The 55,218-nt window shown below is 53.3% G+C and carries 64 protein-coding genes and 1 pseudogene (1 of these 65 cut by a window edge); 19 read left to right on the top strand and 46 right to left on the bottom strand.

What is annotated here, in order from left to right; translation table 11 throughout:
- From pdxJ to lepA, 6 genes are all read right to left on the bottom strand, one after another.
- Positions 1 to 820: the 5' portion of a pyridoxine 5'-phosphate synthase gene (gene pdxJ / locus ACW17M_RS04230; RefSeq protein ID WP_027959132.1), read on the bottom strand. 5 nt of this gene lie to the left of the window's left edge; 820 of the gene's 825 nt are visible here — the first part of the coding sequence; the start codon lies at positions 818 to 820; the stop codon falls past the left edge of the window.
- Between the two features lie 53 nt (positions 821 to 873).
- Positions 874 to 1,569 (bottom strand): DNA repair protein RecO, encoded by a 696-nt coding sequence (gene recO / locus ACW17M_RS04225; protein ID WP_161463431.1) that lies wholly within the window; start codon positions 1,567 to 1,569, stop codon positions 874 to 876.
- Between the two features lie 8 nt (positions 1,570 to 1,577).
- Complete coding sequence (gene era, locus ACW17M_RS04220; RefSeq protein WP_009286442.1) at positions 1,578 to 2,477, bottom strand: GTPase Era; 900 nt, start codon at positions 2,475 to 2,477, stop codon at positions 1,578 to 1,580.
- Positions 2,474 to 3,166, bottom strand: a complete 693-nt coding sequence (gene rnc, locus ACW17M_RS04215) for a ribonuclease III (RefSeq protein ID WP_009286441.1) — start codon at positions 3,164 to 3,166, stop codon at positions 2,474 to 2,476. Before rnc ends, era begins: the two co-directional genes overlap by 4 nt.
- 67 nt (positions 3,167 to 3,233) lie before the next feature.
- Positions 3,234 to 4,037, bottom strand: coding sequence for a signal peptidase I (gene lepB, locus ACW17M_RS04210; RefSeq protein WP_009286440.1), 804 nt, complete (start codon positions 4,035 to 4,037; stop codon positions 3,234 to 3,236).
- A 15-nt stretch (positions 4,038 to 4,052) separates the two neighbouring features.
- Entirely contained in the window at positions 4,053 to 5,867 is a 1,815-nt protein-coding gene (lepA, locus tag ACW17M_RS04205; protein WP_457546976.1) for a translation elongation factor 4, read from the bottom strand.
- Between the two features lie 140 nt (positions 5,868 to 6,007).
- Between lepA and ACW17M_RS04200 the strand changes: the two genes are divergently transcribed.
- The 3 genes from ACW17M_RS04200 to ACW17M_RS04190 all read left to right on the top strand — a co-directional run bounded on the left by ACW17M_RS04200 (position 6,008) and on the right by ACW17M_RS04190 (position 7,685).
- Positions 6,008 to 6,208 (top strand): hypothetical protein, encoded by a 201-nt coding sequence (locus ACW17M_RS04200; RefSeq protein WP_457546975.1) that lies wholly within the window; start codon positions 6,008 to 6,010, stop codon positions 6,206 to 6,208.
- A 341-nt stretch (positions 6,209 to 6,549) separates the two neighbouring features.
- The gene (locus ACW17M_RS04195) at positions 6,550 to 7,032 is read left to right on the top strand and encodes a hypothetical protein (protein ID WP_457546974.1); all 483 of its coding nucleotides are present in this window, start codon (positions 6,550 to 6,552) and stop codon (positions 7,030 to 7,032) included.
- An 80-nt stretch (positions 7,033 to 7,112) separates the two neighbouring features.
- A complete protein-coding gene (locus ACW17M_RS04190; RefSeq protein WP_457546973.1) occupies positions 7,113 to 7,685 on the top strand; it encodes a hypothetical protein in 573 nt (190 codons plus the stop codon).
- Here ACW17M_RS04190 and ACW17M_RS04185 read toward each other — a convergent pair.
- The 25 genes from ACW17M_RS04185 to ACW17M_RS04065 form a co-directional block, all read right to left on the bottom strand.
- Positions 7,664 to 15,976 (bottom strand): LPD38 domain-containing protein, encoded by an 8,313-nt coding sequence (locus ACW17M_RS04185; protein ID WP_457546972.1) that lies wholly within the window; start codon positions 15,974 to 15,976, stop codon positions 7,664 to 7,666. The two genes, ACW17M_RS04190 and ACW17M_RS04185, sit on opposite strands and share 22 nt — an antisense overlap.
- A 17-nt stretch (positions 15,977 to 15,993) precedes the next feature.
- Positions 15,994 to 17,256, bottom strand: coding sequence for a hypothetical protein (locus ACW17M_RS04180; protein WP_457546971.1), 1,263 nt, complete (start codon positions 17,254 to 17,256; stop codon positions 15,994 to 15,996).
- Positions 17,257 to 17,265: 9 nt separating this feature from the next.
- On the bottom strand, positions 17,266 to 17,526 hold the full coding sequence (locus ACW17M_RS04175) for a hypothetical protein (RefSeq protein WP_457546970.1): 261 nt from the start codon (positions 17,524 to 17,526) through the stop codon (positions 17,266 to 17,268).
- Positions 17,523 to 17,999 (bottom strand): hypothetical protein, encoded by a 477-nt coding sequence (locus ACW17M_RS04170; protein WP_457546969.1) that lies wholly within the window; start codon positions 17,997 to 17,999, stop codon positions 17,523 to 17,525. The genes ACW17M_RS04175 and ACW17M_RS04170 overlap by 4 nt, the downstream gene beginning before the upstream one ends.
- Before the next feature lie 4 nt (positions 18,000 to 18,003).
- Entirely contained in the window at positions 18,004 to 18,624 is a 621-nt protein-coding gene (locus ACW17M_RS04165) for a hypothetical protein (protein ID WP_457546968.1), read from the bottom strand.
- Positions 18,621 to 19,109: a hypothetical protein gene (locus ACW17M_RS04160; protein WP_457546967.1), complete on the bottom strand. Its 489-nt coding sequence runs from the start codon at positions 19,107 to 19,109 to the stop codon at positions 18,621 to 18,623. The genes ACW17M_RS04165 and ACW17M_RS04160 overlap by 4 nt, the downstream gene beginning before the upstream one ends.
- Before the next feature lie 39 nt (positions 19,110 to 19,148).
- Entirely contained in the window at positions 19,149 to 19,517 is a 369-nt protein-coding gene (locus tag ACW17M_RS04155) for a hypothetical protein (protein WP_457546966.1), read from the bottom strand.
- Complete coding sequence (locus tag ACW17M_RS04150) at positions 19,510 to 19,863, bottom strand: hypothetical protein (RefSeq protein ID WP_457546965.1); 354 nt, start codon at positions 19,861 to 19,863, stop codon at positions 19,510 to 19,512. The genes ACW17M_RS04155 and ACW17M_RS04150 overlap by 8 nt, the downstream gene beginning before the upstream one ends.
- On the bottom strand, positions 19,860 to 21,614 hold the full coding sequence (locus tag ACW17M_RS04145) for a phage tail tip fiber protein (RefSeq protein ID WP_457546964.1): 1,755 nt from the start codon (positions 21,612 to 21,614) through the stop codon (positions 19,860 to 19,862). The genes ACW17M_RS04150 and ACW17M_RS04145 overlap by 4 nt, the downstream gene beginning before the upstream one ends.
- 29 nt (positions 21,615 to 21,643) lie before the next feature.
- On the bottom strand, positions 21,644 to 23,311 hold the full coding sequence (locus ACW17M_RS04140) for a hypothetical protein (protein ID WP_457546963.1): 1,668 nt from the start codon (positions 23,309 to 23,311) through the stop codon (positions 21,644 to 21,646).
- A 320-nt stretch (positions 23,312 to 23,631) separates the two neighbouring features.
- A complete protein-coding gene (locus tag ACW17M_RS04135; RefSeq protein ID WP_457546962.1) occupies positions 23,632 to 24,399 on the bottom strand; it encodes a hypothetical protein in 768 nt (255 codons plus the stop codon).
- A gap of 269 nt (positions 24,400 to 24,668) precedes the next feature.
- A complete protein-coding gene (locus tag ACW17M_RS04130) occupies positions 24,669 to 25,133 on the bottom strand; it encodes a hypothetical protein (protein WP_211594384.1) in 465 nt (154 codons plus the stop codon).
- Positions 25,133 to 26,869 carry a hypothetical protein gene (locus ACW17M_RS04125; RefSeq protein ID WP_457546961.1) on the bottom strand — a complete coding sequence of 579 codons (1,737 nt, stop codon included), beginning with the start codon at positions 26,867 to 26,869 and terminating at the stop codon, positions 25,133 to 25,135. Before ACW17M_RS04125 ends, ACW17M_RS04130 begins: the two co-directional genes overlap by 1 nt.
- The gene (locus ACW17M_RS04120) at positions 26,869 to 27,147 is read right to left on the bottom strand and encodes a phage fiber-tail adaptor protein (RefSeq protein ID WP_141224362.1); all 279 of its coding nucleotides are present in this window, start codon (positions 27,145 to 27,147) and stop codon (positions 26,869 to 26,871) included. The genes ACW17M_RS04125 and ACW17M_RS04120 overlap by 1 nt, the downstream gene beginning before the upstream one ends.
- Positions 27,148 to 27,170: 23 nt before the next feature.
- On the bottom strand, positions 27,171 to 28,541 hold the full coding sequence (locus ACW17M_RS04115; RefSeq protein WP_457546960.1) for a hypothetical protein: 1,371 nt from the start codon (positions 28,539 to 28,541) through the stop codon (positions 27,171 to 27,173).
- Positions 28,542 to 28,551: 10 nt separating this feature from the next.
- Positions 28,552 to 28,977 carry a phage tail fiber protein gene (locus ACW17M_RS04110; protein WP_141224364.1) on the bottom strand — a complete coding sequence of 142 codons (426 nt, stop codon included), beginning with the start codon at positions 28,975 to 28,977 and terminating at the stop codon, positions 28,552 to 28,554.
- Positions 28,978 to 29,009: 32 nt separating this feature from the next.
- Positions 29,010 to 29,510, bottom strand: a complete 501-nt coding sequence (locus ACW17M_RS04105) for a hypothetical protein (RefSeq protein ID WP_457546959.1) — start codon at positions 29,508 to 29,510, stop codon at positions 29,010 to 29,012.
- A 53-nt stretch (positions 29,511 to 29,563) separates the two neighbouring features.
- Positions 29,564 to 30,259, bottom strand: a complete 696-nt coding sequence (locus tag ACW17M_RS04100) for a phage adaptor protein (protein ID WP_457546958.1) — start codon at positions 30,257 to 30,259, stop codon at positions 29,564 to 29,566.
- Between the two features lie 2 nt (positions 30,260 to 30,261).
- Positions 30,262 to 30,591 carry a hypothetical protein gene (locus tag ACW17M_RS04095; protein WP_211594390.1) on the bottom strand — a complete coding sequence of 110 codons (330 nt, stop codon included), beginning with the start codon at positions 30,589 to 30,591 and terminating at the stop codon, positions 30,262 to 30,264.
- A 57-nt stretch (positions 30,592 to 30,648) separates the two neighbouring features.
- Entirely contained in the window at positions 30,649 to 31,494 is an 846-nt protein-coding gene (locus ACW17M_RS04090; protein WP_457546957.1) for a phage major capsid protein, read from the bottom strand.
- 150 nt (positions 31,495 to 31,644) lie between these two features.
- Positions 31,645 to 32,610 carry a hypothetical protein gene (locus tag ACW17M_RS04085; protein WP_457546956.1) on the bottom strand — a complete coding sequence of 322 codons (966 nt, stop codon included), beginning with the start codon at positions 32,608 to 32,610 and terminating at the stop codon, positions 31,645 to 31,647.
- A 239-nt stretch (positions 32,611 to 32,849) separates the two neighbouring features.
- Complete coding sequence (locus ACW17M_RS04080; protein WP_457546955.1) at positions 32,850 to 35,123, bottom strand: portal protein; 2,274 nt, start codon at positions 35,121 to 35,123, stop codon at positions 32,850 to 32,852.
- Entirely contained in the window at positions 35,116 to 35,565 is a 450-nt protein-coding gene (locus ACW17M_RS04075) for a hypothetical protein (RefSeq protein ID WP_457546954.1), read from the bottom strand. Before ACW17M_RS04075 ends, ACW17M_RS04080 begins: the two co-directional genes overlap by 8 nt.
- Before the next feature lie 17 nt (positions 35,566 to 35,582).
- Positions 35,583 to 37,193 carry a terminase gene (locus tag ACW17M_RS04070; protein ID WP_457546953.1) on the bottom strand — a complete coding sequence of 537 codons (1,611 nt, stop codon included), beginning with the start codon at positions 37,191 to 37,193 and terminating at the stop codon, positions 35,583 to 35,585.
- On the bottom strand, positions 37,174 to 37,743 hold the full coding sequence (locus tag ACW17M_RS04065) for a hypothetical protein (protein ID WP_457546952.1): 570 nt from the start codon (positions 37,741 to 37,743) through the stop codon (positions 37,174 to 37,176). Before ACW17M_RS04065 ends, ACW17M_RS04070 begins: the two co-directional genes overlap by 20 nt.
- Positions 37,744 to 37,837: 94 nt before the next feature.
- Between ACW17M_RS04065 and ACW17M_RS04060 the strand changes: the two genes are divergently transcribed.
- Positions 37,838 to 38,620 (top strand): hypothetical protein, encoded by a 783-nt coding sequence (locus tag ACW17M_RS04060; protein WP_457546951.1) that lies wholly within the window; start codon positions 37,838 to 37,840, stop codon positions 38,618 to 38,620.
- A 171-nt stretch (positions 38,621 to 38,791) separates the two neighbouring features.
- Here ACW17M_RS04060 and ACW17M_RS04055 read toward each other — a convergent pair whose 3' ends face one another.
- The 14 genes from ACW17M_RS04055 to ACW17M_RS03990 all read right to left on the bottom strand — a co-directional run bounded on the left by ACW17M_RS04055 (position 38,792) and on the right by ACW17M_RS03990 (position 46,797).
- The gene (locus tag ACW17M_RS04055; RefSeq protein ID WP_457546950.1) at positions 38,792 to 39,256 is read right to left on the bottom strand and encodes a 3TM-type holin; all 465 of its coding nucleotides are present in this window, start codon (positions 39,254 to 39,256) and stop codon (positions 38,792 to 38,794) included.
- Positions 39,253 to 39,540 (bottom strand): hypothetical protein, encoded by a 288-nt coding sequence (locus ACW17M_RS04050; RefSeq protein WP_211594399.1) that lies wholly within the window; start codon positions 39,538 to 39,540, stop codon positions 39,253 to 39,255. The genes ACW17M_RS04055 and ACW17M_RS04050 overlap by 4 nt, the downstream gene beginning before the upstream one ends.
- A gap of 17 nt (positions 39,541 to 39,557) precedes the next feature.
- Entirely contained in the window at positions 39,558 to 40,106 is a 549-nt protein-coding gene (locus ACW17M_RS04045; RefSeq protein ID WP_457546949.1) for a glycoside hydrolase family 24 protein, read from the bottom strand.
- A 64-nt stretch (positions 40,107 to 40,170) separates the two neighbouring features.
- Positions 40,171 to 40,719, bottom strand: a complete 549-nt coding sequence (locus ACW17M_RS04040; protein WP_457546948.1) for a hypothetical protein — start codon at positions 40,717 to 40,719, stop codon at positions 40,171 to 40,173.
- Between the two features lie 121 nt (positions 40,720 to 40,840).
- Positions 40,841 to 41,890, bottom strand: coding sequence for a hypothetical protein (locus tag ACW17M_RS04035; RefSeq protein ID WP_457546947.1), 1,050 nt, complete (start codon positions 41,888 to 41,890; stop codon positions 40,841 to 40,843).
- Between the two features lie 28 nt (positions 41,891 to 41,918).
- Positions 41,919 to 42,536 carry a hypothetical protein gene (locus tag ACW17M_RS04030; protein ID WP_457546946.1) on the bottom strand — a complete coding sequence of 206 codons (618 nt, stop codon included), beginning with the start codon at positions 42,534 to 42,536 and terminating at the stop codon, positions 41,919 to 41,921.
- 9 nt (positions 42,537 to 42,545) lie between these two features.
- Positions 42,546 to 42,842: a hypothetical protein gene (locus tag ACW17M_RS04025; protein WP_457546945.1), complete on the bottom strand. Its 297-nt coding sequence runs from the start codon at positions 42,840 to 42,842 to the stop codon at positions 42,546 to 42,548.
- Positions 42,842 to 43,153: a hypothetical protein gene (locus ACW17M_RS04020; protein ID WP_457546944.1), complete on the bottom strand. Its 312-nt coding sequence runs from the start codon at positions 43,151 to 43,153 to the stop codon at positions 42,842 to 42,844. The genes ACW17M_RS04025 and ACW17M_RS04020 overlap by 1 nt, the downstream gene beginning before the upstream one ends.
- Positions 43,153 to 43,656 carry a hypothetical protein gene (locus tag ACW17M_RS04015; RefSeq protein WP_457546943.1) on the bottom strand — a complete coding sequence of 168 codons (504 nt, stop codon included), beginning with the start codon at positions 43,654 to 43,656 and terminating at the stop codon, positions 43,153 to 43,155. Before ACW17M_RS04015 ends, ACW17M_RS04020 begins: the two co-directional genes overlap by 1 nt.
- On the bottom strand, positions 43,653 to 44,474 hold the full coding sequence (locus tag ACW17M_RS04010) for an ATP-binding protein (RefSeq protein WP_457546942.1): 822 nt from the start codon (positions 44,472 to 44,474) through the stop codon (positions 43,653 to 43,655). Before ACW17M_RS04010 ends, ACW17M_RS04015 begins: the two co-directional genes overlap by 4 nt.
- 2 nt (positions 44,475 to 44,476) lie before the next feature.
- Positions 44,477 to 45,451, bottom strand: coding sequence for a replication protein (locus ACW17M_RS04005; RefSeq protein ID WP_457546941.1), 975 nt, complete (start codon positions 45,449 to 45,451; stop codon positions 44,477 to 44,479).
- Between the two features lie 536 nt (positions 45,452 to 45,987).
- Positions 45,988 to 46,179 (bottom strand): hypothetical protein, encoded by a 192-nt coding sequence (locus ACW17M_RS04000; RefSeq protein WP_427769589.1) that lies wholly within the window; start codon positions 46,177 to 46,179, stop codon positions 45,988 to 45,990.
- Positions 46,180 to 46,211: 32 nt separating this feature from the next.
- Positions 46,212 to 46,541, bottom strand: a complete 330-nt coding sequence (locus tag ACW17M_RS03995) for a hypothetical protein (RefSeq protein ID WP_308335389.1) — start codon at positions 46,539 to 46,541, stop codon at positions 46,212 to 46,214.
- Between the two features lie 58 nt (positions 46,542 to 46,599).
- Complete coding sequence (locus tag ACW17M_RS03990; RefSeq protein ID WP_228634491.1) at positions 46,600 to 46,797, bottom strand: helix-turn-helix domain-containing protein; 198 nt, start codon at positions 46,795 to 46,797, stop codon at positions 46,600 to 46,602.
- A gap of 44 nt (positions 46,798 to 46,841) precedes the next feature.
- Between ACW17M_RS03990 and ACW17M_RS03985 the strand changes: the two are divergent.
- The 4 genes and pseudogenes from ACW17M_RS03985 to ACW17M_RS03970 form a co-directional block, all read left to right on the top strand.
- Positions 46,842 to 47,099 (top strand): annotated as a pseudogene (locus ACW17M_RS03985) (helix-turn-helix domain-containing protein); the annotation flags it as partial.
- 66 nt (positions 47,100 to 47,165) lie between these two features.
- Entirely contained in the window at positions 47,166 to 47,630 is a 465-nt protein-coding gene (locus tag ACW17M_RS03980) for a S24 family peptidase (RefSeq protein ID WP_457546984.1), read from the top strand.
- Entirely contained in the window at positions 47,630 to 47,854 is a 225-nt protein-coding gene (locus tag ACW17M_RS03975) for a hypothetical protein (RefSeq protein ID WP_457546940.1), read from the top strand. The genes ACW17M_RS03980 and ACW17M_RS03975 overlap by 1 nt, the downstream gene beginning before the upstream one ends.
- The gene (locus ACW17M_RS03970; protein WP_457546939.1) at positions 47,847 to 48,215 is read left to right on the top strand and encodes a hypothetical protein; all 369 of its coding nucleotides are present in this window, start codon (positions 47,847 to 47,849) and stop codon (positions 48,213 to 48,215) included. Before ACW17M_RS03975 ends, ACW17M_RS03970 begins: the two co-directional genes overlap by 8 nt.
- Before the next feature lie 633 nt (positions 48,216 to 48,848).
- On the opposite strand, the gene ACW17M_RS03965 is transcribed toward ACW17M_RS03970, so the two are convergent.
- Positions 48,849 to 49,136, bottom strand: coding sequence for a hypothetical protein (locus ACW17M_RS03965; RefSeq protein ID WP_457546938.1), 288 nt, complete (start codon positions 49,134 to 49,136; stop codon positions 48,849 to 48,851).
- A 146-nt stretch (positions 49,137 to 49,282) separates the two neighbouring features.
- On the opposite strand from ACW17M_RS03965, the gene ACW17M_RS03960 reads away from it, so the two are divergent.
- From ACW17M_RS03960 to ACW17M_RS03910, 11 genes are all read left to right on the top strand, one after another.
- Positions 49,283 to 49,447, top strand: coding sequence for a hypothetical protein (locus tag ACW17M_RS03960; RefSeq protein WP_457546937.1), 165 nt, complete (start codon positions 49,283 to 49,285; stop codon positions 49,445 to 49,447).
- Entirely contained in the window at positions 49,428 to 49,631 is a 204-nt protein-coding gene (locus ACW17M_RS03955; RefSeq protein WP_211594419.1) for a hypothetical protein, read from the top strand. Before ACW17M_RS03960 ends, ACW17M_RS03955 begins: the two co-directional genes overlap by 20 nt.
- Positions 49,628 to 49,912 carry a hypothetical protein gene (locus ACW17M_RS03950; protein WP_457546936.1) on the top strand — a complete coding sequence of 95 codons (285 nt, stop codon included), beginning with the start codon at positions 49,628 to 49,630 and terminating at the stop codon, positions 49,910 to 49,912. The genes ACW17M_RS03955 and ACW17M_RS03950 overlap by 4 nt, the downstream gene beginning before the upstream one ends.
- Positions 49,909 to 50,073, top strand: coding sequence for a hypothetical protein (locus ACW17M_RS03945; protein ID WP_457546935.1), 165 nt, complete (start codon positions 49,909 to 49,911; stop codon positions 50,071 to 50,073). Before ACW17M_RS03950 ends, ACW17M_RS03945 begins: the two co-directional genes overlap by 4 nt.
- Before the next feature lie 73 nt (positions 50,074 to 50,146).
- Complete coding sequence (locus tag ACW17M_RS03940; RefSeq protein ID WP_457546934.1) at positions 50,147 to 51,001, top strand: hypothetical protein; 855 nt, start codon at positions 50,147 to 50,149, stop codon at positions 50,999 to 51,001.
- Entirely contained in the window at positions 50,994 to 51,923 is a 930-nt protein-coding gene (locus ACW17M_RS03935; protein ID WP_457546933.1) for a hypothetical protein, read from the top strand. Before ACW17M_RS03940 ends, ACW17M_RS03935 begins: the two co-directional genes overlap by 8 nt.
- Before the next feature lie 100 nt (positions 51,924 to 52,023).
- Entirely contained in the window at positions 52,024 to 52,434 is a 411-nt protein-coding gene (locus ACW17M_RS03930; RefSeq protein ID WP_457546932.1) for a DUF3617 domain-containing protein, read from the top strand.
- Positions 52,435 to 52,535: 101 nt separating this feature from the next.
- Complete coding sequence (locus tag ACW17M_RS03925; protein WP_211594424.1) at positions 52,536 to 52,895, top strand: hypothetical protein; 360 nt, start codon at positions 52,536 to 52,538, stop codon at positions 52,893 to 52,895.
- Positions 52,895 to 53,689 (top strand): DUF2303 family protein, encoded by a 795-nt coding sequence (locus ACW17M_RS03920; RefSeq protein WP_457546931.1) that lies wholly within the window; start codon positions 52,895 to 52,897, stop codon positions 53,687 to 53,689. Before ACW17M_RS03925 ends, ACW17M_RS03920 begins: the two co-directional genes overlap by 1 nt.
- A 383-nt stretch (positions 53,690 to 54,072) precedes the next feature.
- The gene (gene ssb, locus ACW17M_RS03915; protein ID WP_457546930.1) at positions 54,073 to 54,612 is read left to right on the top strand and encodes a single-stranded DNA-binding protein; all 540 of its coding nucleotides are present in this window, start codon (positions 54,073 to 54,075) and stop codon (positions 54,610 to 54,612) included.
- Between the two features lie 15 nt (positions 54,613 to 54,627).
- A complete protein-coding gene (locus ACW17M_RS03910; protein WP_457546929.1) occupies positions 54,628 to 54,984 on the top strand; it encodes a hypothetical protein in 357 nt (118 codons plus the stop codon).
- Positions 54,985 to 55,218 lie beyond the last annotated feature (234 nt).

Genomic DNA, 55,218 nt, shown 5'->3' with positions numbered 1-55,218 from the left:
GCCCGCAGCAGCCATTATGAACATGCTCAGAGTGGTTTTCATGCTCATGATCGTGAGCATCGAGAGCCGCCATTAAGCCCGCCTCTTGGCCAGCGATGATCAAGCGTTTCATCTCCTGAACGGCCTCTTTGAGGCCCACAAACAGCGCACGGGCAATAATGGCATGGCCGATATTGAGCTCGTTAACGCCCGGCAGAGCCGCAATCGCTTCAACGTTATGGTAATGCAAGCCGTGACCGGCATTGACCACTAAACCCAGCGAGATAGCGTGAGTCGCTGCAGTCGTTAAGCGATGATACTCTGCATTCGCTGCATCGCTGCCGGGACGCGCTTCTGCGTAAGCGCCCGTGTGCAGTTCAATCGTCGGTGCACCGGCGCGCTGAGCAGCCTCAATCTGCTCCACGTCAGGGTCGATAAACAGGGATACATCGCAACCCGCCGCACTTAGCCGTTGGCAAGCGCTGGCAATGGCATCAAAGCCGCCGACAACGTCAAGACCGCCTTCGGTGGTCAGCTCTTCGCGCTTCTCAGGCACTAAACAGACATGGGCGGGGCGCACTTCTTCGGCCAGCGCCAGCATCTCTTCAGTAACAGCCATTTCCAGGTTCATGCGCGTATTAAGCATTTCGGCCAGAATGCGTACATCGCGGGGCTGAATATGACGCCGGTCTTCACGCAAATGCACCGTAATGCCATCGGCACCCGCCTCTTCCGCAACTAGTGCCGCCTGCACGGGGTCAGGGTAGCGAGTACCTCGGGCTTGGCGAAGTGTCGCAATGTGATCAATATTGACGCCTAACAGTATCCGTGGGGGGTGCATAGTTCCTCCAGCGCAACAATAAGGTAAGAGTATGTGAACAGGAAATTCAAAAATCAGGGACGATGACGACGCCGAGCTAAATCGAGCATCAGTTCTCGCGAACGCAAAACGGTGGTGCCAAGATGGGGTGCCAGCGCCGCTCGCATTACTACCTTTAATGCATTGGCAAGGCCTTCATGTTGCCAATCACCCTGCTCAATGTAACGTAACGTTCTGCCGTCGAGGCCACGCTCAGCAGGTATGAATGCCCGGCTGGCGGTGTCAAAACGGTAGCGGAGCTGAGGATCCAAAACGCTACCTTCTGGTGTCGCAAACTGCGGCGTGGCCTCGAGCGCCTCTAGCAGCGCCCACTCATAGCGGCGCAGCGCTAATGCGCGCTCCGCTGGCGCTGGCAGTGCTTCTAGTAGCGCGGTATAAAACGCGAAAACGTCAGGCGCCGGCAGTTCTAACGGCAGCAGCCGGGTGGCGATCTCATTGGCGTAAAGCCCGCACAGCAACCCCTCCCCGGCCAACAGCGCCGTCTGGCCGCGAGACTCCATCAACGTTAGCCGCTTTAAATCGCGGCTGCCCTGCCAGGTCACGAACAGTGGCGTAAACGGCTGCAGGCGTTGGCGCGATTTAGAACCGGGCCTTTGCCCACCATGGGCCACAGCACGCACTCTGCCGTGATCAAGCGTTAATAGATCCACCAGCGCACTGGTTTCACGATAAGGCCGACGGTGGAGCAAAAAAGCCGGCTCTGGCGACATCGCTACCTTCAATCGAGGTCGTAACCCAAGCTTTTCAAGGCGCGCTCGTCATCCGACCAGCCGCGTTTTACTTTCACCCATAAATTGAGCATCACTTTGGTACCCAGGGCGCGCTCCATATCCAGGCGCGCTTCACGACCAATGCTCTTGAGACGATCGCCGTTTTCACCAATTAAAATGACTTTTTGGCCTTGGCGCTCAACGAGAATAAGCGCGCTGATATGCGTTACACGCTCTGTCTCGCGGAACTCTTCAATTTCAACGGTCATCTGGTAAGGCAGCTCATCGCCCAGCTGGCGCATCACTTTTTCACGCACCAGCTCAGCGGCCATAAAGCGCAGGCTTTTATCGGTAATCTGGTCTTCAGGGAAGAAGTGGACACTTTCAGGCAGGTGTTTGGCCACTTCCTCTTCCAGAGTATCGACCTGAGTGCCATGCTTGGCTGAAATCGGCACGATAGCGGCGAAGTCGCGGCGAGCACCGACATCCGCCAGCCAAGGCAGCAAATCGCCCTTTTCGCCCAGACGATCGACTTTATTAACCGCCAAAATCACCGGCGCTTTTACGTGCTCCAGGCGCTTCAACACCGCCTGGTCTTCTTCCGTCCAGCGGGTGCGGTCGATAATAAATACTACGCAGTCCACATCACGCAGGGCCTGGGTAGCCGCCTGGTTCATAAAGCGGTTGATCGCTTTATTACGATCCTTGGACATGATGTGCATGCCCGGCGTATCAACATAGATGAACTGCGTCTCATCAACCGTTTTAATACCCATGACCTGGTGGCGCGTGGTTTGTGGTCGCCGTGAGGTAATCGATATTTTCTGCCCCAGAATACGGTTCATGAGGGTCGATTTGCCCACGTTGGGTCGGCCGACGATGGCAACGAATCCGCAGGTTTGGCTCATGATTTATCTCCAGGGCTTTTTTCGAGGTACGACAGCGCTTCTTCTGCCGCCTGCTGTTCAGCATGGCGGCGGCTTGGGCCTTTACCAGTGGTATGCTCAGCCAACAGGTCAATGTAGCACTCCACGGTAAAGGTCTGGGCATGCGCCTCGCCCTTTACGCAGACAACTTCATAGCGCGGCAACGCGGCTTGACGCGACTGCAAAAACTCCTGCAACCGTGTTTTGGGATCTTTTTGGGTATCTTGTAAAGAGATATTACCCAGCCTTTCCGCGTACCAGTCCAACACCCGGTTGCGCACCACATCCATCCCAGCATCCAGATAGATAGCGCCAATAATGGCTTCGACCGCATCCGCCAAGATCGATTCACGACGATGTCCGCCGCTTTTCATCTCGCCGGAACCTAGCCGCAAGCATTCACCGAACTCCATTTCACGGGCCAGTTCCGCCAGGGTTTGTCCTTTCACCAGTCGCGCGCGCAGGCGCGAAAGCTGTCCTTCACGGGCCTGAGGAAAGCGCTGAAACAGCGCCTCGGCGATGACAAAGTTGACGATGGAGTCACCTAGAAACTCCAGGCGCTCATTGTTACGACCACCGAAGCTGCGGTGGGTCAAGGCCAATTCCAGTAGCGTATCGTCGCCAAAGGTATGACCGATTCGTCGGCAAAAAGCGTTCAAGGAATTACTCACAGCTCTCCTACGTCATTGACGTTAACTAAAGTGACATAACTGACTAAATTCAGCACACGCAGCGTCTTCATTCAATGCGCCGCACGCTGGTAAAACTTGGCAACCCGCCATCCCAGTGCATCCACACCGCAAAGGCGCGGCCCACAATGTTCTCTTCCGGCACGAAGCCCCAATAGCGGCTGTCGTTGGAGTGGTCACGGTTGTCCCCCATCATGAAATAGTGCCCTTCAGGAACCTCCACTTCACGCATTTGCGGGCCAGGGTCTCGCGGGTTGTTATAAATAAAGTGCTCGGTGTCGCCAAGGCGCTCTTCTAACAATAGCTGCTGGGGCGAACCATCGGGCCCATCCTCGATCAGCTCTTTGGCCACCGGTTCGCCGTTAACGTAAAGCTGCTTTCCCTCATAGCGGATATGATCCCCTGGCATACCGACCACCCGCTTGATGAAGTTCACCGAGGGCTCGTCGGGGAAACGAAACACCATCACATCGCCACGCTCAGGATCATCGACTTCGAGAAAGCGGGTGTTGACTACCGGTAAGCGTAAGCCGTAGGCAAATTTGTTGACCAGAATAAAGTCGCCCACTTCAAGCGTAGGCCGCATTGAGCCAGAGGGGATCTGAAAAGGCTCAATGATAAAACTACGCACCACCAGCACCACCAGCAGCACCGGGAAAAATGAACGGGCGTAGTCAACCGGCCACGGCTCTTTAAGTAGCTTTTCGCTGGTAACTGGATCCAGCCCTTCCTGGGTATTGGCCTCTGCGGCGGCGAAGCGTTGGCGGCGCTTGGGCTTTAATAGCCACACGTCCAACAGGTAAATAACGCCCGAAAGCGCAACGGCAAGTACCAGCAGTAATGAAAAATCCATGAGTGGTGTTCTTTCCTAGTCGTTAACCTTGAGCACAGCAAGGAAGGCATCCTGGGGAATTTCCACACGCCCCACCTGTTTCATGCGTTTCTTACCCGCTTTCTGTTTCTCGAGCAGTTTCTTCTTACGGCTGACATCGCCGCCGTAACACTTGGCCGTCACGTTTTTGCGCAGCGCTTTCACGGTGGAACGTGCCACCACTTGACCACCAATAGCCGCCTGAATCGCCACATCAAACATCTGCCGTGGAATCAGCTCTTTCATTTTTTCCACTAACAAACGACCACGATGGTGGGCGTGATCACGGTGGATAATCACCGCTAGAGCGTCAACTTTGTCGCCATTAATAAGTACGTCAAGACGCACCAACTTGGCCATTTCAAAACGCTCGAAGTTGTACTCTAGCGAAGCGTACCCCTTGGAGATCGACTTCAGGCGGTCAAAGAAGTCCATAACCACTTCGGACATGGGCAATTCATAGGCCAACTGGATTTGGTTACCCAGAAACTGCATATCCAGTTGCGTGCCTCGGCGCTGCTCACACTCGGTGATCACGTTACCCACATACTCCTGGGGAACCAGAATGCTGGCGCGCACCACTGGCTCACGCATTTCATCCACGTCAGCCATATCGGGAAGCTTTGAGGGGTTGGAGACGTAGGTGACGTCGCCATTTTTCATCGCTAGTTCATAGACAACCGTGGGAGCGGTAGTGAGCAGATCGATATTATACTCACGCTCCAGACGCTCCTGGACGATCTCCATGTGCAGCGTGCCCAGAAACCCCACCCGGAAGCCAAAGCCAAGGGCATCAGAATTTTCCGGTTCATAGGCAAGCGAGGCATCGTTAAGCGCCAGCTTCTCTAGCGCATCACGAAAGTCTTCATAATCATCCGCACTGACCGGGAACATACCGGCATACACCTGCGGTTTTACTTTTTGGAAGCCAGGCAGACGCGCGACATCTGGCGTCTTGGTGTGGGTAATGGTATCGCCCACCGGTGCGCCGTGGATTTCTTTGATACCCGCGACAATAAAGCCGACTTCCCCGGCACGCAGAATCCCGGTCTGCTTACGCTGCGGGGTGAAAATCCCCACCTCAGTGGTGCCCCAATCGCGGCCCGTCGATTTAATACGGATCTTATCGCCTTTGCGCAGCGTGCCATCAAACAGACGAACCAACGAAACTACACCAAGGTAGTTATCAAACCAAGAGTCGATAATGAGCGCTTGCAGCGGCGCTTCCGGGTCGCCCTTGGGCGGCGGAATATCGCGCACCAAGCGCTCTAGCAAGGCATCAATGCCCAAGCCACTTTTGGCCGAGACCTGGCAGGCGTCGGTGGCATCCAGGCCGATAATCTCTTCAATCTCCTGGGAAACCTTGTCGCAATCCGCCTGAGGCAAATCGATTTTGTTGAGTACCGGCAGAACTTCTAGTCCCTGTTCGATAGCGGTATAACAGTTGGCCACCGATTGCGCCTCTACCCCTTGTGCGGCATCGACAACCAGCAACGCCCCTTCACAAGCGTAGAGCGAACGCGACACTTCATAAGAGAAGTCAACATGCCCAGGCGTATCGATAAAGTTCAGCTGGTAAACCTGGCCATCGGCGGCGGTGTAATCCAGCGTAACCGACTGCGCCTTAATCGTGATGCCTCTCTCGCGCTCGATATCCATGGAGTCGAGCACTTGCTCTTTTAGCTCACGCTCGGTTAATCCTTCGCAGGTCTGAATCAAACGATCAGAGAGCGTCGATTTACCGTGGTCGATGTGGGCGATAATAGAGAAATTGCGTATGCGGCTAATTTTGCTAGTTTTTTCTGCTGTCATGTAAAAATTATATCCGGGGTATGTACGCAGCCATGTACCGTTAAATAAATTGCCCTGGCGCGTTCAGTAGGTATTTGAGGGCATTGTACCGTTAGCGAGGATTAGGTGCTATGTTCATTGGAAAATGCAAGGAGCCCTCAATGGAAGCCCCCGCTGAATACTTTCGCCGCAAGTTAACAGATGAAGAATTGATCACCCACTTACGTGATCGGCCAAGCCACCGCGTTTGCCGTGAGGCTGCCTTGCGCCTTGAGGAGCTGTCCGGCGTAACGGTACCGAAACCTGAGTTTATCGAACGCCTGGACGACATGGCCGATGAGCGAAGAAACCGACGCAAGTAGATACCGCGCAACGCTATGGCGGGAAGCGCTTGAGCGCCGCGGCTGGAAAAATCTTCGCAAAGGCTTCCCTGGTAGCTGTGTGATCGAGTATCACGTTTTGTATCGAGGCTATCTATATAGTGATAGGTGTCAGGTCAATGGACTGAACAGTGGTGACGTGCAAACGCCAGGCACTACCCTGTTTTTGTTGCGTCGCACTGATATGATTCTGGAAGGGGTTTGGCGCAGGGCGCGCGTTCAAGGCGCGGAGATGGGCAGGACTGTGAGAAGGCTTGAGCTATGATTAGCCGCCCGTATTAATTGGATGTATTAAATCAGCGGAAATAATAAAAGGGGAAACAATGCGCTTCATAACAGCTTCAGCAGCGATAGCTTCTTTGGGTCTTTTTATTGCAGGTAGTGGATATGCGCTAAGCGTTGTAACACCGTGGCTGTCAGAGGAAGCCTGTATTATAAGCGTCGTTAAGTCCTCTTCTGCATCTCCCGCTTTTGGCACTCAGGCATGTCAGGATCGATTTTCCACACAACCTGCCTTTATTCAACTCTCCCAATCCGACTTTGACGTTATAGATGGCAAGGCGGGATTCGTGAACGGCTCTTTTTCTGCAAGAATTTACAATGGATCAGCACTTACTATAAGCAATCTAACAGTTGCGGTTATGGATCCTGAAACAGCAGACAGCGATGAGCCTGTTTCGCATTATTATGAAGTGGACGCCAATATAGCCCCCTTATCAAGCGGCTCTATTAGCTTTAATGTTTATGAAGAATACGATGAAGCCAGATGGTTTATAGCCAATGGTCGGGGTCGTTTAAGCGATTAAGCTAGGCCCTCGCTGTCCGCCGCAATTCAGCTAGCATGAAGCAATCGAATCAAATTCATGCTAGCCGCCCTGGGGAATGTATGTACCAAAGCCCGTGCACGCTCTTCTTGTTCAACGAGCATGAGAGAAGGAAGATCCTTTTCAATCGCTCACTCATTGAATACCGGATAGGTTTAGGTGTCTTTGCCGGGCTTCTAACAACGATTGCCGTGTTTTTTGTTCAGTACCCATGGAGCGAGCAGCAGCACTGGATCCATAGCTATGCTTCATATGGAGCCTTACCAGCGGGGATAGCAGTAGGCTTATACGCCTGGCATATGGTCGAGTGGCGAGACTTCCGGAAGTGGGAAAGAAAGTGGTACCCCATAGCGATCGCTCGATCCGAGGGCGGCTCCTTTGAGATGAACCCATTGGTTAAGCCTATGCGCTTTTCAGATAGGGTCGATAAGCATATAACCCGCCTTGATCCGCCAGCCTGCAGCTTAGTATTCATGCTTGTAGGCTATGTCGTTATTTTTCTGCTTTCCCCTTTGGCATTGCAGTACACCATCACAAAATGGATATTTGTTTTCCTAATGCTTTCATGGTGGCTGATAGCGGCCTTCCTTGGCCATGAGTATTCCCAGAGGCGTCAATCTGATAGCTCGTTGTAGCGCCGATTAAACGTATCAATCCGGCGCTTCATCTGCTTTTCTATTAACTCAATACGATTCTTTTTCGCCTCGTCGCTTAGCGTCTCAATTTCTTCAATACGGTCACGGCGTTTGCGATCCTCCCCTAGTTGCTTTTCTATGATTTTAGCCTGATTGAATAACCGAATTTCGCCTATATGTTCGCGGCGAAACTTTATTCCTTCTCGCCCTCTTAATGCATCCGCTTCATTGGCAATCTGCCCGAGTTCATCACGGCGTTCATAGAACAACGCTTGGTCACGATAAGGCGAGGTGCTACTGGCAAAGCGGCCTGCAAACGGTATCCGGTACCGCTCGACTTCCTCACCAGTGGCTACGCGGGCAGCAAAGCTTGACGACTTTTCGACAAAGCCCCATGCGCCACCACCGTAGTAGTTGACCAGGTGCTGCATGACATCCGGATTAATATCAACGCTACCGGTTCGATACTCGCTTCCTCCGGTCAAGTCATTGAGAAAGCTGGCGATAGCCTTATAGGGCTCTGGCGTGCTGGGCATGGCGCGTGAGCTATCAGGCGTCGGTGTGCCAAACGGTAGATCCTCTTTGTAGATCATGCGACCCGCAAAGTCTTCGTTGAACCCCACTTGAGCGAATGACCTCACAAGCGTTGGCGTCAGGTTCTTCATGAGCAAACCGGTTGCGCTATCTGAATCTTCCCAGCCGATGGGTGAGAAGCTTCCGAGAATTGCTAGGCCAAGGTTTTTGGCCGCCTCGGTTGCGTCCAGCGTGCCTGCAGTAACCGCTTCGGCATGGGTGCCGATCACTGAGAAAACGTTGTAACCGTATGGCAGTGGGATCGATACGAAATCATCAGGCTCGCCGCCCCAGAGACTGCTCATAATGACGATATTGCGCTCTTTGACGTAGTCAGGAACCTTGTCATAAAACAGCACGCCATCTTCATCTTCTTCAGAGGCCCAACGGTTAAGCATGCCCAGGGCGAATGCACCTGACGCCATTCCAAACGCTAGCTTCTGCGCCATGTTGGCACGCGCCCATACGTTCATCGGGCTTTTGCCATCTGGCGTGTTCTTTGCCGTTACCATGGTGCGAGCAAAGTTCATGGTGCCCTGGATAGAGGCGTTGGCAAACATATAAGCCGCGTTGAGTGCGGTACCCGCTTCCCCACGGCGGTTAAAGTTGACCGTCATGTTTTTGGCCAGGCTAGCCGCCTGCTTTCGGGAAATACCAGCACGACGCGCATTGGCGTAGGCAGAGAGGCGCACCGCGTTCTCTACAGCGCCGTTCATGTTCTCAACAAAGTCAGCGGTTTTCTTACGCGCTTTCAGCATATGCGACATGGTGGTACCGTCGGCACGGCGCACCATAGATTGAATCTCCTTGGCCTGCGAGCTGATATCCTTCATATCGAAGTAGCCCGTTTTGGCGCCGTCTTCCTGAAACTCTTTAAACCAGGTATCCCACTCACGACCGCTGTCGTTTTTGCCCGGCTTGTTTTGCAGGCCTCTCCATGCGGCTTTCATGGCGGGGCCAATGTCTCGCGCCGTTTGGCGAACAATGGCCTCTCCCTTAATCTTACCGTCGTCGCGAGTTTGTTCAGCCGTCAGGTTCAGCAACGCGGTTTGAACGTCACGTGTGAAGTTTGTCAGCATGAACTCAGGGTTATAGCTGGTCATCATGGCCGACATTGCCCGCGTGGCCGTGCTGACCATGCGGATCAGCAAGCCATTATTCTCAGGCCCGACATTGCGCATGGCGTTCATCAAGCGCTCGTCGTGAATCTTTAGATAGTACGTGCGCCCTGCCCGCTTCACTTTGAAGTACTTGTCGTTGCCCGCCATATTCACAGGACGCTCTTGCACCTCAATACGGCTTTTACCTGTGTCAGGATCGGTAATGGTTACCGGCGTGCGCTGCGTGTCAGGGTTGTTGTCGGTAAAAACCTCCCACAGCGAGGGGTTTGGATGATCAGTCACCAGCGAGAGAAGCGACTGCGCGACTTCGTTCTTGCGCCGGCGGATAAGCGACTCGTTGGCATCAACGATCACTTGGGATGATGGAGAGTCAGCAATGCTTTTACGGCCTGCTGCTGTGCGTGACTCCCTGCCACTGACCTCAAAGCCTCGCCCGGTCTTGGATCGGCCTGGCTCATCGGCGGCATTGCCTTTTAGCGGCACATAGTACTGCCATGCCGCTTCCCAGGCATCTACCACCGTGTCATCTTCCAGCCCGCCTTCACGTATCGCGTCAAGGCGCAAACGGGTCATGTCATAAACGATCTTGGCCAAACGGTCGTACTCAGCCTGCTTGCCAGAGTTGGCCACCTTCTCAATGATCTCTGCCGCCCGGGCATTGGTCATGCCAGAGCCGCCATCCTGCATGTCAGGCTTATCGGGATTGCGCTCTGCAATAGTCGCGTTACGCTCAGGGGCATGGCGTGCGTAGAGATATTTGTCTAGGTCGGCTTGGCTGATTTTGGCGTTGGCCAAACCTTCCGCCAGCGGCTCCACATACTGCTCCCTTAGCTGACGCAGGTCGTATTCAGCTTTACCGTGGAATAGTTCTTCAGCCAAGTACGCATCCGCTTCTTCCTCGATCTCGCGCCCACTGCGGCGAATCGCGTCTTCCAGCATTTTAAGCGGCCGCATTTTATCCGCCATCTTGCGAATGGCGGCATCTATCAGCGCCTCGTCAGGCATCGCAAAGTTGGTGCTGTCAGTACTGGAGAACTTGCCGCCGATAGTTCCTGACGCTGTGTTCAGGCTAAAGCGCTGCTCTCCGACGCCGTGGTCAGGCTCTCGATACATGCTCTCGCTGATTTCGTAGTATTTATTACGGCCCTTGTTTTCAATGAAGCCAAAGCGCTTATAGAACTCGCGAAGACGCTTTACATTGCCGCCAAAGTCGACCGATGGTGTGAGCGCTAGCGTTTTGCCGCTGGCGTCCGCCCACTGTGCTAGGCGGCGCATAACGTCGGATCCTATGCCTTCGTTCTGCTTAGGCGAGACTATGCGGGAAATGGTCACCCGCTGGCCACGGCCCGCCATATCTAGCTTTAAGCCAGGGTATTCGTCCCGCAGCTGCTTGGAGAGCTCGCGATGCGTGATCGAGGACTGCTGCTCCATCAAGCTATAGAGCGTTTCATCTAGCGAGGCGAGGTCGCGCTGCGCCTGCTGGCGACGCAACCAGCGGCGGGATTGCTCGCCCAGCGCCAGAATGTCGTTGGTACGCCACTCGATGTTAGGAAATAGCTTGCGCAGCAATCGGCGAACAGTGGACTTGATACGCTGGCTTAGCGTCGGACTGCCGTTGCTGTCTTCGATGTAGTGAGCAACCAGCTCTTCGGCAAGCGTCACTTTACCTTCATGGGTTGTTACATCGATAAACGGATAAGCCGACTGGATAGCGGCGATATTGTCGCGGCCTGCCTGTGATCGTGTGTGGCTTTTGTAAACCTCTAGCATCAGAGGCTCCAGCTCAGCGCCTAGCACCCCGCGTATGCCTTTGTGCCCAACTGACTCATGCACGGCTGTGCGCACCGCTTCGTCTACGCTGGCCATGTTATCGGCAACAACATACAGCTCGCCGCCAACAAACATGCCTCGAACGTCTGCAGGGCTAATGCCGCGAAGCATCATGCCCATCAACGCATCCGATGGGAGTTCAGTAGCGGACTGGATAACGCGCGTATCTGCCAGCTCAGGCATGCTTTTAAGCGTAGACTTTATGTCTGATACGGTTACTTGAGCTGCGTTAGGCTCAGCGTTGTTTGAAAGCGGCTCAGGATCATCTTTCTGGAACTGATCTTGGTCAGTCTCAGGGAAAGTTCTTTGTTGGCGGCGGCCGTCGCGTATCTCTTTACTGATCGTGGATGCTAAATCATGCAGCTCTGCCCGGCTAAGCGGGTGTTTAGAGAGCCCCGTCTGTCGCATGGCGCGGTTGAGGAGGGAAAGCACACGATCCCACGCGGCACCAAAACGTCCTTTTTCACGCTCAGCCAAATACGCGAAGACTTCCTCTGCCCGAATATCGGCGGGCGTCGTATCGGCCGGATAATGCCTATTAACGTGACGCCAAGCAGGCCTTAACGACGGAACCTTTTCCGTTTCAAGTATGCGATCAAGGATTCGCCTTTTGATAGCAGGCTCGAAGGTATTAAGTCCAAAATGTCCAACCACCTCGTGCCGTAATGTTTCTCGCCCGTCTCGCGCTGAACGTAAATTGGCAGCGACAAGTACGAGTTTTCCGGATCCTGAGTGGTAGGCTCCTTTGATGATGCCAACTTTGTCTCGGGTGGCTGCGGCTCCATAAGCATCCTCTTGGCGATTGACGACCATGACGTCGAGTGGAATATGGCCATTGTAGTCTGCCATGAATGCATCGGCGATGCGTTGAGCTTCTTCAAGACTAACGCCCTTTTCTTTACCGTCGCCACGCACCACGCTGCGAAGGCTGTACATGGCTTCTTGTCCACTCTGATCGCCTTGCCCTCCCTTGCTTATTACTTCAGCAATGGGTGCCTTAGTGCGTCGAGAAGCTAGCGTCCAATCACCTTGGCTAACCAGTACCGAGCTGCCGCGATCAATATTTGTGGCTTGAAGCGTGCCATCTTTATTGATCGAATCGATGGTGTAAGCGGTGCCCGCCTTGGAGTAACCAACATCGGTTAGCAGGTTGATGGTGTCGCCTGGCATGGCACCACCAAATGCTTCGCTAACGCGCTGTTGGCGTGGGGTAAGCTTGGCAGGTTTACGCGGCCTGGTAGATTTTGGTGACGGCTGTTCGGTGGACTGAGTGGCTGACTCGAGGGAAGACTGTGCACCTAATAGATCGCTCTGCCCGCCAGCTGCCAACACGTCTGCCTGGCGGTCACTCCCGGTCAGGCTGAAATCCTTTAAGTCACGGTCTGCCTGGGCACGTTGAGTTTCCGCTTGTCGCTTCTGGGCATCGGCTTGCTCGGCCTGTTGCCTTTGCTGCTCGCGCTGCGCAAGGCTGTCTTCCGTTTGGGTTTCGAGGAAGGCTTCTTGCTGCTGCACTGGGCGTTCAACCGTAGAGGCTAACTGCTTGGCTTCGGTTAATGACTTACCCGAGGTGAAGTTGTCACCTTGATGAAAGGCTTGCTGGTCGGCGAACACCATAAACAGAGGGATTCGGTTCCCACCGCTGCTTATCGAGTGGTCAGCAATTACCGTCCCGTCGCTACCCTCCCACACCCGGCTTCCATTGCTGCGCCGCTGCCATTTGATGTGTTGTGGGGAACGGGAGGATTGATCTGTTCGGGTAGCGTCTGTCTGTTGTGAAGTAAAGCCCCACCCGCCCTCAACCTCGACTGGCTCAGCGTTAGGAGACTCACGAAAACGCTTAGATAGCTCAACTGCACGACGCGTCTGGAACGGTGAACCGTCAGCCTTGAGTGTTACGTTTCCTGCTGTTTGCTCTCGTTCTCCAACATCCAGGCGTTGTTCGCCTGCACTCGCTGCTCGTGAGTCGTCTCGTCCAGGTACTGCGTTATCTTCTCGTTGCTCCACCCTTGTTTGCGGAGTCGATCCGTCGCTAGATGCTGGTGTACGTGATTGTTTCGTTGCTGTTGCGTTAGGGCCATGGAGCAATGCTTCCTTTAGCTCACGCGTCACGCTCGAAAGGCTTTCGCCTTCATTCACGCGGCGCGCTGCATCGTTAATCTGCTGGTTAATTTCTGGTGTTGTGGTGGCTCGCTGAAGCAGGTCAACCGCTTGAGCCGACGCATCTTGTAGCGCTTCATTTTGATCCCGGGCGATACGGTTACCCGCTTGCTCAGCAGCTTGCGCATTGTCGTTAAGGGTAGCGAACAGGCGGCGATCTCGCACCAGGCTTTGGCGTAGATTGTCCATCAAGCGGACGCGCTCACCTATAAGTGACTGCGAAGGGTCATCACCAAACATGCCCATTTGATCACTTTTGCTATTCGCAAAGCCCGCTTGGCGGATCTCGTTCACCAATATCGCACGCTGGTTCTCGTTTGTTGGTTTGACGCGCTGAAATACATCAATAGCGGCTAGCTGCTGGTCAGCATCTTCAAAGGCCCGACCAATAGCGGCACCGTCCTTCTCAGTCACCACTTGGTTCAGCACCGCCCCAAAGGGTTCATCTTCCAATTTGGCAATATCGATGCCATCACGCACTACTTGAGAGCGTGGCAAATTGCGCTGGGCGATTGTGTTGTTGGTGTCCTCTTCACTGTTTCGGAATACTTTTGCCGCATCAATGGCAGTGGCATTACCGGCCGCAATATTTGCCTCGGCCGCTTCGCGTCGTGCGTCTTCAACGGTAACGCCATCCGCTTCACGCAATACAATCGCATTTACATCAGGCTGGCTAAGCTGTTTCGCTAAATTGATGCGGTGATGACCATCGGCTGCAAACAGGCTGCCGTCTAAACGCTCATGCAGAATGAGATTGCCTGCACGAAGATCATCCCATGATTTAACACCCGCTAGGCGGCTATCAACACCCACTTCATTGACGTCGGTACGGAATTGGTAAGCTTCTGGGTCAACGTTAATACGCTCAACCGGTACTCGACGAGGCAACATTCGATCAGGATTCGCCGAAGGTTGATCGGAAGCTTGCTCTAGCGGCCCATTAACGGCAGTAGTGGTGGATTCGTCTTGCTGGCCGTCTATATCAGTTGTAGTGTCAGGCAGGTCGGCGTTGGGATCGTAATCGGCAATGCCATCCTCGGCCGCCTGCTCGCGCCACGCTTCTTCCCACTCAGCATTACCGTCTTCGTTATTACGCTCCTGGCTGGAGTCAACGGAGGAGGCAGGCGCGTTAAGGCGATCCATTACACGCGTGAAGCGCTCGGAAGCGCTTTGTAACTGCTCACGAATAGCCGTGAAGGCTTCACTATCGTTTCGCGTGCGAGCCATGGTTTCGGCTTCAAGCGCTGCTGATATCTCACCACTAACGGCGTCCAACTCAGCAACGGCATCGCTATCGCCACGCTCTTCAGCAGCCGCACGTAAGGCTTTAAACGCATCGCCGTAACTGATTGAGTCACGCACCTCGCGCTCAGCGGATGAAAGCTCAAAGCGAGGCCTGGCGATTAGCTCGGAAGCGGTACCGACAGCCTCAACGTTGGCGGTCTCAGCTTCTGGGGCTGACGCCTCCCCTGGTGCGGGGGATGGTTGCTCGGTAGAAGTTTCGCTTGGCTCAGAAGGCTCGCCACCGTGTCGGTTATTGCCACGCATCTCCATGACAGCCGTGCCGCCTCGGACAGCACCACCGGTGGGTGCACCCACAATCACGCCTCCCGCGGCACGGCGACCAGCGGTGACAGGATCCCAGCCAGCCTCAGTGCCTACGGATTCGCCCGCGTACTCAATGCCACCCTCTTGAAGTGCTTCGGTGACGCCTTCCGTACCGGCAGCGCGACTAACGGCGCCGGGGATTTGCCACGCACCGGTCACTGCATTCTTGCCGCCTGGCAACAAGCGACCTAGCGCAAAGCGATCCAGTAGCACAGAGGCGGCAGCTGTCGGGCCGGATACTGCATAGTCACGGCCTTCCGGCATTCCCTCACGACCATCGTTTTCAACGCGACCCTCGCCAATTTCTTGCGTGCGCGCCGCTAGATAAGCGGGCAAGCTAACCACTAACCCTGCCATATCCGCCAACGCGGCCGGGCCTTGTTCAGCGGCAGCACCTGCGATGGTCTTGATGCTAGGCTCATCCAGAGCGCGGTCAATCGTGTAGTTCGGCTGGTAGCCTAAGCTAATGTCTTCAACTGCCTGCCCGGTATCAATAAGCCCAGTGCTGGTATCCTCTGGCTTGGCGCGCATCGTGAAGTCTAGGCCGAAGCCACCTAGCTCAACGTCTGGTTCATATCCGCGCTCACGCATTTCGTCAGAACTGCCGCCAATCACGCCCGGGTTAATGCCTCCCAGCGCGTCGGTAATGGCTTTTTCTCCACGGTCTGCCATGTTGCCAACGAACTGCAGCGCGTTACCCGCCAAATCAAGTCCCCGCTCACCCGCATTGCGGAGTGCGTTGCTCGCCAAATTAGGGGAGTCAGTCGAGCTGTCTTCAGGTGCAGGTTTCTCTTCGCGTTCCCCGAAAACGTCCGCTTCAGTACGGGTAAAGAATTGACTTTGAACATCTGCACGCAGTGACTCAGGAACTTGAGGTTCAATGGCGCGGCGATAGAACTCACCTCGCACGCGCTGTTTGGTTTGCCAATCAGCGGCTTGGAAATCGGGATCGTTGGCAATATCTGTCCATTTTGGCGGGGTAGGATTTTCGGCGGCGTTCACACGCGGCTCCTTCGGCATTAGAAGTATTTGTTCAAAATAGCGGTGGCGGGATCTTCCTCAGCTGCCTCGCTAGGCGATGGGCCTGGTCTTAAGCCACGCTCTCGCTGAGATGGCTGTTTGTCGCCTTGCGCTGTCTGGTTTTGAGTCGAAGCCGCAGGCTGCCCTTGGCCTGGCATAACAATGCCGTATGTTTTATTTTCACTTTCTCGAATCATTTGATGAATGATTTGCAGCTCCTCTTGCGCCTGCGCCATCTCTTCATCATCAGGCATTCTTGCAGCTTCACCTTGGATAAATTTGTCCAAGTCGTCAGCCCGATTTCGAAGCGCCTCAATCCGATCTTCTGAGCGAGAATAGGAGTCGTCACCGCTACCTCGGCGAAGCATTTCCCATGCCGCCTGGCGGTCTTCTGCTAGCCCATTGTTTACCAGGTACTCAATATCTTTCTGTGTGGCTGTTGGCCGGTTGGCATAGCCGCCACCCGCCTGTGGCGCCCGCCCAATCACCTGCTTTGTTTCGCCGGTTTTAGTATTTCGCTGAAGGATAGAACCGCCTGGGCCTTGCACTTGCTCCCAGCGCTCTTGCGATTCGCCACGCAGCAGGCCAAGCACCTGCGTGGCACGCTGCTGGGCTTCAGGCGAACGCAGGGTATTACGCAGCATGCGCATGCCCTGCACCTGTTCCACCAGCGCTTCAACCGGCACATACTTCACCAGGTCATCTTCGGCGGTTCCGCGCCCTTCGGTCATCGGAGCGCGATAGGTGTTGCCATCTTCGCCTACCACCTCAAGCTCCAGCGCCACACTCTGGCCGTCTGGTGCCGGGTACATGCCAACCACGCGTTTTTGCCCGCCTTCGCCGCGGTTAATCTCGGCGCCAAACATTTGATTCAGCGCTGCCAGGCTTTCAGGGTCGTTAGCATCCACTGAGGTGTTAGGGTCAATCACCGCCATCGCCTGATTAATTGAGTTGTCGGTTTCAGGATCGAGTGCCGACCAAAACTTGGGATATTTGCGTAGCGTTTCCAGCTCGTCCTCGCCAACCTCCATGCCGGAGCCAATCTTGCCGAGCGTAAACTGAATGTTTTCCATGTCTCGCTGCCGTTGCACGTCTTCCTGCTGGGCGCTGAACTGCTCGCGCTGCATATCCATGCGCTCTTGCTGCATACCCATTTGCTGGTCAGCGCGCTCGTCGGCACGTTGGCCGCGCTGAAACTGGTTCATTAATCCAAACCCTTGCGCAAAGCCACCCGCCAAGCCGCGTGTATCGAGTCCCGCCATGGTGTTCTCCTAGAAAATTGAACTGGCTAGCAGGCCAATACCCGCGCCAATAGCAGCGCCCACGGGCCCGCCTACGCTTCCCGCTTGCATACCGGCCATCATGCCCACACCGGCACCGGTACCAACGGCCTGCATTTGTTGGGCCTTCTCGGCTTGCTTCATCTGGTCTTCCTGCATCTTGGCTTGACGTTGCTGGCCCGATAGGTCGCTAAGCCCCTGCATGGCCTCGCCTTCCATTTGCTGACGCAGCCCTAGTAATCCGTAGCTCATTGGTTCATCACCTTGTCAGGAATGTTGGAGAGACCCATGCCACCAGCAAGAATCGATTGCTGGCGATCCTGGGCAGAAATGCGCGCCTCATTGCCTGCGCTTACCATTGAGGCACTGCGTTCAATGTTCATGCGGCGCTCCTCAGCCACTTTCTGCTGAGGTGTCTGGCTGATGCCATAGGATTGCCGCTGCTGGGCAAGCCCCTCTTGGCTGCTATCAAATGCCAAGCCCACCGCGCTGCTGGCATTAGCAGCAGCGGTACCGGGTGCATTGTTGTCCTGGGCAAGGCGTGCCAACTCATCAACGTAAGGCGCGAAGCGATTCTTCCAGTCTGCCCATTGGGCACGATTGAGTTGGCCTAATAGCTCAGAGGCACCTTGGTTACCGCGCATTGCCTGGTTGGGATCTACACGTTCTTGGGCGACTTTCGAGGGGGCGTAGTTGATTTGCCCTAGCGTGGGTTGATACTGCATCGCGTTACACCCCACCTGTGGTTGCTTGGTTGTAGAGGTTCAAACCTTGGGGTTGGCTGGGTTGGTTGAGGTAGTTAGCGGTACCAGCGCCCGCCACCTGCCCCAGAAGCTGCAGATTGGCACTGCGTCGGTTGAAACGGTTGGCCGCGGTTTGTTGGGCATCCTGTGCTGACTGCGCCGCAACACCGGAAAGCCCCGCCTGTGCCTGCCCGCTTTCGCCCTGGCCGATGGCCACGATGTTTTGCAGTCCCTGAATCTGCTGATTCTCCTGTTCAAACTGGGCGCGCCCCAATGTCTCACCACCGGCACTGGCACCCCCTAAGGCAATATCACTCATAGCCGTCTGATAGCGGCCGCTGGAAGGATCGACACCGGCTTGACCTAGCTGCATGCCGATTTTCTCGCTAGCGTCGCTTACGGCCTGCTGCTGGCTTTGCAGGGTACGGCCAGCGATGTAACCCATGTTGGCGTCGCTAGTCATATCACCTACCGATTCCATGTAGGCGTTTTCAAGTGGTGCCAGGTTCTCTTGGGCATAGTTCCACTTTTCTGCTGCCACCTCGGCAAGCTGTCGTTGTTCGGGGGTATCTTTCACTTTGCTTTCACCGCCACCACCACCGCTCATGCGCTACGCTCCTCTGTCATGGGATTGTCGTTGCGCTCAACACCGGTGAGGTAGTCGTGTAGCGAGTCTTCGTGGAAGTGGTCACGTATAGAGAGGCTGACTTGCCCCATCCACTCATAGCCACCGATCAGGTAGGCGCACTGCGTCACCAAGCCTGTCAGCTGGTCACGAAGCACAAAAGCCAGGGTTTTGTAGTGGTAGCTGCCTGAACGCTCCAGGCACGTGCTATCGCGCCAGTCCTGCAAGGCGCTGGCCATGAGTGGGCGAAGGTAGGGTTCATGCTGTCGGTAGAACGGATTAGCGGGCAGCTCGATCAGTGCCTCCCAGAACGTGCGAATCAGCACGCCATCGTTCACCGGCTTATCTTTGTCGATTAGGTCATCAAGGGTTTGGGAGATACGAAACAGCACTTCGCAAAACTGCGCGGCCGCTTCATCATTGCGGAGTACGCTACGTAAAAACGTAGCTTCATTCTGACGGGGCATGCAGCACCTCACGGTGGGGCAATTTAATATAAAGGCTTATTATAGCAGGGTTAGTTGCTGCTTAAATGCATCAACAGCCGCTTGTTTGGCAGCTGTGGTAGCAGCTTTACGAACGGCTGACTTGGTTTTTATACGCTGAATCTCTATCGCGTGCGCCCTCACCTCCCACGCCTTGCGTTGGCTAATAACCGCTGCTGCAACTGCGCTCACTTCGATGCCGGTGGCTTTAGCCTCTGACTCGATCAGCGAACCGTATCCTTGCATCGCTTCGGTCAATTTCTGCTGATACACGGCTTCTTGCGCTGGGGAGATATGGCGGGCGTTCTCTGCATAGTCATCGACTTGCTGTAAGTAGTGTCGTAGGGCGTGCTCGTCATCCTTGAATGTTTTCACCGATAACTTAGCCATCTACCAGCACCTCAATTTCTTCATCGATATAGTGGTGATGGCCAGTAAGCGTTACTTGATAATGACCTGGCAACTCAAACTCTATAATCGTGGGTTCTGAATCTGTGACAGTTTCCATAAAGCCCACATTCACATTGACGCCAGCGGGCAGGCCGGTAATCGTTAGCGTCAACGAGTCTTTATCTAATTGATATTTATATTTTTTCTTTGGTTTTGGCTGGCCGCTATCAGTATCTATGTAATGCGTCGTATCGGATACTGAGCTATCCACTTTTGCAAAATCATCCACCGTGGTGAGCATCTGCTTTATGGATCCGTTCGGACGATAGACTGCGTATGTATTCATCGTTTAGTCACCAATGATGAGAGTAATCGAGCTGAAACCTGGAACTGAAGGCCTGTGGTACTTACATCTGCCCGCATTTGTGCGGTAAATGTTCTTGCTCCTCCAGCACTTAGTAAGCGGGCGACGGTGACTACAAAGCGCTGATATTCAAACCGGGTATCCCCGGAGACGTAGACTCGATGAACCTCGCTTGACCAAATCACATCGCCATTATCAACAAGCCGCAGATAAATAGGCATGGATCCTGAGAGATCCACATTCACCAGCACCCTGGCCGAGAACATCAGTTGAACAGGCCCAGGTGACTCACTAACGTACAAGGTCTGCACATCCTTCCAAGTGCTCCAGTTAGGCACCGTTGGGGCCCCATTGGCAGCGCCCAGAGTGATACTTCCGCCGGTAAATGCAGAAGAAGGAATGGTAATAGCTTGCCCTTTAATCTGGAGGGTATCGACGTAGGCGTCACCGGTAAAAATCTTATTGCCATCAATGCGGGTCGAGCTTGGTCGTACCCAATCGTTTACCCGCGTGTTGGCTGCGTTAGCGCGCTGAAGTACTAGAGGTGCCGTAGAGCCAGCGAGGTCTTCATAAGCAATAGCGTCTTTCTTGGCTAAGCCGCCTATACCGGACACGTTGCCGATGTTTACCACACCGTTAAACTGTCCCTGGTTGAACTCAACGTTGCCGCTTTGGCGTATAGCCCAGCCACGTACACCTGGCAGATAGTTGTTTGAGAATACGTCACCATAAAAGCGCGCCGACTCCGCCACGCGGAGGTTTTCGGCTTCGATTAGCTCGCCTTTGAGTTTGCCCGCTACGGTAGTGACAGGATTGCCATTTGGATCAGTGATTTTACCAAAGCCAATAGCGCCTATTTGGCCTTCTTGAATAGACCCCTCTCGAATAAAAGCGGTATCGATGTAAACGTTACCGTTTTGAATAATGAAGGGCTTACGGCGGCCCCTGCTGTTAGGCGGAGCGATCCAGAAACGATCAGCCACCACAGAGAAGTCGCTGGTAGTTCCATCGTTATAGGCGCCAAACCCTGAAATGTAGCCGTTTTGATTGAGGGTGAGCGTGTATAAATCACCCTGCTCGCTAATGGTTTCCTGAAAACCCTGAAGCCTATCTTGAAAGGACTTAGCCAATACGCTTTCGTCAATCTCGCCTGATAGCCGATCCATCAAAAAGCCTAAGTCGGGGATAACCTCGCCGTACGTGCCGCTTGTGCTGTTCGTTGGGCCCTCTACGTTCTCAACGCTGGTGAACGTAATCCAGTAGTAGAAGCCTTCGCCATGCTCGTCTGTCTCGCGTACATGGTCGGTGTAGACCATGCCTGCGTCGCGACCAATCAGCTCAGCGTTAGCAAAGTTGTCGGTTTCACTTCGATAGATGTTGGTATAGGCATGATTGCCATACAGCTCACCGGGAATATCCCACGACAGCACGATATAACCAAAGCTGCCAATGGCGTTGAAACCCGTAGGCCGCGGCGGGATTAAGGTATTCCCAGGAGGATCAACATCAAGTTCGCCATCGTCTACCGGCCCTAACTCAATCTGACTGCCCGGGCGAAACGCCGCCAAACCTGAATCAACCAGGTCTCTAATCGTCAGCTTTCGGTCTAACGGGTCACCCCGAACGCCATCACCGGTTTCAAGGATCTCTTTAACGGCTTCAAGCAACGGCCGCATTTTGTGATCGATAGACGGGTCTATCGGTGGTAGTGATCTACGTCTTTTCGTGTTCATGCGAGCCTCACGGCTTGGCAAAAGAGGTGTTAAATTAGCTCACCGGGAGAGGTGGCCACTTGCACGGAATGCACTTCATTGTTGCCTGTCAGCTCAATTTCCCAGTCGCGCATTAGCGTGTATCCCGCGGGCAGCCGGAACATGGCTGGACTGGTAATACGCTGGTTAATCACGGTTTCCCCATCTGCAATGATCTTGAGATTCACTGGGTAGTCTCTGGCGATGACCTTCGCGCAGGTAAAGCCTGCGCCGCCCGGGGGTATCTCATGCAATCGTGACCGCCATTTATAGGTCATAGGCTGACCACGACCCCAAGCGCGAACGCTATTCCCCTGAATCACGTACAGCGTGTCGCGGGTAATGTCGTAGTAACCGCCGCTTGCACTCACGTCATAAAACTCAACGCCCTCGCCGGGAGTGAATGCAAAGCATCCACCGTTATAAAAAGCCAGATACTGCCCGTCATACCGGTAGGCATGGATGCTGCCTGGGTTCAGCGCCTGCCATTGTTCGCGGGATATCACCTCTCGGGTTACCACCTTGGCGCCCTCACCACCAGCCGCCACTAATCCGTCTGGCGAGGCGTACATGGCGTAGCCACCCATATCCACAATTGAGCGTTTCGAAGAACACGGCTGGTTAACGTTGAGCTTCATCTGCGCCATGGCGGCAGGGCTTGAGCCAGTCACTAACCAGGGCTGCCCAGTGGTTAATACCACCAAGCCGCCGCTAATAGCTGAAATACCCACCACCGGATCATCAAAGGCCAGTTGATAGCCCACCGGCCACGCATGAGGTCGGTAGGCTTCACAAAATGCGACGGTGCTGCCAAAGAAGCCGGCCAAAATGCCGTTAGGCAATTGGGTTAAGCCCTTGAGTTTTGGCGGAGGCATATCCCATTCAAGGCTCGGCAAAGTAAGTCCTAGCGCCGCTGAATTGATCTTGTCGACATAGCTCACTCTAGCGGCTGGCACCTCAGCCACATACTGGTAGTTGCCACCGCTTTCAGCACGATAAATCCGCTTGGCGATGATGTCCGAGTTACCGCTGGGAATGCCTGGCAGTGTCAGGTTGACATTACCCCCTGCAGGGATGCCTTCGCCCTCATCCCAACGGGTAATAAAGTTGGAGGGATCACTGGGCGCGCTTTCCTCTCCAAAGCTGGTAATGCAAGTCACGACATACACGGTTTCAAGCGCCGTACGCGGCGGGTACGTTATCTCTTCAATCACATCGCCATTCTCATTGGTGACCGGTGGCGGCGGTTTGCGATTGTTTGGTGCTGCTGCACTTGGCGCACTCGCCGGGGCAGGCACGCCCAGCTGGTACCAAGCAGATGGGTAAGGGCCGCCACCACTGGTGGCCATGCTGAGCGAACTCATCTTTGGCGTTCCCTGCCCCGTCCAATACACCCGCGCATAGTTATCGGCAGCTATTGGCGAGCGAACAACGTCAACATCGTAAATAGAGCTCCATGAAAACCAGAACCCATGGCCGTCATTACCGGCATCGTAGTGATAGAGATTGGCGGGATTAGAGACGCCCGGCAGCGATGCCACTGCTAACGGAGACTTTTCCGGCTTTAGCGTGCCACGCTTCAGATAAAGATTCCGCGCCACCTGTGCGTTATTCTCCGGCAGCAGTCGAGCGTCAAGGATGGGGACCTCACCCCGAAAGGCACTGTGTTGGATTTTCACTATTCACCTTTTAGGCACAAAAAAACCGCCAAGTAGGCGGCTGGTTCAGTACTCAGCAGGCAAACCCGCTGGAAAAAATTAGATTCAAGTGTGCCGTCCCTGGCCATCCTGAGTCAGTGCTACCCTCTCACTTTCCATAGAGTGACGCGTTCGTCATGCAAGAAGCGGCGTCCCTGGCGTCACATCTTTACAGTAGCAGCGTATTCGCATTTCCTATGTAAGAGATCGCTGACTTTTTTGTAAGAGATCTCTTACAACAGCCACAAAAAAATGATCAACGGCCAACTTATCTGAGGCTATTCAATAAAGAAACCCTGTCCTCAATCCCACAGTTTATTCAGAAGTTCGAGAACTGAGCCACCAATGGCTCCTGCAGCTGCGCTAGGTAGCACTGCCGCTAGACATCCTGGCCCAGCCACCGCACAGCCCGAAATACCACCCACGATAGCCCCTTTCGTATCTGCTTTCGCCATATCGAGAGCTGGGTCGCCATCCTCATTGGTAGAATCAGGATTGTCCTCCGCAGACATCGCCATGGTCGAATACACTTCCAGGTCAGCGTTATAGATTGTCGCTTGACCATCGTCGAGAATGCGCTGCGCCACAGTTACCGCATCCGCCAGCCCATCATTCTCAACGCCATGGCTCATGTTCGACTCTTGGAACCCTTCAAGTATGGTAAAAATCTCTTGGAACTCCCGCGCCTCACTTATATCACCGGACACATTCAGAAATTTTTGATACGTTTCTTCATTGACATCTGAAGCGTCAAGAACCTCGAGGCAATGTGCGGCTGTTTCCATTGCATACGAGGGTTCTTCAGCAAACTCAGCAACTTCCAAAAGGGTATAGAGCGTATAGCTCATGTTCTCGAAACTTCGATCTCCGGTATCAAGATCGAAATCATCAGCATACATATAAAGCATATCTGCATTGTCTATGACTGATTCAATGACCATTGTGTGATCTTCGACCCCTAGTTCTAAGCATTGCTCAGGCAGACCGCTCTCCGAAGCCGGTTGAGCGTGAGCATGCGATGAGATCGCTATAAGTGCCAGTGAAACGACAAAACCGTTTTTGTTATTCATTGCATGTCCTCACTTACATTCGAAATGGCAGTCCCCCAACTTTCCAATTAAGCATAGCAACGCTAGATCGGAAGCTATGATCAAATAGACCATCAACAGGTCGTTGGCTTTTGTTAGTCAGGCTAACTAGACATCTAATCATTCGGCAGAGGGACGCGACGGCTAAGGCCCGGTCAGAGTTAGATGCTAAAGAGCAGTAGCGTGCGTCCACTGCTTTATAAAGTCACAAAAAAACTGCCAATAGGCGGCGGGATAGCACACAGAGGGGGTTATGCTTCGATGTTTAAAGCGTGACGGAACAGCTCGTCAACTTCCTCATCCGTTAGCTCTAAAAGCTGAGATATTTCTAGCACCGTAGGGCTTAAGCGTCTGTACTCCCTAGCCAGTTGCCAGGCTCGACGAGTTCTTTTGGGCGTCTCCGGGTCTGCCATTAAGGCTTCTACTCGGTCTAAGTAACCAAAATCATCAAGTGCTTGCTTTGCTTGAAATTCGGATACCGTTGCTGTCTCGCGAAAATGCTGCAACTCGTACTCTTCGTTGGACAACCCTACGTAAGGAGCTACTTCTACGCGACTCGCATTTTTGTCCTCAAGAATACGGGCATAGAGATCTCTTCCTGCTTCTTCTGAATCATCAAGCCGAGCAGTGAACGGGATCCAGCCAAATTTTTCATGTTTTACCTCACAATTAATTTCACCTTCATTACGGGTATAGGTAGGGTTTCTGTACTTCATTAAGAAATCCTCTGCCAAAGCGTTATATTACTTAGCTGGGTTCCCTCTGCCCGTCCCATGCACATCCAAGTTCCCGATACTCGAATAGAAGAAGACACGAAGGCACCATTGTTCTGAGCGGTAAAAATTGGACACAGATCACTTCCCGGAACCGTTTCTCCACGGAGCTTCCGGTCATTGATTATGTATTGAGCTAAGACGTAACTACCCACAGCATCGAACCCACTAGCTGGAGCATATCGGCCATCGTGATCCCCACTAGTGCGGTGAGCGTTCATGGCTGCAGCGTTAAGCGCGTGGGAAGTACTGGAACTAGTTCGGCTTGATGTAGAAGGCACCCGAGCAAAGTCTATTGAGCCGGTAGTAATATTATTGGCGTTTATACTTCCTATATGTGACCCGTCTCCATAGAAGCCATCCTGCACCATGACCCGACCGTAAAAATAATGCGAGCCGTTAGAGCTGTCATAATGGGTGTGTCCAGAGTTCCGGTTACCGATCACAACGTAGCCGTTTGTGTTGTTATTAACTCTTAGCCCGCTATTCACGCCGTCCAGAACTACTGACTCTGGGAGATTAATAGCGCCAAAGAATTTAACATCGCGGTTCTGGTAATAAAGCTCCATTGCCTCATTGGCGGGAAGTGCTGTATTAGCATTGACCGCCCCCATACCGATGTGCCCGCGTCCGTCTCCAGTGTATGTAATATGAAAGGAGGCACCTACACTTTCCCCGAGAGTAATACCCGCCGCTTGCTCGACACCCGAATCGCCTGTGGTAGGGCTTTTCAGTGTGAGCCAGGGCCTAGCCTTATTCAGGTATAAATCAGACGTGATGGCTGAAAGATTGAGATTTTCAGTCGTCCAAACCTCAGCAGGTGTAGTCCAGGGGCCATTATGATTGCCCCCAATAAACAGCCTGTTTTGTGATTGCTGCGGTGTGTACAGAAACTTGCAGTAATTTTCCCCGACACTAGAAAAAAAGTAATGGCCATTGTTGACCGGTTGATTGGCTGCACTGTGCCCATAATAGGTACCGGTGGCGTGAGGCAGGTGTATGTCGTCGGTGATACGAGGACTCCGACCGTTAGACGCCAGAGCGAAAACAGTCGCAGGCGAACCTACTTCACCCACTAGGTCTAAGTCTGTGACCGGCTTGCGGCCCGTAACGTCAGCATTTCTCACCTTAACGCTGCGAAGCTCAGCCCCGCCCATGTTCAACTGCTTGTCTGTATCATTCCAATAGACCCGTAATTGCCCATTACCATATGAGCTATTGTAAGCACCGATGTAAAAATAGCCGTTGTTATGGGTCAGGCGAGCTTTTAGGTCGTTGCTGCCGAGGTCGGCCCCAGCACGCGGCACATATTGGCCGTGAGGATTCTCGGCCTCTCCGTGATCCATTAACGCCTGCCCTGCCCGCGCCTCAATATCGCTTGCCGTCCCGGCAGTCATGCGTAGCTCGATGGGCGTGTCTGGATCGTAGGCATGAGCTGTTCCTTCAAGTTCACGCTCGACAGTCAGCGAGTCCCCTGCCAGGGCTGTGACCTTCACCACCTCATGATCAAACTCACGTATCCCCTCACTGGTAAACTCCCAGCGGAACAGCGTTGCCCGGTACCAGTGGCTCCCTGGATCGATGAAGTTATGGCCAGGCTGAAGAGTGAGGCGAGTGTCTGCCGCGAGAACGGGCTCTGCGAGCTTGCCCCGCACGTTATTGGCGTAAATTTCAGCCATTAGAAATTCCTCACGATGACGAAAAATTCATCTTGGCGAACACGCCCCTCGCGCGTTCGCGTGGTCACCTCGACTTTGTAGCGCTTGCTATCCTCCCCGCCTGAGAGCCAGACCTTCACGCGCCGGTTGTCGTAGTCTCGCGTAACCGATTCAACCACCAGCCCTGACGGGGTGACCTCAACAGTGGGGGCTACCGTTTCGGAAAGGCCATCAGACGGCGTATCTCGCATCCAGTCGTTGTAGTCGAGGTCGTAATCCCACTCGTCAGCGGGCTGCATTGTGGACGTGCCTAATATCGCCATTAGCTCACTACCATGGTTCGATTTTCATAGGGAATGCGCATCGCTCGACCATCAAAGGGAACGATCATTTGACGATGATCAGGGGCGGGATGGGTGATATTGACGCTGAGACGTGAGCGAATCACTGACGCGACCGCGCTCATGTCGGCGGTACAGTGTACGACCCGCAAGGGTTCGGCATACAAGTCAGCAGTGACGCTAGATTCAGTATCACCGCGCTGGGCAAGCCTGCCGCCTACTTCAAGCGTGGCCTGAATATCCAGTACCGCGGTACCGCGAAGCGCGACGCGGCCGTCCTCTTCAAAGGTACCCACGACCCCGCCATCAGAATACGCTCCCCGAATGCGCCAGGGCGTTGCTTCAAGGCGTGCCGTGCTGGCAACGATGCGCTGTCTAGGCTCAACGATAATTGTCCATATCGCATCACCTTCAGCGTTGATCGTTATGTCGGCTTGCGCTGCTTGTGTCTTGGTGGGCAATGCTATTATCTGGGCGTTAGCGTCTATGTCTGCCGTTTCTTGGGTATACGTCCACCAAACAGCCTTCAGCGAAGCCAATACAATGCCGTCGTTTACATCAGCACCACGGCCGGGAATAGGCTCAGCTTCAAGGTGCGCCAATATTGTCGCATCAGTAAACGCACCCGCTAAACGGTCACCATCGCTCTGTACATCGGCACTAACACTTAATACCGCGTAGCCAGGCTGAATGCCGTTAACGTGTGCCTCAGCAAACAACTCACTGCTGAGGTAGAAGTCAGTGATACCGCCGGCATAAATATCGCCATCCATATCAGCGGTGGCGACAACCGCACCCGTTGCCGAAGCCCGCTGTATGCGCGTGGCCATCGCATCCAGTACGGCATCAACCTGCACATCTGAATGCCCGTAGCGTGTCACCACGCCCCATGCGGTTAGCTCAGAGTCAGCATAAATATCTGAGAAAAAGCGGTGAACGACTTCGTTGACGCTAAAGGCGGTCGTTACCTCACCCTCAATATCACCGAAGCGGAATACCGTTTCCTCGGGCAGTAGCCAAGCCTCACTACTGAGACTTGAGCTAGCTAAGTCTTGGGGCCTGTCGGCAAAGAAATAAGCGGTTGGGTCGCTAACAATCCCCGCCGCTCGTTTAGCCCATGACAACCCCTCTATCGAGGATGTGGTCGCACCGTCAGCGCTGGCCCTAATAGCAAGGCGACCACCGACCTCCATAGCAGAGCTGCCATTACCTTCCGCAATACCAGCGTGCGCATGTAACGGCTCGGCGACCGACGACATCGATGCCGATAGAATCGCCGACGCCATTAAAACGCGAACGCGGGAGGCACCGCTGTTATACGCGGTTGAATTAAAAGCCGAGCCGTTAAACATGCCTTAGCTCCTAATCCAGGCGCAGAATAAGCGCGCCGGTAGCGAAGCTAATCACATCACCGACTTCCAACGTTTTAGGCGTGGTGAGCGCTTCGTGATACAAGAGGTTGCCCGCATTGAGTGAGTCATAGATACCGATATGGGTAATGGTGATCGTGTGTGCGGGGTCATCATCTTGCACGGCATCAAAGGTCACGCTCGCGGCATTATTCGTCCGTGTGCGCCCTTCGGCATCCAACGCCGGGCTCGTCCAGCTACCCGTTTGTTTGCGCGTGTACCAATCCTCGTCAACCTCGCGTGAGGTTTGGTTTTCATCGGTAGGATCAGCGGTAAACAACGCTAAGTGAAGGTCAGCCACGGCGGGCGCGGTGAAGTTATCACCTCGCAGCGTGGCATTGATCATGCGTTGTTCCAGATAGTTCGACATAGCTCCCATGGGTGTTACCTCTCGGCAAGTGGGGAGTGGGTTTAGATAAAGCGCCGCGCTTTAACGCGTGCGCCACCTCGGGCATGGCCGAGTCGGGATTGCTGCTTAGCGTCGGTGATACCCGCCAAGAAGCGCCGTTCGTAGTAGTGGGCTAACTCTGGGTTTTGCCAGGGTTGCGGCATCATTAACAAACGCCAGCAAGCGCCATAGGCAATGGGCTCTGACCATAGGTTAGTGACCTCGCTGGGCGGCATATCGCCTCGCTTTGGTCGGCACGCTAAACGACCACTGACCGCGCTTTCGCTAGGCTTTTGGTCAAAGCGGATATCAGTGGGTGAACGTTGCTCAAAACCTTCCCCCTGCACGACCTCACGCCCATTTAAGGTTAGCGAGACGATGCGCAGTGGCTCGCCCTGCGGCGCCACAGTCATGGGGTAGTCAGAGTCAGCACCATAGATAATCGGCTGCTCGTCGGTTACCCACGCATCGGCTTGGGTGCAGAATTCCCGCGCTGCCCACTGAATAGCTTCGCGGATCGTCATTAACGGCGCTCCTGGTACCACCGTTATGACGTCTTGAACTAGATCATCACTGCTCATTGTCTTGCCCGCGGCGGATTAGATGAGCTATCAGGCGTGTTAGGCGAAGTGTGCTGATCCGTCTGCACTTTCTGACCCAATGCCGCCATGTAGGCTTGCATATGCATCTGAGCGCGATTGAGGTTCGCTGCGTGCTCAGCATCCTTGCTGTAGGCGCGATAAAGGATGTAATCAGTGGCCACCGGCACATAGGCATCGTTGAGCTTAAACGCTTCGTTTTGAATGCCGTTGAGCCCAGACGATACGTTATGTGGCGTTGGCACTGCCGAATAGATAATCTCGAGCTTGGCGCCGTTAGCCGCTGGTGGGTAAACATAAAAGTGCGTCGGATCCAGGTCATCGAACATATACTGTTCAATTTGCTGTGACGCTGTATCTGAGTGCCAGCTGCGTCGCGTCGAATCCAGCGCCCGCCGTGTGGTGACCATGACCGCCATTTGACTGCCTACGGTATTACGCACCACATCAATGAGACGAAGCCCATCGGAGGGTATTTGCTGACGCGTGCCCGCTGCTAGCGTCATCTCTGCGTTCATTGAGTAGGCATCTGGCTTAATCTGCACGGCCGCTTGATAGAACTCATTCAGCCAGCCAATCAGCTCTTCGTTTGTCCAGCGGGTACCAGCGGCCGTCACTTCCTGCAACACCAGCTTAGTATTGCGAATGACGGTGCCTACAGTCGTGACGGCCATGCTTACACCTCCTTCATGTTACGGCTTTTCGCCAACGCTGCCGTCCAGGGGAAGGTGCGCCCGTTCTTGATGTGTTTAAGCATCCGGCCCTCGTACTTGGGCTTTTCAGGGGCTGGAACATTCTCAAGGTCATAGCCGCCAGCATCTGGGTATAGCTCTTCCGAGGATGTGACACCCTTCTCAGCCAGCGTTTCAGCCGCTTCCAGCAGCTCGGCGCGAATCGTCTCAACGCCTTGGCGCTTATTGATTTCAACGTTTAGCTGCTTGGCGATAGGCTCAAAATCTTCCTTGGTCACCGCCTCTTCAATCTGCTCAATCAGTGTCTTGCTCATCGCGTGTTACCTCACGGTAAGTAAAACGCCACCCCGGAGGGTGGCGATATTGGGCGCTTAGGCAGCGCGCTCGGCGTAAAGGTGGCCCATGGCGTTGGGGTCAATGACCTCATAGCCGAAGACGTTGAGACCACGCACCAACTGACCGAAGTCAGTTGGGTTAGGTAAGTTCTCCATCTTGGTCATCTGTGACGCGAAGGTGAGCGCTTTCTTGTGGCCGAAGATCACGTTCGTGGCTTGGCGGGAAGTACTGGCATCGGTAACTTTCGACATGTTGTTGCTCACATACACGTCGAAGCGATCGAGCATGCCGACCTTCCCATTACGGAACACAGATTTACTGTCTCCCATCGCACTCGCATCGCGCAGGTCGGACTTTTTGAGCATGCCGTTCATCCACGCTGGCAACACAATCCAACGCTGATCTTCGGGCACGTTCTGTTCATCAAGTACCGAACCACAATCCACGATGGTATCGAGGATGTTGGTTTTAGAGACACCTACCGGGGCCCCAGCCTCGCCCATGTTGTAACTGCCAGACTCGCGGCCCGCTTCAGAACCGGCATTTTCGGCCGCTGCATCGGCAAACACATCGCCAAGGATCACCTTGTCGATGGCGATCTTCATCTGCTGACCAGCGTCGTCAGACCAGTTGTCCATCAACTTGATGTCCGCCTGGTACTCATCGACGTCGTTCACTTCAAAGGCAAAGTACTTCGCCTTATCGATGTGCAGCTCGACTTTGTCGCTGGTGGGCTTCTCGTAATTGAGACCGCCACCAATTTCATAGTCGCGGATGGTGATAGAGGGCGTGGTGCGGATCATCACCGTATCGCCCTGGCTCTTAATTTCCCCCTCATAATCCGTGTTGGAAATCTCAGCGAAACACGTTCGCGTATACAACTTCTCAATCATTTTTCCCGACCAGACCTGCGGAATAAAACCCGGGCTGGAGGTGCTGGAGTAGTCGGGATGACTTGCGTCGCGTACTGGGCCTGCCATTGGAATAACCTCTTATCGCCTCACGGCGAGGAATCGGAACCGCCCACCGGGTTAACGAACCCGGCCTTCTTTTTGGGCGGCGAAAATGTCGGCTTCCAGGCGTTGCGCTTCATCGGCGGTATAGCGGCCAGCGGTCTTATCGCGATAAAACTGGGAAATCTCGGCGCCCGTCCACAGTTTCCCGCCTTGAGAGCTTGGCGTTGGGGCTGCTTTCGTGGTGCGAGGCTCTACCTGTTCATCGGGTACCGTGCGCTTTTCCGGCGTTTTTTGCGTCGCCTGACTCAGATAGAGCTTGAAGATGTCTGCCACCCCCTTCGCGCTCAGGGACTGCTGCGCCGCACTCAGCGCTTGCTGATACTGCTTACCCGTTTGGGGATCGAACTTGCTAAGAAACTGCAGGAACGCAGGATCACTATTGATCTGACGGAAATTAGGTACCGCTTGCTCCAGGCTCACCCAAAAGCGCGCTTCGGTATCTTCTTGCTTTTCAGCTTCGATACGCTCCAAGCGCTCTTGCAACTCTTTGGTGTTACCTGCCTCTGGCGACGCGGCCTTCTGTTTCGTCATGCGTTCAATGAACGTCACCAGGTCTTCGCCGAACTCCTGCTTGAAGTGGGCGAGCTGGTCGTCACTGATACCGCTGTTATCCGGCGCGGGGCCTTGTTGCTCTAGCGCCTGAATACGCCGGTCTTTATCAGCGATCTGCTGGTTTAGCTGCTCAATCTCCTGACGCAGCGCGGGCATCTCACCGTTGTACTTACCTTGCAGCACCTGAAAGCGATGCTGCCAATACAGCGCATCTTGAGTTTCAGGCTTGGGTTCGTCTTTCGGCGGCTCTGCGGATTGCGTTTCTTCGGGTTGGGTCGTATCAGCCTGCCTTGTGTCGTCTTGCGGGTTTTGCTCGCTGCCAGGAGCCGGGGTTTTACCTTCTAGCTCAACCTCGGGATTCTCTGACGGGCGTTCAAAGTGCTTGGCGGCAGCGGCAGCTTGTGCCTGAACGGACTGGGGTAATGACATTTCAACTCCTATGACGCCTCTCGGCGTGTCTGTGAGCCGGCAAGTGCCGGGGTTCACGATTCGGGTAACGGGTTCAACCTGCAGTGTTGAGCGTTGCCCACAAAAAAACCGCCTCGATGGAAGCGGCTTGTTTGTGAGGCCGGGCGCTGCCCGACTATTTTGTATAGCGTGTATCGACGACTTCTCGCGCCGTTTCCAGCTTTTCAATCAGGCCTGCCAGGGCGATTGCCTCGCCCTGCTTACGGGCCAGTTCCAGCGTATCGCGGCATTGTTCCAGGGAGGTTCGACAATCCTCGCGCTGGGACTTGAGCATTGCCAACAGGCCTTGGCCGTCCTGACTGTTGTGGATTCGCGACAGGGCCTTCCACTGTAGTTCTGTCATGCTGGGCTCTCTGTGTTTCAACGATGAGTTTGGCAATTTCGGCCAGCAGATGCTGGGCATCCAGTGGTGCCATTTGCTGAGCTATCTGGGTATCCGCTTGGGTTTCAGCTGCATCAGCGCCGTACTTCTGGGCCTGCGCCTGCTTAACGGCCACCTCTGCTTGGGCTTTGGCCTGCTCAAGCTGCTGCTGGGCTTCCAGCTGGGCCTGCTGCGCCTGTTGCTGCTGGGCCAAGTTCTGTTCCATTTGCTCTTGAGTGGGGATCAGTCCAGGCATATCCAGCTTCTCCGCCGCGCTATCCAGCAGCTTGCGGCGCCCTTCCATACCTACAATGCCCATGTCTATATCGTTAGCGGTGAGCTGCAGGAATTGCTGGCGGAGCATGTTTGTCTGTTCGCGAATCAGCATCGCAGAGCTGCCTCGTGCCACGACGTTGCAATCACCTTTAATGCTTGGATCATCGCTGTACTGCATGTTGTAGAGCCATAGCGCCTCGATCACACGCCGCATCACACCACGGTCGATATGACGAATCGCATCTTTAATACCCTTGTTGGCCGATTCCATCAGCATAGATAGCCCGCTGGCCGTATTGCCTGCACCGCCTACGTTTTCGTTGCCATAGGTGTAGCGGGGAATATTGGTTGCGTCATCGGCGCGCTTTTCAAAAGCGTCGTAAACACTCAAGAGCTCAGCAGCATTGCTAGAAGGCTGGAAGAATCGCACAGCAGCATTATTGCCGGTGACATTGCCGTCCTTAGTCCGCCAAATCTTCCACGGGTAAATATTGGTCGGGTCTTCGTTGGGCTGTAGTCGCTCCTCGTAGACTTCAACTTGCGGGCCTGACGAAATGGCCAGGTTGTTCACCAGGCTTCGCGCCGTGGCATTACACACGTCTTGAATGTCGGCCATTAGCTCGGGGATCGCCTGCCCCCAGAAACTCCCCGGCACTGGCTGATAACTTGCTTTGTGATAGGGGCGGCGCTCTAGCGGGTCGCGATTGATACGCACCCGAATAACATGCTGACCAATCAAGATGGCTTCAATCTCGTATTCCGCCAGCGGATCTTCGATCTCGTCGGGGTTAATACCCCACTGCAGCAGCGTGACGCCCTGGGCACCGCCAGAATAAATCAAGCCGTCGATGGTCTCGCCATGGGTCAACCACTCATGGCCACGCCCTTCCAGTTCGGCGCGCTCGCCATCCGTCCAAAGCCAATCGCGCAAGCCACCTTGGCCGTATTGCTCCAACACACGACGAATCGCCTCTTCGTTGAAGGAAGGCACGCCAATCAACTGGTTTAACTGCATGCGGGTAAAACGTGCCCGCTCGATAATGAAAGCCCCATCATCAATGCTGGTAGCATCAGGACTTGGATACATATCGAACGGTGATACCCGCTCAAACTCTGGGCGTATCGTCGTGGTTTTAACCGGTTGCCAACCTTCTAGCCATTCCAATGTGGGCACACGGCGCAGGATCGGTGCACGGACAAACCCTGTCGGGTAGGTAACGAAGTCATCCACAAACTGCTCAAACGCCTCACTCCAGCCGCCTTCCGCTAACTGGTCAGCGATGGTGTCTTCGTGGCGCTCGGCGGCTTCCTCGGCCTTTTCCTGCGCCAATTGCCGCACTTGCTCGCGAGCCTGCTCAATCAGCGCGGCCATATCCACTTTCTGGCCTTCTTGCTGTGCCTGCATCGCCTGCTGTTGAAGCTGCTGAAACACCGGCATCACATATTCGTCAGGCACATCGGCGACCGGTGTTGGCTGCAATCCCCAGGGCTGCTCATTGGCGGGCATCATGATGTCCCGTATCCAGGCACCGGCAGCACGGCACTTGGTAGCGGTAATCATCATGTAAATTTCGGCGCCGCCCTCCTTACGGATAGCCGCTAGCTTGTCTGGAGAATACTCACCTTTACGGCGGCGCAGGCAATCGAGCAAGCGATACTCAACCTCTTGCTTCGCGACTTTTGCCGATTCCCAGGAGCGGCGAATATGGGCACCCAGCGACGACTCCATCAGTTGGCGGCGGCGCTCTTCTTCTGCGGCCATTTGCTGGGCAGCAGCTTGCTCTTCAACGTGCATATCCGATGCAGACTTGTACTGCAGCAGCCCCAAACTAGCCATTGGCGGCACCTTGCGTCAGTGCGCGATAGATGGCGGCATCGGCAGCACGTTTGTGGCTGCGCATCCGCTGCACATTGCGGCGCATTGGGCCTAATTGAGTGAACAGGTCAGTAACGTAACCCTTGGGATCCTGCAGGAACTCCAGCAGCTTGATGGTGAAGGTCACGCCCATGCCGCCTTCCACATCAAACTGCAGCCGCATGCCCGGCTCAGGCGTCGACACCTTCTCCTCGATAATGATCATATCGATCTGAACGTTGCCAACATCAGGGCGAATCTTCTTAGACGGAATGGGAATCTGGTGTTTCATCAGCTCTTGCGCAATACCCATCGCCGAATCGCGAGCGAGCTTTTCGATATCACGGCTCTGCAAACCGGCTAGGCGCAGCGTTGCCGTATTAGCCCGCTGCTGTTGTGAGCTGTCAGGTGCGGAATAAATCATAGCGCCTCCCGGCGTGATTAAGTGTGAGCAGCCCAATTGCCACGCCTACCGGTGTTGGCTGGCGTGCCGGGCAGTTGAGCCCTTGCAAAAAGTGATGAGCGGGCGAGAGTTTCTAGCGCCTTAGCGCCGTGCGAAGCCCAATCATGGCGAGGTGTCGGCTTATAAACGCCGCGCTTGTCATCCCACTCTTTGCGGTAGTTATCGAGGCAAAGCACACCCTGATGGCAATCTTCTTCATTGATCCAGCACATCGGCAAGAATTGGCGTGTGGCCTGTACGCCCTCGGCATGGTTGCTAATGCGCGGTACCGTTTCAAAGTTAATACCGAAGCCTTTCGCCACATCGGAACGACTTTTACCGGTGCCAAGCTCACGAACAGCAAGATCGTGTGGCCCGAAGTGCCCGCCGTAGCGGTAGCCTTTTTTGTTCAGCAGGTCGGCGTAGTACTCGATGCCTTCGCCCTCGCCTTCGAGGTAATCCACCAGGTGCACCTCGCGTCCAACAACCTGAGCAAACCAAATCGCCATGGTGTCGTTCATGCCCAAGTCCCAAGCGGTATAGACCGGCAGGCTAGGATTAACCTGCACCTGGCTAGTGAGGCGCTTGTGCTTACGCAGGAACTGCATCTGAGTGGCGAAGTAAGCACCCTCGACCGACTGGCTAAACGCTTCTTCGGGCGTGCTGGGGTACTCGCGCTGCATATCATCTTGCAGCTTTTCGGCTTTTTTGGCGTACCACGCCTGCTGGCCAGCCGTCGTTTTAATGCCGTGCTTATGCTCCAGCTGCTCGAAATACTCCCGCAACCGTTGCGGTACCACGACGCCCTTGGGGCTCATGGTGTAGGTCGGCTCTTGCCACCAGGGGAAGAAATGAAACTGGAAGTCCATCTCCGTCAGCGGTCGCCCCATTTCCTTGAGCTGTTGCGCTGTCTGACTGTAGTCGAAGAAGTAGCCTTCACGCCCTTCGGCGGTACTCTCGAGCGTTATCTGGTTGCCGATCCCTACGGCTTCAAAGGCACCGGTAACGATCTCTTTGGCTTTATGTGGAAACTGCCGACAGATCTTGCCGAATTCAGATACGTGTAAACGCTGGAGCGTGCCGCCACGGTAAGAGGTGCTGACCTTGATGCTTGAGCCATTATCGAAAACGTAGGCACCGCTACCGCTCTTGTCGCTGATCGCCGTGGGGATCTTGGTACCCAGCATTTTCAGCAGTGCATGCCAGGCGTCGTCGATGTTCTCGTAGGCGAAGGTAATCTTGTTCCGGAATATGTCCTGAGCATCTTCCAGCTTGTGGCAGATACAGCCCGCGGCGAAGTTGTCCTTGAACAGGCAATCGTCTAGCGCATCGATCATTTCAAAGGTGGTGAAGCCCAACTGACGAGCTTTTAAGATCAGGTCAAGGCAATGGCCGTTCAGGTAACGCTCTCGCTGCGCCTTGTTAGGCTTAAAGCGGACTTTCTTACCCGACTTATCTTTGATCTTGTAGAGCGAGTTCAGCCGAAACCACTTTAGATCTAGCGCTGCCAGAAGATCGGCTTTGTCGGTTAACCTACCCTTTGCATGTGCTCGCAGATAAGCCTCTGCGCGCTTGACCTGGCGCGCCCGCTCACTCGGCGGCAGAATCACTGGGCGCAACCTCTGCCATTAGCTCTTCAAACGTCTTAACGCCCTCATCTTTATCGTTGGCATCAAGGCCATAGTTCTGGCGTTCTAGCTTGATAACGCGGTCGAGCGCTTGGGTACCGTGCCCCATGCACTTGCCGACGTACTCCAGCGGCACATCGATCTCTGCCGTGCCGCCGGTTGGAAGCTCCACGTTGATACTGCCCTTGGCCAACTGGCTTTCTAGCAGCGTGGCGAAGCGCTCGGTAATACCACGCCAGCGCTCAAGCGTCTTGCGATGGCCTTTGACCACTGCAGCATTCTCATTCGCCGCCTGCTCAACCACGTCATCATCAAGCGCCGCTTGCGCCTCTGTCGGCAACGATGCCCGGGTAATCTTCTGCTGTGTGCGCTCACGCACGCGTTCAGTTAAATCCTTCTGCCAACCATACTTCTTGGCACGGCGGGAAATATTCGAGCGGTTCACGCCGTGGCGCGCTTCAAGCTGCGCGAGAGAGAAACGACCGGTACGATATTCCCGCTCGATCAGCTCCCAATCGTTTCGTTTCGCCATAAAAAATTCGCTGCCTTTGCTGACAACGCCTCAATTTCAAGATAAAAAGTATTCTTTATAATTTTTTGAAAAATATCATGAGGATTGCTTTGCAATGAATGAGTTCATCACCCAATTAATTTTCACGCTAAATAGCTTAAAGATCACATTGCCGATTTTTTCTAAAGCGTCATTATTAACCATAAGCTTGGTTGGTGTTTTACTGTCTATAAAAGCATACATAAAAAATAAAAATAAAAATCATCAGGATGAGCGTAGAAGATTTATCAATGACTGTAAGCCACTGATTAACAACGAAACCATTACCGATCACGAAGAAATTCTTTTGATAAACTCATACTACTCTATAAAAGGACACCGACTAGACATTGCTAAATTAAAAAAGATAGTAAACCTATCAAAAACATATGCCACACTTAATCATTTTATTTTAGCTGGGCATTTGATAGAAATAGAAAACAACAAGATAGTAAAAAAACCAGCTAATGCATTCATGCGAATTTATAGAAAAATTAAAGCAATTTCATTATCTTCAACCGTGCTTGGTTTTTATTTATTAGCGGTATTTGGAATCCCAAATTACTTAAAGCAATTTATCACTGACGAAACAAAAACTGGTGTAACGCTTCTCTACATAGTATTAACATCCATTGGAATGTCAGTTATGCTATGGGCCTTCAAAAACTTGATTCCTATAGTTGACAGCATTTATCCGTTAAAAAAGCTGTTGCAGCTAAATGAGTTTTCACACTCAGCTTCTGGTCAAGAGAATAAAGACAATCCTGAAATAAGTGAAGTAGCATCTAAATCTATTCGTGTAGTCATACCGAAAAAATTTCCTAAACGATATCTCTCTGTTGCAAAACAACGTAGATAAATCAGCAAATATATAAGAATTAAATATACTACTTTAACGTTTAGAAACTTATTACCTGTATTAATGGGCCCGGGCGTCTCACGACGTGCCGGGCAGTGTTGGCTGTGCCTCACGGCATGGCCTTAGGCGGCGCTTCACAGCGTTGCCTTGTCGCCTCACGGCGAGAACCGGTTATTGCTTTGGAATCTGTTGGTAAATGCCCTGCTGCGCTTTAGCCTGCTCGCGGGCCACCTGTCCACTTTGCCAGGTTGAAATGCCTCGCTCAGCGGTTTGGCCAGCAATATAGCCACCAACGCCTAGAGTCATGAGATTCCAAAGTGCTTCGGGCAATGGCAGCGTCAGGCCTACGCCAAACATCGCAGACAGGTAAGGCGCAATCAGGTAGTTGTTGGCGACGATTGCCACGATGGTTAGCATGAGAATCGGGCGCCAGTTGCGTTGCAGCCAACTCTCACCAGCCGCTTCTGCCAATACCACCTGCATTTGGCTTTTGATTGCGCTGTTCTCGGCATCGATCAACTGAGTTTGGATCTCGTGCTTCAGTCGGGCGGCTTCGTCTTTGTCAGTGACTGCCTTGTCGATCACGCTGAACAGCGGGCCGGTAATCACCGATAACGCTTTAGCTGCAATGCTCATTGCCTAGTCTCCAGCGCCGACACACGGCTGTTCAAGTTATCGATACGCCCTTCTATCTCATCTAGCTCGCGCCTGGCATCCGTGGTGCGGTAGTAGGTATCACCCCATTCCCGCAGCTCTTGGCGTAGCTCATTGAGCATTAAGCCCTGGGTTGTCAGTCGCTCCTCAAGAACGACCGACTGCTGCCCAAGCTTTACAAGCTCGGTACCCGCCCAAATGATCAGTGCCACCAGCAGCACTTGGATTCCTGTCTGCATATGCCGCTCGAAAACTGAGGGTTTCACGTCGCGCTCCTGGGGCATTACGCCGCCCTCCGTAACTTGGCGCGCTCGTACCAGGTCTGATCGTTAGCACACAGCTCACCTTGAGCGCGCTTAAACTCCAGCAGCAGGCGCTCTAATGAATGCTCATGTTGGCCGTAGCCTGCACCTGGTAGCGATGCCCAGATATTCCGGCACCGATAGATAGCCTCGGCAATCTCGCCTGCTTGAATGAGGGGCAAGGCGCGCTGTTCGCGGATTTGCTGAATAGCACAACGGTCTTGGCTGATTGGCCCGAAATCGGGCAAACCAAGATGGTCGCGGTAATGAGGCCAAAAGCGGCTTAACTGCTGGTACCGGCCTGCTGCTGTTGAGTACAGGCCTTTACGCACCTTCACGCTTTGGCGCGGGTGGTCGGCGTAATCATCCAGCAGAATAAGCTTGCTAGGGATAGAGCCCACAATGACGCGGTAACCGTCATCGGTGCGTGGGTCTTGAAGCATCGGCTTACCGATCTCGGCAAACGCCAACACATCGAGAAACGCGCAGACGTTCTTGCCGCCAGCGGCTTGGGGAGTGATACGGGGCATAAGGGCACCTGCTGTCTCACGACAGTAGAAATTGAAAAGCCCCGCCGAGTGGCAGGGCTACACATCATAACTCTAATTTACTAATCAAATCTTTTTTCAAAGAAAGCAAGTTTGCTTCACAAGCTTGCACACTGTCTAAAAGCTTTTCAGGGTCTTCTCCAAGTGCTTCAGCAATAGAAAAACCAGATCTCATGACATTTATAGAGATGCAAAGTCTTTCTGACTGCAAAAACAGAGACTTATCATAAACCTGCATCAAGCCTTCCAACCTTTCGGCATCGCCATAATTAACTTGTCTAGCAATATTTATCGATTTTTCAAGACCTTCATCTCCAAAATATTGATGCAGGGGCATGTTCCGAGTGAGAGAACTTAATGGCTGTTCAAGCTGATAAACAATGGACAATGCTTCTTCAAGTTTTTGGCGTTTAACAGCATCAATTTGGGCCTTAACTGTGTTTTTATATGCTGAACGGCCACCATACCACGCGCCTAAAGCCGCTCCCACTAAAGTAAAAAGACCTGCGGCCACAAGAGCCCACCAATCAGTTTGCTGTGACTGAACTACAATCTGAACTGGCTGGTTTAGATACTCTGGCAGCAACGGCGGCACTCGCAGGGCCTCATAGCAAAACGCCCCAGCTCGAAGCCAGGGCGTAGAATTAGATACTTAGTGAATGGTAAGCTTTTTGGATGCAGGTATCAACAACATTCAAATGTAAAGTATTGTGAAATCACTCAACTTCTTGCAGCAGCTCTCTAAAACGTCCAAGGATCATATAGGGAAGAGGCTCACCCATGCGCCCTAAAAAATCAGTATTATCACTCCAAAAATATAATACGTCTTGATTCCTAGTGTTTTCTTTTTCTAGATAGCAATCCCTCTGAAACTGATCATATTTTTCTTCAGCAGCAAACTTTCTAACAAGAATAGCAACTGCATTAAAAAAACAGCATGACTCATTTAAAAAAAAGCTATAATCTCTATTGTTAGAGTAAGCTATTTGCGATGCATAAAAGCAACCTAATGCAAGGTTATTTACACTTATATAAATATCATATACCGCCTCTTGTTGAGCTCTATAGACATCTTTTCCTCTAGGATAGAAGATAGACATATCTGGGCTATCATCTGTATAGGTCTTATAAGTTACTTTTTTAAAGGGCAGCCCTGCATCGCGATTAACACTGACTACCTCTGCGTAAATTTTTGCTAGCAGATTGACTCTCTTTTTTGCTAAATCAAATGCACTTAATTCTTTAAAGTTATCGAGCAGTGTTGTCTCTACAAACCTCCCACATGTTCTTTGAAGTTTTTTTATTATCATACAAGTCTTTTCAACTTCTTTCTCATTGTAATAGCTACTACCGATAAAATAGTAAAAAGAAATAAGTGGCTGCCCCACAGCATCTTTTCTAAAAAACAGATCATTATAATAGCCTGTCTGACGCCCTACATACAGATCTAAAAACTCTATAAAATCCTCCCTTTGTTTTAAAAAAGCATCTTCTTTCCTAAAGTTATCAGCATTTTTTATTAGTTTAGCAGTCTGTTCAGAAGCGTGCATTCTCGCAAAAGTAGCCCCTAATGGAATTGCCAAGGCTGCTAATGCCAAAAAGAAACGCCCACGTTCGTAAAAATTCTCAACGCCCTGCAAAGTAGGAGAGAACGGAAGATCAAATAACCCAAACCAACAAGCTAAGCCCAAAGAAAGGAAAATAGGCCCAAGTACGCATAGCCAAAAAACCCAATGTTTAAACAGGCCTTTATCAGCTTTCAGCATTCTCGCTCCTTCTCTCTAATAAACATTATTAAGCAGCAATAGTTATCAAAGCCGCAACCTGCTGAAGTGACTCTTGCTCCCATCCATCCAGAACCAGCAACGCTTGCTCCCAGACTTGACCCCAAGTAGCTCTATCTTTTCGAGACCAGAATCTCACATCGATCTCAGCATCTAAGTATTCATTAAACCACTTACGCACTGCATTAGGCGAGCTCAAACCAGGCCTCGAATACGGCCAAGTCACCTCGCTATGATGATACAGCGCCGCCATGCACAGGTATCTTAGCGTCTCAAGCTGCTGAACAGTCGGCTTACCTTTACCCTGCCCTGGTAGCTTCACACCCTCATGAATCATTTGCTGGTACAGCGCAATCTCGACAATTTCTCTATCCTCTGCCAGCTCATTCTTGGTAAACGGCCCAAAGCAATAACGGGCCAACGCTGCCAAGTGCACAGGCTGATTCTCAACGGCACTAATAACCGCCCCCGCTTCCAGCCCATTCACAATGCGCCAATCGTTGTTGGTGCGCTGGGTCGTCTGCACCTGGGCACCCATGCGCGCTATCTCCTGCGCATACGCCATGACACTGCCACGCTGCTCGTGATACGCATCAAAAATCATCTGTCGAGCTGAGATATATCGCATCACTTCCCCCTACCGTTGCGTTTTCGTTGCGTTATTGCGCAACTGTTGCGTTTTGTTGCCCTTAGCGTTGCGTTTTCTTTCGTCAACGACTTGATCCCACACGCTTTTCACCTTCTCTTGAGTGATGTGCGTAAACACTTTTGCCCACTGGTCGAATACCGCCTTACGCTGCTCTTTAGGCACAGCCAGCATTTGTCGAACGACGAACTTCACCTCGCACTCCTGAGCCCACTCATGCCACTCAGGTGAATAGCCATTCTCACCACCCAATTTGCGGCCGTCTGGCCAAGACGTAGGGCACTTCATTACTTCACTGCCTTCACTAGCTGACGCCTGGCTAATGCATCCAGCGTCAACACAATGGCTTCGTTCATTCGGGCGCGGCGTTCTTCACGGCTAAGGTTTTTGCCGTTATCAATTTCGCCGTGGCACTTTGGGCAAAGCGCAGCTGTCAGTGCATCACTAGCCTTTTGGCCCCGGCCACGGTGCTGGTTGCTATGAGCGGCTTGGATGCCCCAGGCGCCACACAACACGCAGTTATCTATCTCGTGCACGTTGCTCAGCCATTGGCGGCAACGGTGTGGTTTGGTGGGTAGATAGCACTCGTTGGGTAGCATCACGCCACCTCTCTATATTCAGTTGGATTGAAGCCTTTGAGGTTTGGATCTGTCAGGCGCATACCCAGTCCTGTGAAGTGCTGGTAAACGCGATCTAGGTATTCAGCTTTTTGCTTCTTGTTCATGGCGCGTGTCACAGGCCAATCGAATGGGTGCTTCATCAACGCCAGTTTTTGCTCATAGGTAAGATCACCCAGCACTTGTCGGCAGGCCTCTGCATACTTGTCAGAATCACGGCAGAGAATCCCCATCCCAATATGTAACTTGCACCACGCCTGATATTCGTCGGCAGACTGGTCGCCCTGCTGGCTTGCCTCTTGGCACCACTTCCATTGCAAAGCGTTCTGGTCGAGGCTGCGTTTGGGCTCATGCTTCTGAATAACAATCTCAACTTGGCCCCACTGCTGGATGGCTGTTGTAAGAACGCGAGGGAGGTTAGCAACGGCTGACAAGGCTTCCTGCACTGACGATGCACGTCTAACAAATGGCTTTTGCTTGCTCATGCGGCACCTCGCTGCGTCCGGTAACTTCCCCAATCCAGTTTCAGCGTTGCGCCGCCGCCTTCCTGCATTCGGTCGATGATTCGCTTACCCAGGTACTCCTCGAGCTTGTCGGCTTCCAAGTTGCTAATCAGGATCGTCGGCAGCATCTGCTTGTAGCGCTCATTGATAATCTTGAAGAGCATCAGGCGCTCCCACTCGGTACCGAGCTGGGCGCCGACCTCATCCAGAATCAGCAGGTCGAGCCCACCCACGAAAGCACGGATGGCTTCACGCTCGCTTGCGCCCTTCTCCTTGCTGAACGCACGCTCTTTGATGAGATCGATGAGCTCATACACGTCGATCCCCATCACCACACGGCCACCCGTCAAAAGCGCATTACCAATGGCATAGGCCAAGTGGCTCTTGCCAGTGCCCACACTGCCGGTAAAAATCAGCCCGCCGCCCTGTTCCAGGCGCTCGTCAAACTTGGTGACGTAAGCGCGGCAAACGCTCAGCACGTAGGCTTGCTCCCGACTGTGCGCCTCAAAACCGTTAAGCGATTTATGGACAAACCGTTTGGGTATCAGGGATTCTTCACGCAGTTTCTCAAGCCGCCGGCGGCTGCTAGCTTCACTGGTCTGGCTCACTTCTGCCTGGCTAACACCGCGGGCATCCTCCATCACGCATTGAGGGCATCCCGCCCACTGGCCGTTCGGCATCTTGGTATTGGCAAACACGCCATGGATACGGCAATGGTCGGCCTTGGTCTCGGCGGTACCGGCGAGCATGCTGGACAGCTGGCCACGCACCTCGGGAGTCGTCGTCAAGGGTTGCGCCATGGTTAATCCCTCGCCCATTCCGGAAGTTCAAGATCATTGGTGCCGTAAGATCCAACGGGTAGCGGTTGAGCAAACCCCATGCGGCCATCGTTGCGATGGGGGTGCGCACCACGGCCACCTACACGGTTGATCAACCACTGCGCTTTGACGCCTTGCCAACCAGCCAAAATGGCCTCATCAATCGCCTGGTCTGGGGTCATGTCGGGGATTGCTTTGCTGGCTTTCACGGCTTCGCCCATGGCAAGCATGAGCGCTCGCTGGGTAAGCGGTTTTTTAAGCGCCTTACGGTGATCGATGAACGCCTTGGCGGCATCCCTAGAAACCCCGTTTGGCAGGTTAGTAAGATCGAGAGCGGTCGGTTTTGCTTTGGCGGTTTTTTTCGGTGTCGCTGGCTTTGGTTTGTTTGGAACAGAATCGCTATCCCCTTCGAACGTAGTGAGAAGGGTTTTGTCTTTCCTGTCTTTAGAAGCGTTACCGTTTTGGTAAAACTCAGATTTACCATTTTGGTAAGAGTCGTACCCTTTTGGCTCGCTCTGTCCGGTTTGGTCAATTTCGGCACTTTTGGCTTGTTTGGGTGGTGGGGTTTTGCGCTCCGGAGTTGCCAGCATCCACTGGTCAGCATGCTTGTTTAGCGATACCGGTGAACGACTGCCGCCATGACGGATGACAACGTTTTTTGCCACCAGGGCGGCCATGGCTTTGCTTGCCTTAGTCGCAGGCATGCCCGTGAGCTTAGCCAGCAGACCGCCAGGTATACGCGCCTGCTTTCGGTTCCAGCCATAGGTCAGCCGGATAACGGCCATGACCACGCGCATTTCGCGCAGAGTCAGCGGCGCGGCCATCACCTGTTCCAATAGCTCATTGGCTATTCGTGTATAGCCATCTTCCACTTGTGGCCCCCTGCCGGAACGTTCAGGATCCGGCCTGTCAACGTCTTCTCGACGTGGAAACTGGATAATTTCGGCGATATTAGTCATAATTAACCCTGTGTATGTAGTTAAAAGCCCGGCACGCTCCCCAGCGTTTTTGCCGGGCTTTTGCTTTTCTGTTCCTGCCCTATCAGGGCCGCTTATCTTCCTACCGCCCTATCAACTCGCTATGCTTAGCGGTGCCAGGGCTGTCATCCCTGGTTGTCGCCAATGACACGGCGGCTAAAGGGCACCGCAACCCGGGGCGCCTCGACTCCCTTGGCTCCTGGCCGCTCGTCGGGGACGAGCCGCCAGCCAGTCCTGGGAATCCCGGGGTTAACCGCTGCAGTGCCTGCCCGCTGATCCCTCGTTGCTAGCGCGACATCAGCGAGCGCTCGCAAGGCGCTATATAAAACCAGGTCTCTAATGACCTGAGGCCTCAGGTCGCTGACCACGGGGATATAGCCGTGAAAAAGCGCCTGAATCTGGAAGTCAAAATTGATGTGGCCAAAACAATCTCAGCATTAACGGTGCTGATCGTTGTGCTTAGCCGCCTCTGACTTCCCCAAGCCCTGGCCGGGCGGCAGCCCGGTCAGGCACTTTCTTTACACAGCTCGCAACGTACGCTCTCGGCGCATTGCATAGAGCTGGTCTTTAAGGGGCCCCGCGATAGCAATGGCGTGGTCAAGCATCACGTCCTCTACCGCTACCCCCTGCTGTTTCGCTTGCTGGCTCACAAACGCTTGATGCTCCGGCGGCATAAGCCGATAAGTGCGCGTTAAAACTGCACGGTTCACAGTGACTCCTCGGGCCTAGTTCGGCCCTTCTGCTAGGCGCGTAGGCGCTGCATCATTTGCTCAGTGATGCGGTTCTCGATGAGGTGCGCCATGAGCGCTTCCACCATTTCGTCTTGTGCGGCTTGCATGCTTTGGCCTTCTGCTAAACGCTTCAGTAGCACGTCTTGCCGGAGGTTAATCACCTCCATGCCCACAAGAGCGCACTCCCGAATTGCGTGGGAGATAACGCCCCCATGGCGCATTGCTGCCACCTGTTCCAGCGCGAGGTATTCCGAATCCTTAAAACGCACGCGAGCTGGGTTATCCAAGTGCTCGCCCTCCGCCTTACGAGTGGTGGGAATACGCGGTTCACGGTTCAGCATTGAGACTTCCTTCTTCAGGTGTGCTGAGTACGCGGCCTTCACAGGCAGGCGGATTGTGTTACGCCGCAGCTTTGTTAAGCGCGGCATGCATTTCATCGATAGCCCGGCCAACCGAATAACTGGGGTTTGCAATTGCGCCGGTTCGAATCCGGTAAACGGTGGAAGAATCACACTGAGCGCGCTCTGCAACCGCCTTATAGGTGGCCCCGGATGCCAGAATGGCCTCCAGCTTTTTGGCCAGCTCTTCGCCATACATGGACATTTCCTCCGAGTTGAGCCTTATGCATAGGATATGCGCTAATGCATAAAAATCAAGAGCAAATGCATTTGCCGTATGCACAAAGGTCGGCAATCATTGCATTCATGCAAAAAGATACGGTTGGTAAGGTGCTTCAGCGCCTCATAAATTCGTCAGGATTGCGCCCTACTGAAGTGGCGAGACACGCTGGTGTCTCACAATCAACGTTGTCGCGCATACTTAGCGGTAAAATTGAACACCCGAGTGATAGGCAAGTATCGCTTCTTGCTGGGTATTTCGGTGTTACTGGTGACCAGCTTCGAGGATATGAGCCTTTAGGAGACACTCTAGCCAAACCATCGCCACATGCATCAAACGATATTGTTATGCATGACACTTTATTGGTGGATGAAGCTGGGCCTCCTCGCCCCGATGAGGTTGATCTACCTTGTTTCAGAGAAGTCGAGTTTGCCGCAGGCGATGGCCGTACCCAGGTCGTTGAGAATGGTGGTTATACCATGCGGTTTCCGCTTTCCAAGCTCGCTAAACGTGGCGTTTCGCCAGAGAACGCAGCTTGTGCCACGGCTAGCGGTAACTCCATGGAGCCCACGATTGCTGATGGCTCCCCTATAGCTATCGACAAGGGCACTCGCCACATCATTGACGGCAAAATTTACGCCCTCGATCACGGCGGCATGCTTCGCATTAAGCGACTCTACAAGCTACCGCTTGGCCGAGTGCGCCTGGTCAGCGACAACAGCGACGAATACCCGGAAGAATCGCATAGCCTGATGGGCCCCGACGCGCCGAAAATTATCGGACGAGTCTTTTGGTGGGAGGTATTTGACTAATGACTGAGAGAGAAGAGATTAATGCTTTAGCTGAGCAAGTGCTTATATTAAGAAATGATCATAATCGACTTTTCTCTATGACCCTTGAGCTGGTTGAAGCCACCCTCGAATTATCTCAAGCGGCGCGCATGCAAAACCATGAGCCTATGCGCAGCAAAGGTGAAGATGCGTTCCAGGCGGTAAGTCGTGCGCTTGATAAGTTAAAGGTTAATCAAGATGGCTGATGCGAGTGACAAAATTCAACTGCTTCAAGAGATGCGAAGCGAAGCAGAGCGGGAAACAGTGGAAAAACGTTTTCGTGGTGGCGATAATGGTGGTAACGATGGAGGTGAGCCGCCCATGAGCAACCTGGAAGCGCGAGTTCAACATCTTGAAACAGATATGCGATCTGTGCGCGATGATTTAGCCGTGATTAAAGCGACCTATGCGACCCGTGACGGCTTAAACGATGTGCGTCTCGAAATTGAAAAGACGCGTGGTGAAATGCATTCGCTAGGCCGTCAAATGATCATGTGGAACGTAGGTACTATCCTAACTGCCGCTGGTCTGGTTTTCGCTATCATGCGGTTGTTACCCACTACATGACCTCCTCTCGCAGCACAAACCGCCTAACATGGCGGTTTTTTTGTGCCCTAACTAAGCTAATCTTGCTACTCTCCCCTAAGCCATCCTGATCTGGCCAATCATAAAAATCATAAACAATTTGAGGGAACATAGATGGCTAAATTTCTAGCTATTATCATTATGGCGTTGCTCATAGCTTTGCCAGCATCTGCAACAGAGCCCACCCCCGCCGCGCCCAATCCCGAGCAGCAAATACAAGCACTACATGATACCCCACAGCTTGACGATGCAGCATGCCAACAGTTTCTTGGGGAATTTCCTGAAGAGCTAAATATTGCACAGGGAGGATGCTGCCGCGTATGCCGCAAAGGAAAGGCCTGCGGCAACTCCTGCATTAGCCGAAGCTACAACTGCACGAGGCCACGTGGTTGCGCCTGTGACGGCTAGCAAATAACCCAGCCAATACCCGCCCATTGAGGCGGTTTTTTTCTGCCTATGCATAAAAATATGCACCAATGCATTGACAATAAATGCATTGATGCATAAATTTATATGCACGAACACGGCACAGCCGGTTCAGGCCCTCACAGGCCACCGCTCTTTAACAACACGATGAGCCTAGCCAGCCGTAGTGGGTAACGCCGCGAGAGTTCGCTAGGAGTACGCCACCCAGGGCTGTCGAAGTACTGGGAAGCGTTGGCCCTTGGCATACAGGGGCCATCGGGGAATGTTCTCTCCGTTAAAAGCGGTATGTCCCCGAGAGGGCATTCCACCGATGTAACTCCGCACATGGAAGTGCACATATTCGCCCACCGCCTGGTGGGCTTCTTTTTGGCATGGCCTCTCCCAGAGTCGCCATGCCCGTGCCGCTTCTCCCATTTCCTCAAAAACCGCATTGGCACTGCGAGCAGAGGCGGCACGCCAAATAGTGGAGGTCATCATGCAACAAGAACCCATTTTGCCAATTACGAAATCCCAGCGGCGGGCACTCAACGATGAGAAAGGATCGTCTCGCTATGCGAAACGAACAGCTATCGATTCGCTGCTAGCGGAACGGAAATTACAAAAACAGCTTCGTGAGGTGTGGGATGACCCGCTTCATTCTGCGTGAGCAGTATCGCCATCTGGTTATCCCCCGACCCGATCTGGGGCTTTTTTGTAGCCGCAAAAATGCTAAGCGCGCCGCTAAGCGTCGCGGCTACCCCTTTGAACTCATCTTCAAGGTGAAACGACATGAACGCAGTGAACATTGAGCAGCGCGCCCAGCGACGCGCCAAGGGCTTTGCTGTGGGTGAACACCCAAAACTGGCAAGCCGCCCTTTCCAACCTGACTTAAACGACCCCATCGACCGAGCCAATGCAGTACGTATGGAAGCCTACGCTAGCCGCCGAGCAGGTACTGCTAAGCCGCTACTACAGATTTGGAGAGCGCCATGAAACGCGAAATTCAAATTCAGCTCCGTGCAGAGTCGATCACCGAAGCCATTCATGACGGCGATCCCGAAGGCGTAGCCAAGTTTGCCACTTACCTGGATGAAGTCGGCGACCTCACCAGCGCAGTGGATGAGATCACAGCTGAAACAACCATCGCGGATATGGTCGAGGCCTATATCCAGCCGCTATCGGGTCAACGGGTGCTGTACGCCTGGGCTAAAGACCTTGCCGAAGATGAGCAGCGAGAAATGGAAGAAAACGAAGCTGAAAGGAGAGCCGCATGAGCAACTGGCGACTCACCGGCAAGGCGGGCTGGGATGAAGATACCGGTGAGGCGGTTTACTACGTCACCAAAGGCAGTACCAGCTTAAACGCCAATGACCACCTTGAACTAGGGAAGCTTCTCGCAGAAGCCCAAGACCAAGAGCCAAGCCGCGAAAACTAAAAAGCCCACTTCCTGCGGACACAGGGAGCGGGCCATAGATCAACGTCGAGAGGATCTTTTCGGAGTATAAACCATGACACCAACTAACGAAAAGCCGCGCCTACGCGTGCCTTCCGGACGCTATCGAGTAGTTGATAGTGCCGACCACTTAGAGCTGTGGCGTGGAGTCGAAAAGACACCGACCACTGCTGTTAAAGAAGCCAACGTCGATGGCCAGCAAATCACCACGCTGGATGCGATGTATGTCATCGAGCAGGCCACCAAGCTGTTTGGCCCCATGGGCCTCGGCTGGGGCTATCGCATCGAAGATGAACGCTACGATATCGGCGCTCCCGTATTAGGTGCTAAGGGTGAGCTAATCGCCCATGAGCAAACCCACACCATTCGCCTTGCACTCTGGTACCGCTGGAATGGCGAGCGTGGAGAAGTTACTCAGTTTGGGCATACCCGCGCCGTATACAGAACCAGTACCGGCAAATGGAAAACCGATGGCGAAGCACCAAAGAAATCAGTCACTGACGCCATCAAAAAATGCCTTTCTCTACTCGGCTTCGCCGCTGACGTTTATTACGGTCGCTTCGATAATCAGGACTACATCCAAGCCCAACAAGCCGCGACACGTATTGCAGTGGCAGAGGATCAAGACGCCGAAATTGAGAAGTACCGCCAAGAATATGCTGACTGGCTCAAGCGTGAGTGCGACACCCTACGCGACAAGATCCCCCACCCCAAAAGCATCGAGCTAGCTGCTACCGGCATTCTCAACCGCTTACCGGACAAAGCCAGCATGGCACGCGTTGAGCCCGAGAAAGGCCAGCAAATGATCATCAAGGCACGGGACGAAGGTATTTCCCGCGTATACGCAGCGCAGGAAAAAGCCAAACAGGAACAGTCTCAGCAACAGCAAGAGGTAACGCAAAATGACTAACGCAGCCCCCAACACCGACTACAAAGGCGAACTAGTAAAGCTGGATGCCGTTGAGCAGGCCCTGGCAGGGCTGCGAGAGCAATACGGCACCGTGCCCAATGTGCAGACTAAAGAGGGTTATGCCCTCTGCAAGAAAGGCATCAAAGAGCTAACCTCCTACCGAACCAGCACTGAAAAACTCCGGAAAGAGATCACTAAGCCCCACCGCGACTTTATCGAACGTGTAAACGGCTACGGCAAAGACCTGGTGGAGAAGCTGCAGGCAATTGAACAGCCACTAAAAGACGCCAAACAGCACGAAGACGAACGTGCCGAGCGCGAAAAGCAACAGCGTATCGCCAAGCTGCGCGAGCGTATCAACGTCGAAATCTGGAGCTTCTTAGATACCGCGGAGGGGTTGGATTCTACCGGCCTCGCCGAGCTACACGATGCAGCCGTCAACATTGATACAGACGGCTACTTTGATGTCACCAGCGAGGCCGAAGACGCCAAGGCCGAGGTGTTGAAGCGTATCAGCGAACAGCACGGCCAAACGTTAGAGAAAGAACGCCTAGCAGCCGAGCAAGCGGAAGTCGAAGCCGAGCGGCGCCGCTTGCGCGAAGAGGACGAACGCCGCGAAGCTGAGCGTAAAGAACTGGAAGAACTACGCCGCTTCAAAGCGGAACAGGAAGCCAAGCGCAATCCTCCCCCAGCACCGGCGCCCCAACCATCGCCAGAGCCGGAACCAATGCCCGCCGCTGCCGAGCTAAATGAGCCCGAGTGGATAGGCGTGGATCTAGCTCAAGAGCCGGAAACTGTCACCATAAGCCGCGCTGAATACGACCAGCTGCTTGCCGCTCAAGCCAAACTGCACGCCTTGGAGGCAATGGGCGTCGATAACTGGTCTGGCTATAGCGATGCCATGGAGCAATTAGCCGCTTAAGTGTTTCCTTGTTTAATACTGCTTTATTGAGGCAATTCGCATACAAGTAGTAAATTAAGCTATTCTTAGCCCTCCCCCTTTTAAATAACTGGAGAGAAATATGCTACGGAAGAGCCTAATTGCCACACTGCTGGTAACAGCTTCGCTGCCTGCTTGGGCTTTTGAATTGAAGCCAGGTCTATGGGAACAGACCATTGAAAGTAATGCTCTTGGTGGTGAGACCCCGCAGGAAATGACCGATCAGCAATGTATTACAGAAGAGGAAGCTAAAGACCCTGAAGCGGCATTTCGCAGTGACTTCAGTGAGGCTGGATTTACTGATATTGAGTTCACACAGAGCGGCAACATAGTTCACGCTTCTGCGTCTAATTCATACGGTGATCAAGATGTTGAGATTAATATCACCATTACGCAGCATAGCGAAGAGCACACTACCTCCAAGACCGAGCTGATTAGTAGCGAAACAATTACAACGACCCAAGAAAACCGTTGGATTGCTGAAGACTGCTAACGCAACACCGTCGCTTAATACGCGCTGATTAAAGGCCACCCACTGAGGTGGCCTTTTTGATGCCTGCTATTCATCACTACCCACTCTACGGAGTACTCGCAATGTCACACCCTACCGATGTAACCAAGTTCCTAGAGGACTTGGACGGCGGCGTATTGGCTGAACGCCTGGGTAAAGTCCTTAGCCATGCAGCAGCGTCGGCAACGGACAACCCGAAAAAGAAAGCCAAAGTGTCGATTGACCTGACAGTCGAGAACATTGGCTCAGGTGCCCGGGTCGGCGTTACCCATAAGCTTGCCTTCAAGATTCCGACCGAACACGGCACGCAGTCGGAAGAACACACCACCGAAACGGTCATGTGCGTGAACACCGGTGGAGAAATGACGCTGGAACCTAAAAACCAGCTCGACATGATCGGCCACCCCCACCGCGATAAAGACCCGTACCAGGAGAAGCACTAATGTCTTTTACCAAAGAAGCCCTGCAGCACATTGAAGCCAACCATAAAACCGGTACCGAAGCCGCCGAAGGTCACGCGCTGATCGTCGGCGATAACTTCAAGCTGGTGGATATGGAGAAGTACCAAGACCAGCGCCGCCGCTTTCGAGGGCAATTCAGAACCAAAGGGCTGAAAGACTTTATTGCCTACGTGGCGGGTCGCCAGAGTGAAGCCCCTGTATTCATCGACCGCGACGCCATGGCAGCATGCTCTTATCTGGATATCGGCATTACTGAACGCCCTGGCCACTGCGATCATTCCGCCACCTTGAACCTGCCCAAAACACCAGAGTTCACTGCCTACCTAAATGCCGACGGCAGCACCTTCGACCAGGAGGAAATGGTCGAGCTGGTAGAAGATTGGGGCCACCTGCTGGCGTTTGAAAACAGCAAAGGCGAAGCGCTGGAGCGTAGCAAGGTGATTCACGCCTTCCGAAAAGTCAGCCTAGAAGATCTCACCAGCATTGAGAGCGAAAAGCAGGAGCATTCAAGCCGCGTGGGCGTCATGAACAGCGTCACCGTAAAGAACGCCGAACGCTTGCCTGCCGTTATCTACTGGAAGCTAACACCCTACGAGGGCTTAACAGAGCGCACGCTGGCAATGCGCGTATCCAGCAAGACCAAAGGCGGGCCATCGTTTGGTCTGCGCGCTATTGCGCTGGATGCCGCTAAAGAGGAGATTGCCGCCGAGTTCGCCAAGCTGGTAACGGACGGCTTGCCAGAGAGCGAGTGCTTATTGGGTACTTTCACCCCATGAAAGTAAGGGGCTATTTAATAGCCCCGGTCTGCACGAAATACGAATTTTATTTGGTTAGCGCTCGTGACGAACGCCCCCAGTGTGCTCATGTACGAACTTGCAGGAATCATATTAATCAAGACTGCGGTAACGACAGTGGATATACCTTTGACTAAATTAACAGTCCAACGTTTTGCTTTAACCATGATGTTACCCTCCTTGCTGTGGCTAATACTCAGCTTTTTCGACTCTAAAACAATTTGAAAAACAACTAAGAAAACCGCTACGAGCAGAATGATAGGTACCAACAGTTTCGCAATTGGAAGAGCAGCAACCTCCAAATAAAACTCATGCCTTTATATATGGGGCCACCTCCAGCTTTTTCAATACCACGGAGAAATAAAATGCCGAGAGGCGTCAATAAAGTTATCTTGGTTGGCAACCTGGGCCAAGACCCAGAAGTACGATTCACCCAGGGCGGTACCGCTGTCGCCAATCTCAACATTGCTACCAGTGACAGCTGGCTAGACCGCAATAGCGGCCAGCGACAAGAGCGCACTGAGTGGCATCGCGTCATCTTATTCAAAAAAACAGCAGAAATTGCCCAGCAGTACCTACGCAAAGGCTCAAAGGTCTATATCGAAGGTCGACTGCAAACGCGCAAATGGCAGGATCAGAGCGGGCAAGACCGCTGCACCACGGAAATCGTCGCTAACGATATGCAAATGCTAGATAGCGGCGGGCAGCAGCAAGCTCCACAACAAGGCGGATACCAGCAACCGCATCAAAATCAGCAGCGCGGTGGCTACCAACAACCAACTCCAAATAATACGGGATATGGCGCCCAGCAGCCCCAGGTTCAACAGCAACCCTCAGGACAGCGCCCTTATGGGGCGCCCGATCCCGCGCAGTATGACGACTTTGACGACGAAATCCCGTTCTAGCGTATGGAAAGAAACATGGCATACGAGAAAATTTTTAACGGCAATGGCGACACTTTTTCAGCAAAACATGAAGCCGAGAAATGGCTGCGCGATAACGGCTACAGCGTCGGCTTATCGCATGTCGGTCACCCGCAAAACGTGCTACAAGGTGAGAATATTTGCATAGCCAAGATGAAGAACCTGACCAAGAGCGAGATCAAACAGCTTGACGGCCTTCTCTACGCCCAGTCTGGATCTTTTGTCTGGGAGCTGGCCTGCTCTAAGCAAGCTAAGATAGTCTTTACTGACACAGATTCAGCTGCAAAGAGGTGTGATGATGACAATAATCGCATGGTGGGGCGCGGTACTATCTACAATCCTGGCTCTCATTAAGGTTTACGAAATGTGGATAGCCCGGTTTAGAGTCGATATCGGGTATAACTTTACTAGCTGTTCCGACATGGGTAATAAAGTTATAATAAGGAATCTTACAAACAAGCCTTTCATCTTAACCTATTGGAAACTTGTGTGGCGAAAGGGAGCTTGGCCTTTCCATAAGGATACGTATATCAGCGAGCCGGATGAGTTCTTTTCAGACGTTCGAATCAACCCATGCTCAAGCCATGA

Source organism: Vreelandella sp. 2A-K22 (assembly GCF_054065485.1).
Note: the sequence above shows the minus strand (reverse complement) of the source record. Positions and strands in the feature narration are given on the sequence as shown.

Bases quoted from the DNA above. Each gene is read 5' to 3' on its own strand.
- ACW17M_RS04015 (WP_457546943.1), bottom strand. From the start codon at position 43,656: ATGAGCAAGCAAAAGCCATTTGTTAGACGTGCATCGTCAGTGCAGGAA.
- ACW17M_RS03960 (WP_457546937.1), top strand. From the start codon at position 49,283: ATGACCCGCTTCATTCTGCGTGAGCAGTATCGCCATCTGGTTATCCCC.
- ACW17M_RS03920 (WP_457546931.1), top strand. From the start codon at position 52,895: ATGTCTTTTACCAAAGAAGCCCTGCAGCACATTGAAGCCAACCATAAA.
- ACW17M_RS04190 (WP_457546973.1), top strand. From the start codon at position 7,113: ATGTACCAAAGCCCGTGCACGCTCTTCTTGTTCAACGAGCATGAGAGA.
- ACW17M_RS04150 (WP_457546965.1), bottom strand. From the start codon at position 19,863: ATGAATACATACGCAGTCTATCGTCCGAACGGATCCATAAAGCAGATG.
- ACW17M_RS04035 (WP_457546947.1), bottom strand. From the start codon at position 41,890: ATGCTGAAAGCTGATAAAGGCCTGTTTAAACATTGGGTTTTTTGGCTA.
- ACW17M_RS04055 (WP_457546950.1), bottom strand. From the start codon at position 39,256: ATGAGCATTGCAGCTAAAGCGTTATCGGTGATTACCGGCCCGCTGTTC.
- ACW17M_RS04170 (WP_457546969.1), bottom strand. From the start codon at position 17,999: ATGCAGTATCAACCCACGCTAGGGCAAATCAACTACGCCCCCTCGAAA.
- ACW17M_RS04005 (WP_457546941.1), bottom strand. From the start codon at position 45,451: ATGACTAATATCGCCGAAATTATCCAGTTTCCACGTCGAGAAGACGTT.
- recO (WP_161463431.1), bottom strand. From the start codon at position 1,569: ATGTCGCCAGAGCCGGCTTTTTTGCTCCACCGTCGGCCTTATCGTGAA.
- ACW17M_RS04120 (WP_141224362.1), bottom strand. From the start codon at position 27,147: ATGCAGCCCGCTGACGAGTGGGATTACGACCTCGACTACAACGACTGG.
- ACW17M_RS04075 (WP_457546954.1), bottom strand. From the start codon at position 35,565: ATGATTTATTCCGCACCTGACAGCTCACAACAGCAGCGGGCTAATACG.
- ACW17M_RS04085 (WP_457546956.1), bottom strand. From the start codon at position 32,610: ATGTCATTACCCCAGTCCGTTCAGGCACAAGCTGCCGCTGCCGCCAAG.
- ACW17M_RS04095 (WP_211594390.1), bottom strand. From the start codon at position 30,591: ATGAGCAAGACACTGATTGAGCAGATTGAAGAGGCGGTGACCAAGGAA.
- ACW17M_RS04175 (WP_457546970.1), bottom strand. From the start codon at position 17,526: ATGAGCTACGGATTACTAGGGCTGCGTCAGCAAATGGAAGGCGAGGCC.
- ACW17M_RS04195 (WP_457546974.1), top strand. From the start codon at position 6,550: ATGCGCTTCATAACAGCTTCAGCAGCGATAGCTTCTTTGGGTCTTTTT.
- ACW17M_RS04080 (WP_457546955.1), bottom strand. From the start codon at position 35,123: ATGGCTAGTTTGGGGCTGCTGCAGTACAAGTCTGCATCGGATATGCAC.
- ACW17M_RS03950 (WP_457546936.1), top strand. From the start codon at position 49,628: ATGAAACGCGAAATTCAAATTCAGCTCCGTGCAGAGTCGATCACCGAA.
- ACW17M_RS04200 (WP_457546975.1), top strand. From the start codon at position 6,008: ATGGAAGCCCCCGCTGAATACTTTCGCCGCAAGTTAACAGATGAAGAA.
- ACW17M_RS03940 (WP_457546934.1), top strand. From the start codon at position 50,147: ATGACACCAACTAACGAAAAGCCGCGCCTACGCGTGCCTTCCGGACGC.
- ACW17M_RS04020 (WP_457546944.1), bottom strand. From the start codon at position 43,153: ATGCTACCCAACGAGTGCTATCTACCCACCAAACCACACCGTTGCCGC.
- ACW17M_RS04160 (WP_457546967.1), bottom strand. From the start codon at position 19,109: ATGCCCCGTCAGAATGAAGCTACGTTTTTACGTAGCGTACTCCGCAAT.
- ACW17M_RS03945 (WP_457546935.1), top strand. From the start codon at position 49,909: ATGAGCAACTGGCGACTCACCGGCAAGGCGGGCTGGGATGAAGATACC.
- ACW17M_RS03925 (WP_211594424.1), top strand. From the start codon at position 52,536: ATGTCACACCCTACCGATGTAACCAAGTTCCTAGAGGACTTGGACGGC.
- ACW17M_RS03990 (WP_228634491.1), bottom strand. From the start codon at position 46,797: ATGTATGGCGAAGAGCTGGCCAAAAAGCTGGAGGCCATTCTGGCATCC.
- ACW17M_RS03965 (WP_457546938.1), bottom strand. From the start codon at position 49,136: ATGATGACCTCCACTATTTGGCGTGCCGCCTCTGCTCGCAGTGCCAAT.
- lepB (WP_009286440.1), bottom strand. From the start codon at position 4,037: ATGGATTTTTCATTACTGCTGGTACTTGCCGTTGCGCTTTCGGGCGTT.
- ACW17M_RS04065 (WP_457546952.1), bottom strand. From the start codon at position 37,743: ATGGCGAAACGAAACGATTGGGAGCTGATCGAGCGGGAATATCGTACC.
- ACW17M_RS03955 (WP_211594419.1), top strand. From the start codon at position 49,428: ATGAACGCAGTGAACATTGAGCAGCGCGCCCAGCGACGCGCCAAGGGC.
- ACW17M_RS03910 (WP_457546929.1), top strand. From the start codon at position 54,628: ATGGCATACGAGAAAATTTTTAACGGCAATGGCGACACTTTTTCAGCA.
- ACW17M_RS04135 (WP_457546962.1), bottom strand. From the start codon at position 24,399: ATGAATAACAAAAACGGTTTTGTCGTTTCACTGGCACTTATAGCGATC.
- ACW17M_RS04100 (WP_457546958.1), bottom strand. From the start codon at position 30,259: ATGGCCGTCACGACTGTAGGCACCGTCATTCGCAATACTAAGCTGGTG.
- ACW17M_RS03995 (WP_308335389.1), bottom strand. From the start codon at position 46,541: ATGCTGAACCGTGAACCGCGTATTCCCACCACTCGTAAGGCGGAGGGC.
- ACW17M_RS04165 (WP_457546968.1), bottom strand. From the start codon at position 18,624: ATGAGCGGTGGTGGTGGCGGTGAAAGCAAAGTGAAAGATACCCCCGAA.
- ACW17M_RS03970 (WP_457546939.1), top strand. From the start codon at position 47,847: ATGGCTGATGCGAGTGACAAAATTCAACTGCTTCAAGAGATGCGAAGC.
- ACW17M_RS04145 (WP_457546964.1), bottom strand. From the start codon at position 21,614: ATGAACACGAAAAGACGTAGATCACTACCACCGATAGACCCGTCTATC.
- ACW17M_RS04010 (WP_457546942.1), bottom strand. From the start codon at position 44,474: ATGGCGCAACCCTTGACGACGACTCCCGAGGTGCGTGGCCAGCTGTCC.
- ACW17M_RS04115 (WP_457546960.1), bottom strand. From the start codon at position 28,541: ATGTTTAACGGCTCGGCTTTTAATTCAACCGCGTATAACAGCGGTGCC.
- ACW17M_RS03975 (WP_457546940.1), top strand. From the start codon at position 47,630: ATGACTGAGAGAGAAGAGATTAATGCTTTAGCTGAGCAAGTGCTTATA.
- ACW17M_RS04180 (WP_457546971.1), bottom strand. From the start codon at position 17,256: ATGGCGGGACTCGATACACGCGGCTTGGCGGGTGGCTTTGCGCAAGGG.
- ACW17M_RS04045 (WP_457546949.1), bottom strand. From the start codon at position 40,106: ATGCCCCGTATCACTCCCCAAGCCGCTGGCGGCAAGAACGTCTGCGCG.
- era (WP_009286442.1), bottom strand. From the start codon at position 2,477: ATGAGCCAAACCTGCGGATTCGTTGCCATCGTCGGCCGACCCAACGTG.
- lepA (WP_457546976.1), bottom strand. From the start codon at position 5,867: ATGACAGCAGAAAAAACTAGCAAAATTAGCCGCATACGCAATTTCTCT.
- ACW17M_RS04105 (WP_457546959.1), bottom strand. From the start codon at position 29,510: ATGACGATCCGCGAAGCTATTCAGTGGGCAGCGCGGGAATTCTGCACC.
- ACW17M_RS03980 (WP_457546984.1), top strand. From the start codon at position 47,166: ATGCATGACACTTTATTGGTGGATGAAGCTGGGCCTCCTCGCCCCGAT.
- ACW17M_RS03930 (WP_457546932.1), top strand. From the start codon at position 52,024: ATGCTACGGAAGAGCCTAATTGCCACACTGCTGGTAACAGCTTCGCTG.
- ssb (WP_457546930.1), top strand. From the start codon at position 54,073: ATGCCGAGAGGCGTCAATAAAGTTATCTTGGTTGGCAACCTGGGCCAA.
- ACW17M_RS04025 (WP_457546945.1), bottom strand. From the start codon at position 42,842: ATGAAGTGCCCTACGTCTTGGCCAGACGGCCGCAAATTGGGTGGTGAG.
- ACW17M_RS04155 (WP_457546966.1), bottom strand. From the start codon at position 19,517: ATGGCTAAGTTATCGGTGAAAACATTCAAGGATGACGAGCACGCCCTA.
- ACW17M_RS04030 (WP_457546946.1), bottom strand. From the start codon at position 42,536: ATGCGATATATCTCAGCTCGACAGATGATTTTTGATGCGTATCACGAG.
- ACW17M_RS04130 (WP_211594384.1), bottom strand. From the start codon at position 25,133: ATGAAGTACAGAAACCCTACCTATACCCGTAATGAAGGTGAAATTAAT.
- ACW17M_RS04125 (WP_457546961.1), bottom strand. From the start codon at position 26,869: ATGGCTGAAATTTACGCCAATAACGTGCGGGGCAAGCTCGCAGAGCCC.
- ACW17M_RS03935 (WP_457546933.1), top strand. From the start codon at position 50,994: ATGACTAACGCAGCCCCCAACACCGACTACAAAGGCGAACTAGTAAAG.
- ACW17M_RS04110 (WP_141224364.1), bottom strand. From the start codon at position 28,977: ATGGGAGCTATGTCGAACTATCTGGAACAACGCATGATCAATGCCACG.
- ACW17M_RS04060 (WP_457546951.1), top strand. From the start codon at position 37,838: ATGAATGAGTTCATCACCCAATTAATTTTCACGCTAAATAGCTTAAAG.